General features: G+C 72.2%; 55 protein-coding genes (2 of these 55 running past the window's edge). 37 read left to right on the top strand and 18 right to left on the bottom strand.

Annotated features, from left to right (window positions below; translation table 11 throughout):
- Both K0V08_RS09220 and K0V08_RS09215 read left to right on the top strand, forming a co-directional pair.
- On the top strand, nucleotides 1-695 hold the 3' portion of the coding sequence (locus K0V08_RS09220) for a Gfo/Idh/MocA family protein (protein ID WP_174239391.1). 448 nt of this gene lie to the left of the window's left edge; only the last 695 of its 1,143 coding nucleotides appear in the window; its start codon lies off the left edge, out of view; it ends in the stop codon at nucleotides 693-695.
- A 119-nt stretch (nucleotides 696-814) separates the two neighbouring features.
- A complete protein-coding gene (locus K0V08_RS09215) occupies nucleotides 815-1,420 on the top strand; it encodes a nitroreductase family protein (protein WP_079534206.1) in 606 nt (201 codons plus the stop codon).
- 66 nt (nucleotides 1,421-1,486) lie between these two features.
- Here K0V08_RS09215 and K0V08_RS09210 read toward each other — a convergent pair whose 3' ends face one another.
- Nucleotides 1,487-1,894 (bottom strand): hypothetical protein, encoded by a 408-nt coding sequence (locus K0V08_RS09210; protein ID WP_079534208.1) that lies wholly within the window; start codon nucleotides 1,892-1,894, stop codon nucleotides 1,487-1,489.
- A gap of 169 nt (nucleotides 1,895-2,063) precedes the next feature.
- On the bottom strand, nucleotides 2,064-3,272 hold the full coding sequence (locus tag K0V08_RS09205; protein WP_079534210.1) for an FAD-dependent monooxygenase: 1,209 nt from the start codon (nucleotides 3,270-3,272) through the stop codon (nucleotides 2,064-2,066).
- 58 nt (nucleotides 3,273-3,330) lie between these two features.
- Here K0V08_RS09205 and K0V08_RS09200 point away from each other — a divergent pair, with 58 nt between their 5' ends.
- The 3 genes from K0V08_RS09200 to K0V08_RS09190 all read left to right on the top strand — a co-directional run bounded on the left by K0V08_RS09200 (nucleotide 3,331) and on the right by K0V08_RS09190 (nucleotide 6,828).
- Entirely contained in the window at nucleotides 3,331-3,843 is a 513-nt protein-coding gene (locus K0V08_RS09200; RefSeq protein ID WP_079534212.1) for a MarR family winged helix-turn-helix transcriptional regulator, read from the top strand.
- Nucleotides 3,840-5,222, top strand: a complete 1,383-nt coding sequence (locus K0V08_RS09195) for a serine hydrolase domain-containing protein (RefSeq protein ID WP_079534214.1) — start codon at nucleotides 3,840-3,842, stop codon at nucleotides 5,220-5,222. The genes K0V08_RS09200 and K0V08_RS09195 overlap by 4 nt, the downstream gene beginning before the upstream one ends.
- Nucleotides 5,223-5,310: 88 nt before the next feature.
- On the top strand, nucleotides 5,311-6,828 hold the full coding sequence (locus K0V08_RS09190) for an acid phosphatase (protein WP_079534216.1): 1,518 nt from the start codon (nucleotides 5,311-5,313) through the stop codon (nucleotides 6,826-6,828).
- 20 nt (nucleotides 6,829-6,848) lie between these two features.
- On the opposite strand, the gene K0V08_RS09185 is transcribed toward K0V08_RS09190, so the two are convergent.
- Nucleotides 6,849-8,756, bottom strand: a complete 1,908-nt coding sequence (locus K0V08_RS09185) for an amidase family protein (RefSeq protein WP_079534217.1) — start codon at nucleotides 8,754-8,756, stop codon at nucleotides 6,849-6,851.
- A gap of 115 nt (nucleotides 8,757-8,871) precedes the next feature.
- The gene (locus tag K0V08_RS09180) at nucleotides 8,872-9,054 is read right to left on the bottom strand and encodes a PspC domain-containing protein (protein WP_012039344.1); all 183 of its coding nucleotides are present in this window, start codon (nucleotides 9,052-9,054) and stop codon (nucleotides 8,872-8,874) included.
- A 593-nt stretch (nucleotides 9,055-9,647) separates the two neighbouring features.
- On the opposite strand from K0V08_RS09180, the gene K0V08_RS09175 reads away from it, so the two are divergent.
- Nucleotides 9,648-10,460, top strand: coding sequence for a hypothetical protein (locus K0V08_RS09175; RefSeq protein ID WP_157444681.1), 813 nt, complete (start codon nucleotides 9,648-9,650; stop codon nucleotides 10,458-10,460).
- A gap of 213 nt (nucleotides 10,461-10,673) precedes the next feature.
- Nucleotides 10,674-11,264, top strand: a complete 591-nt coding sequence (locus K0V08_RS09170) for an ANTAR domain-containing protein (protein ID WP_079534221.1) — start codon at nucleotides 10,674-10,676, stop codon at nucleotides 11,262-11,264.
- Nucleotides 11,265-11,332: 68 nt separating this feature from the next.
- Here K0V08_RS09170 and K0V08_RS09165 read toward each other — a convergent pair whose 3' ends face one another.
- Entirely contained in the window at nucleotides 11,333-12,340 is a 1,008-nt protein-coding gene (locus tag K0V08_RS09165; RefSeq protein WP_079534222.1) for a sigma-70 family RNA polymerase sigma factor, read from the bottom strand.
- A 254-nt stretch (nucleotides 12,341-12,594) separates the two neighbouring features.
- On the opposite strand from K0V08_RS09165, the gene K0V08_RS09160 reads away from it, so the two are divergent.
- The gene (locus tag K0V08_RS09160) at nucleotides 12,595-14,127 is read left to right on the top strand and encodes an amino acid permease (RefSeq protein ID WP_079534223.1); all 1,533 of its coding nucleotides are present in this window, start codon (nucleotides 12,595-12,597) and stop codon (nucleotides 14,125-14,127) included.
- Nucleotides 14,128-14,245: 118 nt separating this feature from the next.
- Here the strand turns inward: K0V08_RS09160 and K0V08_RS09155 are convergent, their stop codons facing one another.
- The 3 genes from K0V08_RS09155 to K0V08_RS09145 all read right to left on the bottom strand — a co-directional run bounded on the left by K0V08_RS09155 (nucleotide 14,246) and on the right by K0V08_RS09145 (nucleotide 20,613).
- Nucleotides 14,246-15,049, bottom strand: coding sequence for a DNA-formamidopyrimidine glycosylase family protein (locus K0V08_RS09155; RefSeq protein WP_079534224.1), 804 nt, complete (start codon nucleotides 15,047-15,049; stop codon nucleotides 14,246-14,248).
- Between the two features lie 27 nt (nucleotides 15,050-15,076).
- The gene (locus K0V08_RS09150) at nucleotides 15,077-19,891 is read right to left on the bottom strand and encodes an Lhr family ATP-dependent helicase (protein WP_079534225.1); all 4,815 of its coding nucleotides are present in this window, start codon (nucleotides 19,889-19,891) and stop codon (nucleotides 15,077-15,079) included.
- A gap of 80 nt (nucleotides 19,892-19,971) precedes the next feature.
- Complete coding sequence (locus K0V08_RS09145) at nucleotides 19,972-20,613, bottom strand: alpha/beta hydrolase (protein WP_079534226.1); 642 nt, start codon at nucleotides 20,611-20,613, stop codon at nucleotides 19,972-19,974.
- A gap of 166 nt (nucleotides 20,614-20,779) precedes the next feature.
- Between K0V08_RS09145 and K0V08_RS09140 the strand changes: the two genes are divergently transcribed.
- Nucleotides 20,780-21,334, top strand: coding sequence for an NUDIX hydrolase family protein (locus K0V08_RS09140; protein WP_012039335.1), 555 nt, complete (start codon nucleotides 20,780-20,782; stop codon nucleotides 21,332-21,334).
- A 70-nt stretch (nucleotides 21,335-21,404) separates the two neighbouring features.
- On the opposite strand, the gene K0V08_RS09135 is transcribed toward K0V08_RS09140, so the two are convergent.
- The 3 genes from K0V08_RS09135 to K0V08_RS09125 all read right to left on the bottom strand — a co-directional run bounded on the left by K0V08_RS09135 (nucleotide 21,405) and on the right by K0V08_RS09125 (nucleotide 24,633).
- Entirely contained in the window at nucleotides 21,405-22,028 is a 624-nt protein-coding gene (locus tag K0V08_RS09135; protein WP_079534227.1) for a TetR/AcrR family transcriptional regulator, read from the bottom strand.
- Nucleotides 22,029-22,207: 179 nt separating this feature from the next.
- Nucleotides 22,208-23,749: a DEAD/DEAH box helicase gene (locus K0V08_RS09130; protein ID WP_167435238.1), complete on the bottom strand. Its 1,542-nt coding sequence runs from the start codon at nucleotides 23,747-23,749 to the stop codon at nucleotides 22,208-22,210.
- A 236-nt stretch (nucleotides 23,750-23,985) separates the two neighbouring features.
- Entirely contained in the window at nucleotides 23,986-24,633 is a 648-nt protein-coding gene (locus tag K0V08_RS09125) for a DUF1684 domain-containing protein (protein ID WP_079534228.1), read from the bottom strand.
- A gap of 106 nt (nucleotides 24,634-24,739) precedes the next feature.
- Between K0V08_RS09125 and K0V08_RS09120 the strand changes: the two genes are divergently transcribed.
- On the top strand, nucleotides 24,740-25,210 hold the full coding sequence (locus K0V08_RS09120) for a hypothetical protein (protein ID WP_128516975.1): 471 nt from the start codon (nucleotides 24,740-24,742) through the stop codon (nucleotides 25,208-25,210).
- A 1-nt stretch (nucleotide 25,211) separates the two neighbouring features.
- Here K0V08_RS09120 and K0V08_RS09115 read toward each other — a convergent pair whose 3' ends face one another.
- Nucleotides 25,212-25,748 carry a hypothetical protein gene (locus K0V08_RS09115; RefSeq protein WP_012039330.1) on the bottom strand — a complete coding sequence of 179 codons (537 nt, stop codon included), beginning with the start codon at nucleotides 25,746-25,748 and terminating at the stop codon, nucleotides 25,212-25,214.
- A gap of 69 nt (nucleotides 25,749-25,817) precedes the next feature.
- On the opposite strand from K0V08_RS09115, the gene K0V08_RS09110 reads away from it, so the two are divergent.
- From K0V08_RS09110 to K0V08_RS09100, 3 genes are all read left to right on the top strand, one after another.
- On the top strand, nucleotides 25,818-26,318 hold the full coding sequence (locus K0V08_RS09110) for an EVE domain-containing protein (RefSeq protein ID WP_079534230.1): 501 nt from the start codon (nucleotides 25,818-25,820) through the stop codon (nucleotides 26,316-26,318).
- Complete coding sequence (locus K0V08_RS09105; RefSeq protein WP_012039328.1) at nucleotides 26,302-26,892, top strand: 2-phosphosulfolactate phosphatase; 591 nt, start codon at nucleotides 26,302-26,304, stop codon at nucleotides 26,890-26,892. Before K0V08_RS09110 ends, K0V08_RS09105 begins: the two co-directional genes overlap by 17 nt.
- A 113-nt stretch (nucleotides 26,893-27,005) precedes the next feature.
- Nucleotides 27,006-27,308 carry a DUF427 domain-containing protein gene (locus K0V08_RS09100; RefSeq protein ID WP_079534231.1) on the top strand — a complete coding sequence of 101 codons (303 nt, stop codon included), beginning with the start codon at nucleotides 27,006-27,008 and terminating at the stop codon, nucleotides 27,306-27,308.
- A 28-nt stretch (nucleotides 27,309-27,336) separates the two neighbouring features.
- On the opposite strand, the gene K0V08_RS09095 is transcribed toward K0V08_RS09100, so the two are convergent.
- Genes K0V08_RS09095 through K0V08_RS09070 form a run of 6 tightly spaced genes read right to left on the bottom strand, consistent with a single transcriptional unit; the run spans nucleotide 27,337 to nucleotide 31,904 of the window.
- On the bottom strand, nucleotides 27,337-28,014 hold the full coding sequence (locus K0V08_RS09095) for a CGNR zinc finger domain-containing protein (RefSeq protein ID WP_079534232.1): 678 nt from the start codon (nucleotides 28,012-28,014) through the stop codon (nucleotides 27,337-27,339).
- Nucleotides 28,011-28,523 carry a SprT-like domain-containing protein gene (locus K0V08_RS09090; protein ID WP_012039325.1) on the bottom strand — a complete coding sequence of 171 codons (513 nt, stop codon included), beginning with the start codon at nucleotides 28,521-28,523 and terminating at the stop codon, nucleotides 28,011-28,013. Before K0V08_RS09090 ends, K0V08_RS09095 begins: the two co-directional genes overlap by 4 nt.
- Before the next feature lie 36 nt (nucleotides 28,524-28,559).
- On the bottom strand, nucleotides 28,560-29,090 hold the full coding sequence (locus K0V08_RS09085; RefSeq protein ID WP_043561078.1) for a hypothetical protein: 531 nt from the start codon (nucleotides 29,088-29,090) through the stop codon (nucleotides 28,560-28,562).
- A 10-nt stretch (nucleotides 29,091-29,100) separates the two neighbouring features.
- Nucleotides 29,101-30,285 (bottom strand): PQQ-dependent sugar dehydrogenase, encoded by a 1,185-nt coding sequence (locus K0V08_RS09080; RefSeq protein ID WP_079534233.1) that lies wholly within the window; start codon nucleotides 30,283-30,285, stop codon nucleotides 29,101-29,103.
- A 40-nt stretch (nucleotides 30,286-30,325) separates the two neighbouring features.
- Nucleotides 30,326-31,183 (bottom strand): spermidine synthase, encoded by an 858-nt coding sequence (locus tag K0V08_RS09075; RefSeq protein ID WP_012039322.1) that lies wholly within the window; start codon nucleotides 31,181-31,183, stop codon nucleotides 30,326-30,328.
- 52 nt (nucleotides 31,184-31,235) lie between these two features.
- Nucleotides 31,236-31,904: an MBL fold metallo-hydrolase gene (locus K0V08_RS09070; RefSeq protein ID WP_079534234.1), complete on the bottom strand. Its 669-nt coding sequence runs from the start codon at nucleotides 31,902-31,904 to the stop codon at nucleotides 31,236-31,238.
- Nucleotides 31,905-32,209: 305 nt separating this feature from the next.
- Here K0V08_RS09070 and rpoB point away from each other — a divergent pair, with 305 nt between their 5' ends.
- The 24 genes from rpoB to rpsQ form a co-directional block, all read left to right on the top strand.
- Nucleotides 32,210-35,698 (top strand): DNA-directed RNA polymerase subunit beta, encoded by a 3,489-nt coding sequence (gene rpoB, locus K0V08_RS09065; RefSeq protein ID WP_012039320.1) that lies wholly within the window; start codon nucleotides 32,210-32,212, stop codon nucleotides 35,696-35,698.
- Nucleotides 35,699-35,746: 48 nt separating this feature from the next.
- Nucleotides 35,747-39,646 (top strand): DNA-directed RNA polymerase subunit beta', encoded by a 3,900-nt coding sequence (locus K0V08_RS09060; protein ID WP_012039319.1) that lies wholly within the window; start codon nucleotides 35,747-35,749, stop codon nucleotides 39,644-39,646.
- A 188-nt stretch (nucleotides 39,647-39,834) separates the two neighbouring features.
- Nucleotides 39,835-40,314: a hypothetical protein gene (locus K0V08_RS09055; protein WP_174239457.1), complete on the top strand. Its 480-nt coding sequence runs from the start codon at nucleotides 39,835-39,837 to the stop codon at nucleotides 40,312-40,314.
- Nucleotides 40,315-40,522: 208 nt separating this feature from the next.
- Complete coding sequence (locus K0V08_RS09050; protein ID WP_079534235.1) at nucleotides 40,523-41,371, top strand: amino acid ABC transporter substrate-binding protein; 849 nt, start codon at nucleotides 40,523-40,525, stop codon at nucleotides 41,369-41,371.
- A gap of 44 nt (nucleotides 41,372-41,415) precedes the next feature.
- On the top strand, nucleotides 41,416-42,081 hold the full coding sequence (locus tag K0V08_RS09045; protein ID WP_012039316.1) for an amino acid ABC transporter permease: 666 nt from the start codon (nucleotides 41,416-41,418) through the stop codon (nucleotides 42,079-42,081).
- Nucleotides 42,068-42,907, top strand: a complete 840-nt coding sequence (locus K0V08_RS09040) for an amino acid ABC transporter ATP-binding protein (RefSeq protein ID WP_079534236.1) — start codon at nucleotides 42,068-42,070, stop codon at nucleotides 42,905-42,907. The genes K0V08_RS09045 and K0V08_RS09040 overlap by 14 nt, the downstream gene beginning before the upstream one ends.
- Before the next feature lie 73 nt (nucleotides 42,908-42,980).
- Nucleotides 42,981-43,973 carry a hypothetical protein gene (locus tag K0V08_RS09035; RefSeq protein ID WP_079534237.1) on the top strand — a complete coding sequence of 331 codons (993 nt, stop codon included), beginning with the start codon at nucleotides 42,981-42,983 and terminating at the stop codon, nucleotides 43,971-43,973.
- Between the two features lie 19 nt (nucleotides 43,974-43,992).
- Nucleotides 43,993-44,418 carry a DUF6121 family protein gene (locus tag K0V08_RS09030; RefSeq protein ID WP_012039313.1) on the top strand — a complete coding sequence of 142 codons (426 nt, stop codon included), beginning with the start codon at nucleotides 43,993-43,995 and terminating at the stop codon, nucleotides 44,416-44,418.
- Nucleotides 44,419-44,683: 265 nt separating this feature from the next.
- Complete coding sequence (gene rpsL, locus K0V08_RS09025; RefSeq protein WP_012039312.1) at nucleotides 44,684-45,058, top strand: 30S ribosomal protein S12; 375 nt, start codon at nucleotides 44,684-44,686, stop codon at nucleotides 45,056-45,058.
- Nucleotides 45,058-45,528, top strand: a complete 471-nt coding sequence (gene rpsG, locus K0V08_RS09020; protein WP_012039311.1) for a 30S ribosomal protein S7 — start codon at nucleotides 45,058-45,060, stop codon at nucleotides 45,526-45,528. Before rpsL ends, rpsG begins: the two co-directional genes overlap by 1 nt.
- 47 nt (nucleotides 45,529-45,575) lie before the next feature.
- Nucleotides 45,576-47,690 (top strand): elongation factor G, encoded by a 2,115-nt coding sequence (fusA, locus tag K0V08_RS09015; protein ID WP_043584328.1) that lies wholly within the window; start codon nucleotides 45,576-45,578, stop codon nucleotides 47,688-47,690.
- Nucleotides 47,691-47,803: 113 nt separating this feature from the next.
- Nucleotides 47,804-48,997 (top strand): elongation factor Tu, encoded by a 1,194-nt coding sequence (tuf, locus tag K0V08_RS09010; RefSeq protein ID WP_012039309.1) that lies wholly within the window; start codon nucleotides 47,804-47,806, stop codon nucleotides 48,995-48,997.
- A gap of 149 nt (nucleotides 48,998-49,146) precedes the next feature.
- Entirely contained in the window at nucleotides 49,147-50,115 is a 969-nt protein-coding gene (locus tag K0V08_RS09005; RefSeq protein ID WP_012039308.1) for a DNA topoisomerase IB, read from the top strand.
- Between the two features lie 440 nt (nucleotides 50,116-50,555).
- Entirely contained in the window at nucleotides 50,556-50,864 is a 309-nt protein-coding gene (rpsJ, locus tag K0V08_RS09000; RefSeq protein ID WP_012039307.1) for a 30S ribosomal protein S10, read from the top strand.
- Between the two features lie 8 nt (nucleotides 50,865-50,872).
- Nucleotides 50,873-51,526: a 50S ribosomal protein L3 gene (gene rplC, locus K0V08_RS08995; protein ID WP_079534238.1), complete on the top strand. Its 654-nt coding sequence runs from the start codon at nucleotides 50,873-50,875 to the stop codon at nucleotides 51,524-51,526.
- A 2-nt stretch (nucleotides 51,527-51,528) separates the two neighbouring features.
- Nucleotides 51,529-52,185: a 50S ribosomal protein L4 gene (gene rplD, locus K0V08_RS08990; protein WP_043584322.1), complete on the top strand. Its 657-nt coding sequence runs from the start codon at nucleotides 51,529-51,531 to the stop codon at nucleotides 52,183-52,185.
- Nucleotides 52,182-52,481, top strand: coding sequence for a 50S ribosomal protein L23 (gene rplW, locus K0V08_RS08985; RefSeq protein ID WP_012039304.1), 300 nt, complete (start codon nucleotides 52,182-52,184; stop codon nucleotides 52,479-52,481). The genes rplD and rplW overlap by 4 nt, the downstream gene beginning before the upstream one ends.
- 22 nt (nucleotides 52,482-52,503) lie before the next feature.
- On the top strand, nucleotides 52,504-53,343 hold the full coding sequence (gene rplB / locus K0V08_RS08980) for a 50S ribosomal protein L2 (protein ID WP_012039303.1): 840 nt from the start codon (nucleotides 52,504-52,506) through the stop codon (nucleotides 53,341-53,343).
- A 12-nt stretch (nucleotides 53,344-53,355) separates the two neighbouring features.
- Nucleotides 53,356-53,637, top strand: a complete 282-nt coding sequence (gene rpsS / locus K0V08_RS08975) for a 30S ribosomal protein S19 (protein ID WP_012039302.1) — start codon at nucleotides 53,356-53,358, stop codon at nucleotides 53,635-53,637.
- 25 nt (nucleotides 53,638-53,662) lie between these two features.
- Complete coding sequence (gene rplV / locus K0V08_RS08970; RefSeq protein ID WP_012039301.1) at nucleotides 53,663-54,055, top strand: 50S ribosomal protein L22; 393 nt, start codon at nucleotides 53,663-53,665, stop codon at nucleotides 54,053-54,055.
- Nucleotides 54,055-54,852: a 30S ribosomal protein S3 gene (rpsC, locus tag K0V08_RS08965; RefSeq protein WP_012039300.1), complete on the top strand. Its 798-nt coding sequence runs from the start codon at nucleotides 54,055-54,057 to the stop codon at nucleotides 54,850-54,852. The genes rplV and rpsC overlap by 1 nt, the downstream gene beginning before the upstream one ends.
- Nucleotides 54,853-54,854: 2 nt before the next feature.
- Complete coding sequence (rplP, locus tag K0V08_RS08960) at nucleotides 54,855-55,274, top strand: 50S ribosomal protein L16 (RefSeq protein ID WP_012039299.1); 420 nt, start codon at nucleotides 54,855-54,857, stop codon at nucleotides 55,272-55,274.
- A complete protein-coding gene (gene rpmC, locus K0V08_RS08955) occupies nucleotides 55,274-55,600 on the top strand; it encodes a 50S ribosomal protein L29 (RefSeq protein WP_012039298.1) in 327 nt (108 codons plus the stop codon). The genes rplP and rpmC overlap by 1 nt, the downstream gene beginning before the upstream one ends.
- 2 nt (nucleotides 55,601-55,602) lie before the next feature.
- On the top strand, nucleotides 55,603-55,767 hold the 5' portion of the coding sequence (rpsQ, locus tag K0V08_RS08950; protein ID WP_012039297.1) for a 30S ribosomal protein S17. The gene runs 132 nt beyond the window's last position; only the first 165 of its 297 coding nucleotides appear in the window; its start codon is at nucleotides 55,603-55,605; the stop codon falls past the right edge of the window.

Here is a 55,767-nt window from a genome sequence, read left to right as displayed (position 1 = left end):
AGCTGGGCCTCATCGTGCAGGTCAGCCAGAACTACCGCTGGTACCCGGCACCGCGCCGCGTGCGCGAGCTGCTCGCGGCCGACGCGCTGGGCGAGGTCGCCACCATCGAGATCGACTTCCGCCAGTGGGACAACGACGAGCCCGACGACTACCCGCACTACCGGTTCCCGCAGCCGATCATCAACGACATGGCGATCCACCACTTCGACCTGATCCGCATGGTCACCGGCCGCGAGGCCGTGCGCGTGTTCGCGCGCACCAGCCGCCCGTCCTTCAGCCACTACCGCGACCCCGCGGTCGCCTCCATGGTCATCGAGCTGGAGGGCGGCCTGATCGTCGACTACCGCGGCAGCTGGCTGCACCGCGGACCGGTCACGCCGTGGGCGGGCGAGTGGCGCATCTCCGGCGAGGACGGCGAGCTGACCTTCACGAGCCGCGGCGAGGGCGTCTCGGCCGACCGGGTCGGGATCCGCGACGCCGACGGCGCCGAGCGCGACCTCGACCTCGACCTCGAGACGCTGCCGCTCATCGGCCGGGCCGCGGGCCTCCGCGCATTCGCGCTCTCGATCCTCGGCGGCCCGCCGCCCGAGACGAGCGGCCGCGACAACCTCGGCAGCCTCGCGCTGATGGAGGCGGCCGGCCGTTCCGCGGAGTCGGGCCGCTTCGAGGACGTGCGCGACCCGCTGGCGGAGTAGGCGCGTCTCGTGCCAGGACGCCGCCCGAGTCACCCAGGAATAGCCGGGCGGCGTCCCGCATTGTGATCCGCGAGGCCCGACGGAGTGCCGCATCCCCGACACCGACCGAAGGAACCGCCATGACCCTCACCGAGGACGCCACCGCCCCCTCCACCGCCCGCACCGCCGACACCGCCGTGCCGGTCGTGCGCGAGCTCGACGCCCGCTGGAGCCCGCGCTCCTTCGACACGGACGCCACCGTCTCCGACCAGCAGCTCGACGCCCTGCTCGAGGCCGCGCGCTGGGCTCCATCCGCCAGCAACCAGCAGCCGCGCCGCTTCATCGCCGCCCGCCGCGGCACGCACGCCTTCGACACCATCGTCGACGCGCTCGTCGGCTTCAACGCCGCGTGGGCCGTGAACGCGTCGGCGCTCGTCGTCGCGATCGCCGAGACCTCCACGGTCGAGGGCGAGAAGCGCCCCTACGCCGCGTACGACCTCGGCCAGGCCGTCGCCCACCTCTCCGTGCAGGCGCAGGCCGAGGGCCTGCACACGCACCAGATGGCCGGCGTCGAGTTCGACAAGCTGTCCGCCGCGTTCGACCTGCCCGAGAACCTGCAGCCGCTCACCGTCACGGCCGTCGGCACGGTCGCGCCCGCCGACGCGCTCGAGGGCCCGCTCGCCGAGCGCGAGATCGCGCCGCGCACGCGCCTGCCGCTCTCCGAGCTGGTGCTCGTCCGCGAGTAGTCCCCCTGCACGAGAGCGGCCGCCGACCCTCGGGTCGGCGGCCGCTCGTGCGTGCGGGGGATGGGGTCAGCCGCCGAGCACGCGCCCGATGAGGTCCTGCACGAACGGGATCGCGTCCTGCACCTGGTCGACGCTCGCGATGGTGGTGGCGACGAGCGGCCAGAAGGATCCGACGAGGGTCGCGACCACGGCCGACACCGCGGCGATCCACGCGACGACGCCGCTGCGCGTCATGGCCGCGACGGCGAGCAGCACGAGGCCGACGACGAACGAGATCACGATGCCGAGCGCGATGAGGCCGACGGGCACGTCGAGCTGGCCGACGGTGGTCGCGTCCGCCGCGCCGATGAGCCCGAGCACGGGCAGCAGCACGCCGACGACCACGACGGCGGCGACGATGGCGCCCGTGAGCGTCGCGGCCCAGACGGCCCGCGGGCGGCGTCGGCGCACGGCCCCCTTCACGCGCGCGCTCATCGTCCGGCCTCGCTCCGGGATCCTCGGGTCGTCTCGTGCATGTCCGCTCCTCCTCCATGACGCGCGGGTGCGTCACAGAGGAGACGGACTCGGCGGCGGCGGTGTCCCGCGCGTCCAGGCGGTCCCCAGCGGGGAGCGCCGGAGGTTCGCCCGGCGGATACCCCTCCCGTCAGCGCTCCAGGTGCGCGTACGACGGGAGGTCGATGCGGTCGGCCGGCGGCTCCATGAAGCGCCGCCCGAGGCGGGACGCTACGGGAGTGGCCGCGGCCCGCACCGCGAGGCCGAACGCCGCGCCGCCCGCCGCCGAGCGGGGGTGCGCGAGCCGCGGCGTGCCCGGCGGCAGCTGCTGCGCCTGCTCGACGTAGGGCCGCATGATCCGCTCGTAGCCGCGGAACGCGTCGCGGTGGTCGACGTGCGCGGCCAGCTCGCCCGCGAGCACGTATGCGCCCGCGAGCGACAGGCTCGTGCCCATGCCGCTCACGGGCGAGGCGCAGTACGCGGCGTCGCCCACGAGCGCGACCCGCCCGGACGCCCACCGCGGCGCGTGCACCTGCCCGATCGACTCGTAGTAGAGGTCGTCGGCCCGGTCGAAGCCGTCGAGCACGCGCGCGGCCTCCCAGCCGGCGTCGGCGAAGCGGGCGCGGAGCCGGGCCCGCTGCTCCTCGACCGGGCGGCGGCTCGCGTCCCGTCCCGCCGGGGGATCCACGAGCGTGGAGAGCGCGGCGCGGATCGTGCCGTGCGGGTCGGGCCGCAGGCTGATCGACCGGCCGCCGCGCGCGACGTACCAGCGCCACCAGTCGTCGTCCGCGGCCGTGCGCGGGATGGTGGCGTAGCTCGTCTCGAGCCCCAGCGAGCGGATCACGGGCTCGTCGCCGAACACCAGGCGCCGGGTGCTCGACCCGATGCCGTCGGCCGCCACCACGAGGTCGAACCGCTCGTCGGCGGCCCGCGCGAACGACACCGTGACGCCGTCGCGCTCCTCGCGGATCCCCGTGATGCGGTCGTCGAAGCGGTACTCCGTGGCGCCGACGGTGCGGTCGACGAGCAGCTGGGCGAGGTCGCCGCGCAGGATCTCGAGCTCCGCGGTCGCGCCGCCCGAGTCGCTGCGACCGGCCGGGAACTCGGCGATCGCGCCGCCGTCGGGCCGGACGAAGCGCGTGCCGACCTCGCCCGTGGTCGCGGCGCGGATCGCGTCCTCGACGCCCATCCGCCGGGCGACCTCGCGCCCGGCGCCGCGCACGTCGACGTTCTGGCCGCCGCGGCGGAGCTCGGGCGCGCGCTCCACGATCACGGTGTCGACGCCGTAGCGGTGCAGCCAGACGGCGAGCGCGGGGCCGGCGATGCTCGCGCCGGAGATGAGGACGCGTCGTGCGGTCATGTCGTCTCGTTCCTTGATAGTCAATGAGATTGGCAATCTAGCGCACTATCATCGACGCATGCCCTCCCGGAAGCCGGATCCCGAAGCCGAGGCTGCGGCCCCCGCCGCGGCCGACCTCCCGCCCCTCGGCGACGGCGTCCGCTCGCGCCTCCGCCGCGTCACGCTCGCGCAGCAGGCGTTCGAGCGCAGCATCCAGCGCACCCTCGCCGTCGACGCCATGGGCCTCGCCGCGATGGACCACCTCGTCACCGCCGGTCCCACGACGCCGACCGAGCTCGCCGGCCGGCTCGGCATCTCGACCGCCGCCATGAGCCTCGTGCTCAACCGGCTGGAGGCCGCCGGGCACGCGCACCGCGAGCGGCATCCGAGCGACGGCCGCAAGCTCGTCGTCACCGCCGCCGACCGCTCGTCCGAGGCGGCGCACGCGGCCGTGATGCCGGTCATCACCGGCATCGAGGAGGTGATCGCGAGCATGGGCGACGCGGATCGCGCTACCGTGCAGGACTTCCTCGACCGCCTCGTCGCCGTGTACGAGGACGCCACCCCCCGACACGCCCCGGAGGCGCCATGACCGAGATCCTCGACTACGTCCGCACCTGGCTCGACCACCGCGTCTGGCAGACCCGCGTCCCCGGCGCCCAGGTCGCCATCGCCCGGCACGGCGAGGTCGTGCTGTCCGAGGCGTTCGGCGTCGCGGATCCCACCACCGAGGCGCCGCTGACGCCCGCGCACCTGTTCCGCGTGGCCTCGCACTCCAAGACCTTCACGGCCACCGCGATCCTGCAGCTCGCCGAGCAGGGCGCCCTCCGTCTCGACGACACGCTCGGCGCGCACGTGCCCGAGCTCGCGGACGCCGGATCCGAGCTCGCCGGCGTCACGGTCGCCGCCCTCCTCGAGCACGGCGCGGGCGTCCTCCGCGACGGCCCCGACGGCGACCACTGGCAGCACTCCGGCCCGTTCCCCGACCGCGCGCACCTCCTCGCGATCGCGACCTCGCCCGGCGTCGCCAAGATGGCGCCCGACACCGCCTTCAACTACTCGAACGTCGGGTACGCGCTGCTCGGCCTCGTGGTCGAGGCGGCGTCCGGCCTCTCGTACGCGGATTACCTGGCCGAGCGGATCACCGCCCCGCTCGGCCTCCGCGACACCACCGCCGAGTACGTGCCGGCCCGCGCCGACGAGTACGCGGCCGCGTCCACCTCGCTCCGCACCTCCCGCGAGCGCACCGTCCTCCCGCACGTCGACACGCGCGCCATGGCCGCGGCCACCGGCGTCACCAGCACCGCGTCCGAGCTCGTGTCCTTCTTCTCCGCGCTCGTGCTGCCGGACGACGAGCGGCTCATCTCGGCCGCGTCGAAGCGCGTCCAGCAGCGGCCGCGCTACGCCTCCAGCCTGGATCCGGCCGGCACCCGCCGCTACGGCTACGGCCTCATCATCGAGCGCGTCGGATCCGGCGCCCATGAGGCCACCGTCCTCGGCCACTCGGGCGGGTACCCCGGCCACATCACGCGCACGGCGGTGGATCCCGCGAGCGGCTGGGCCGTCACCGTCCTCACGAACGCGATCGACGGCCCCGCGAGCGCGCTCAGCACGGGCATCCTCGAGCTGCTGCTCGCCGACTCGGCCGCCACCGAGGAGGAGCGCGCCGCGGTCGACGCGCCCTTCACGGGCCGCTTCGTCAACATGTGGGGGATGCAGGACCTCCAGGTGATCGGCGACCGCTTCCTCCGCATCGACCCGACCGCCGAGCACCCGCTCGACTCCGTGGACGTGCTCGAGCGCACGGGCGACTCGTCGGCGCGCATCGTCGAGGGCGACGGGTTCGGGTCCGTCGGCGAGGAGGTCACGGCCGACCGCGGCCCCGACGGATCCGTCGACCGGATCCGCGCGGGCGGCGGCATGACGCTCGAGCCCTGGACCCGGGTGATGGTGCCGCGGTCGCGCGGCTGACGCCCGGGCGCATCCCGTCCGCGGGACGCTGACAGACGGCCGGACGAACCGCCGGCCGGGAACGATCCCTCCGCCTCGCCGGACGTCCATGCGGGGTTCACCCGGCGGAGGCCGTGCGGCCACGGCCCCTCCCTACGGTGCGGGAGGCCGATCGGCCGACGATCCCACGGAAGGCACCATCATCACCGTCATCACGACCGTCCGCCCGCGCGCCCGCGTCGCCGCGCTCCTCTCCGCCACCGCGATCCTGGCGGTCGTGCTCGCGGGCCCCGGCGCGTCCTCGGCGCAGGCGGCGACCTCGCCCGCGCCCTTCGACCAGGCCACGATCGACCACGTCTACGCGTCGGACGCGACCTACGACTTCGTCCCCATGCTCGACGCGTTCCCGGCGCTGAAGAGCGGCCGGCCGGACATCATGCAGCTCAACGACGACATGACCGTGCAGATCAACCAGACCGCTCCGAAGGCGCAGTCGGACCGCGCGATCATCGACCAGTACGCCGACATGTCCGTGTCGATGTCCGACGGCCTGGGTGCCCGCCTCGGCGCGATCTACAAGGCCGCGCGCGACGCCGGGCAGCTGCCGAAGACGGCGGCGCTCCTCAACAAGGAGAACGGCCTCGTCGGACGCGGCGGGTCGACGGGCCCGGCCAAGAACCACTACGCCAACCCGCGCCCCTACGTCCGCTTCCCCGAGCGCCTCCAGTACCGCGACAAGCCCGGCGGCAACGCGTGGGCCGGGCAGGACGGCTCCTACCCGAGCGGCCACACGTCGCAGGCGTTCTGGCAGGGCGTCTCGCTCGCGACGATGCTGCCGGAGCTCGCCCCGCAGATCCTCGCCCGCGCGTCCGACGCCGGGAACAACCGCATCGTGATGGGCGCGCACTACCCGATCGACGTGATGGCCGGTCACATGATGGGCCAGAAGATCGTCCAGCGCCGCTGGGCCGACCCCGAGTTCCGTGACCTCTACGCCCAGGCCGCGACGGAGCTGCGCCAGGTGCTCGAGGCCGGATGCGGCGCGACGCTCGCGGTCTGCATCGCCGCGGACACCCCCTACCTGCCGACCGACCAGGCGCTCGCGGTCTACCGCCAGCGGCTGACGTACGGCTTCCCGCTCGTGGGTGCCGCCGGGCAGCCGATGACCGTGCCGGACGTCGCCGAGTCGCTCCTCCGCACCAGCCACCCCGACCTCACCGACGCGCAGCGCCGCCAGGTGCTCGCCCTCACCGCCATCGACTCGGGTGAACCGCTCGACCTCGGCACGGCCGGCAGCTGGGAGCGCATCGACCTGGCCGCCGCGATGACCGCGAAGGTGACGGTGGCCGCCGACGGCACGGTGTCCCTCGCGGGCGCCGCGACCGTGGATCCTTCGCCCGCCCCGGCCTCTTCGTCCGCCCCCGCGGACCCCGGCGCGACGACGGCCGGATCCGCGGCTGCCGCGGCGCACCCCGCGACCCGCGGCACCGCGCACGCCGCGACGCTCGCCCGCACCGGATCGGACCTCGCCCCCGGCGCCGTCACCGCGGCCCTCGGACTGCTGGTCGCCGGCGGGGGGCTGGTGCTCGTGCGTCGGCGCCGGGGCGCGCGGGGCGCACGGCGCTGAGCCGGGCGCACGTCGGGGGATCAGCCGGCGAGGCCGCCGGGAGACCGGCGGCGACGCACGAAGCCGACCGCCATGACCGCCCCGCCGACGAGCGCGAGGCACGCGGCGATCACGGCGTTCTGCCCGAGCGTGTTGACGCCGACCCCGGCGATGCGCGCGGCCCCGGCGGCCTGCGGGGCTGATCCCGGGGATCCCGCCCCGGTCGCCATCGCGTCGGCATCCGCCGCCTCGTCCCCCGCCTCGGCTGCGGCCTCGGGCGCTACCGCCGCCACCAGCTCCGGCGTCGTCCCCGGCGCGACCCGGTGCCGGGTCGCCTGCTCGTACGCGTAGGTCATCGCGAGCAGGTCGCCGTCGTCGCTGCGGGGCGCGGCGAGCTCGAGGCCGACGGGGGCGCCCGTCGAGGTGAAGCCCGCGGGCACCGAGATCGTCGGGATCCCGGTGTTCGCGCCGATGTCGCAGAACGTCGTGCCCGCCCAGGTCGGCGTCGCGCTGGTGGCGCTCGTCGGCATCGCGAGGGCGTCGATGCCCTGCTCGACGAAGAACGCGTCCATCGCGGCCTTGCCCGCGTCCTGCTCCGCGATCGAGCGGTCGTAGTCGGGGTTCGGCACGTCCTCGTGACCGAGGAAGTACGCGATGTCGCCGTCGGTGAGCGCGCTCGGCCGGTCGGCCATCACGTCGGCGAAGGAGAGCACGTCCGCGGGTGCGGTGCGGGCGGCGACGCGCGCCGGCCAGGTCGCGGGCGTCTCGCGGAGGAAGCGGTCGATGGCCGGTCGCATGTCGCGCCACCCACCGCTCTGCAGCGTCTCCTCCACGAACTCCTGCGTCAGCGGCACCTCCACGACCTCGGCGCCCTGCGCCTCGAGGTCGCGCACGGCCTGCTCCATGAGCGCGCTCGTCTCGGCAAGGCCGGGCCGCTCGGGATCCTCTCGCCTGTCCCAGCGCACCCAGCCGATGCGCTTCCCGGCGAGCGCCGAGGTCGACAGGCCGGAGACGTACGCGTCGGTGGCCTGCTGGTCGGCGATCTCGGTGAGCGGATCCGCGGGGTCGCGCCCCGCGAGCACCTCCGTGAGGAGGGCGGCGTCGGCGACCGTGGTGGTCATCGGCCCGGAGACGTCCTGCCGGGGCGACAGCGGCACGATGCCGGCCGTGCTCGTGAGGCCCATCGTCGGCCGGAAGCCCACGAGCGACTGGTGCGCGGCCGGCCCCAGGATGGATCCGCACGAGTCCGTGCCGAGGCCCGCCGGCGCGTACGAGGCCGCGACCGCCGCCGCCGTGCCCCCGCTGGATCCGCTCGCGCTCCACGACCGGTCGTACGGGTTCGCCGTGCGGCCGCGCGCGGAGCCCAGCGTGTACGTGCCGTGCCACGCGAACTCGGACATGTTCGTCTTGGCGAGGATGATCGCGCCGGCCGCCCGCAGCCGCGCGACCGCGGTGGAGTCGGCCGTCGTGCGGTAGTCGCGGAGCGCCGCGCTGCCGACGGTGGTGGGCATGTCGGCCGTGGCGTGGTTGTCCTTCACGACGATCGGGACGCCGTGCAGCGGGCCGCGGATCGTGCCGGCCGCGCGCTCCGCGTCGAGCGTGGCGGCGGTCGCGAGCGCGTCCGGGTTCGTGGTGATGACGGCCTTGAGGCCCGGCTCGTCGTCGCCTGCGTCGTCGTCGTACGCGTCGATGCGCGCGAGGTAGGCGCGGGTCAGCTCGACGGAGGTCGTGGATCCGGCGTCGAGGAGCGCGACCGCGTCGGCGACGCCCAGGTCGACGACGGCGGGAGCGGCGGGCGAGGCCGATGCGGCGGGATCCGCGTCGGTGGACGCCCGGGCCGGCTCCGCGACGGCCCCTCCGCCCGCCGCCAGGCCGACCGCGAGCGCGGCCGTGGCCAGCGCGCGATCGCCGACGCGGATCCGGTCACGGGCGCGTCGACGAGCGGGCATGCGGATCCATCCAGACGAGGGGAGAGGCGTCTCCCCAGTCTGGGAACCGGGTGTTGCGGGAGCGTTTCCGGCGCGGGACGATCCCGGGTCGCCGGCGCGCGGCGTCCCGGGCCGGTCAGCGCTGCTTGGGGAAGACGATCCAGAGGATCAGGTACAGGAGCACCTGCGGGCCCGGCAGCACGATGGAGAGCACGAACAGCAGGCGGACGAGGAAGCGGCTGATGCCGAAGCGGTCGGCGAGGGCGGCGCAGACGCCGGCGATGATCTTGCCGCGACGGGGGCGGGTGAGGGAGGCCATGCATCGAGCATGGCAGGGGTGGCTGCGCCGCTGCCGGATGCGCGCCCCCGGCGGACGGGCCCGGTCAGCCGCGGCCGGCCTCCGCGCGCCTCGTGGATAGCGGCGATGATCCGCGCGCCGCCCCACACGATGAACAGCAGCCGGTGGCGGCTCACGAGCGTCACCTCGGGCCGCCGGCTGATGCCCCGGGACACGTCGCGCGCCGCAGCGATCTCGCCGATCGGCACCTCGAGCGTGCCGCGCACGCGGTTGGCGGCGTGCGTGCGGAAGACGAGCGCCCGCGTCGTGATGGTGAGCCGGCCGCCGAGGCCCTCCTTGCCCGCCATGCCGACGGCGCGCATCGCCGGCTCGACGCTCGGCGCCAGCGGCACGATGCGCAGCTCGGAGAGGCCGAACTCGGCGCGGTCGATGAGGTGGTTCGCGGCCTTGCTGATCAGGATGCGGCCCTCGTCGGCCGGTGCGTCGCTCATGCCCCGACGGTATCCAGGTCCGGTCCCGCCGTCCGCGCGAGCCGGTCGCGCCCCGGATGCCGCACCCTGGGCAGCCCGTGGGAATGCGCGCGTTCCCTCGGGTGCCGGAATTAGCGTCGGGGGATGAGGATCCGCACCCTGCCCCTGGTCATGATCGCCTCGACCGCGGTCGTCCTGACGTCGTGCACCGGCCCCGACGAGGTCGGACCCGTCCCGCTGCCGGTCCCCGAGTCCGTCGAGACGTCGCCCGCGGGCGAGGGCGACGAGGCCGCGGCGCCTTCCGCGGAGACCGCGCTCGTCGCCGCGTACCTCGACGCCGTCGCGGCCGGCGATGCCGACACCGCATGGGGCATGCTCACGCCCGAGGCGCAGAGGTCGGCCGGATCCCGGGAGTCGTACGTCGCCTCCTCCGGCCGCGCGGGCACCGTCTCCCCGGAGGATGCCGAGCGGCTGCGCGCGGTCGAGCCGATCTCGGCAGAGGGCCCCGAGGGCGCCTTCACGCTCGTGTCCGCCTCGGACGGCGACGTGGCCGACGCCTGGATCGTCCGCGACACCGACCGGGGCCTCCTGCTCGACGACCACGTCGTCCCCGCGACCGGCGCGACGCCATACGAGTGGCGCAACCCGGCGGCGGGCCCCGAGGGATCCGCGGATCCGGTGCCCGCCGTCGACGCCTCGCGCCCGCTCTCCGTCGCGTTCGCCGCCCCGGAGGGCGGCTCCGAGGATGGCGGGCTCGTCGGCTACCCCGAGACGGCGTGGGCGTGGGTCGACGGGACCGAGGTGCCCGTCGGGCTCGTCGCCGCGGGATCCGGCCGCCTCCTCGAGCTCGACACCTCGGCCTGGACGGACGACGACGAGGCCCGTGACGCGGTCACGCTCGTGTGGCAGGTGGGAGGCGACTCGCTCGCCTGGCGCGGCACGACCGTCACGGCCTGACGGGCGGCGGCCCGCGCGGTGGGCCCGCGGGGGGCCGGGCGTCGCTCGCGAACGGCTCCCCGTGAGTTCTCGTCCCAGACGCTTTGCGCGCAAATCGATGGTGCGATACTCGAATGGTCGAGCCGGGGCTCGGCGTCTCGCCGCGCTGCGGAGGGTCCGGGCCGCGCATCGCCCGAGATCCGCCGACGTCCCCGAACGCACGGGAGGGACCGGATGGAGCAGCACCGCTCGGCCCTGCCCGTCCACGTCGTCGCCGCGTTCCACGCGGCACCGAGCCGCGCCGCCGGCGTCGAGCTGCTGCTCGCGGCGCTCCTCCACGCGTCCTCCGCGACGGGCGCCGCCGTCGTCCTGCCGCGCGCTGCCGAGGTCGCGGTCGCGGGGGAGTCCGGCGCCGCGCTCGGCGCGCTCCTCGGGGCGGGGCCCGTGCTCGGCGGATCCGGGCTGCTGCTCGTCGCCCTGGCCGACGGCGGCAGCGGGCGCACCGACGGGCGTCCCGACGCGGGTGGAGCCGTCGCGCTGCACCGCGCGACCGGCGCGCTCGACGCGGCCGACCGAGCGGTGGCCGAGGAGGTCGCGGTGCACGCGCGCATCGCGCTCGCCGCATGGGACGCCGCGGACGACCTGGCGGTCGGCCTGGCGTCGCGCTCCGTCATCGGCCAGGCCCAGGGGATCCTGATGGAGCGCTTCTCGCTCGACGCCGACCGCGCGTTCCAGGTGCTCCGCCGCTACTCGCAGGACGGCAACGTGAAGCTCGTCGAGGTCGCGCGCCGCGTCGTGGAGACGGGCGCGCTGCCCGGCACCTGAGCGGATCGCGACGCCGTCGTCGCCGGCGCGCTGGCGCCGAGCCCCCGAGCCCCGGAGCCGGTCCGGCCTCAGGCCGTGCGGCGGTCGGCCTCGCGCACGCGGATCGGCGACACGGCGGCGAGCGGCGCCACCTCCGGCAGGGCCTCCGCCTCGCCGCGCGTGAGCTCGGCGCGCAACGCCCCGAGGATCCGCGCGAGCAGCCGCGACACCTGCATCTGCGTCACGCCGAGCTCGGCCGCGATCTCCGACTGGCTGCACTCGTCGACGAAGCGCAGGTGCAGGATCCGCCGGTCGCGATCGCTGAGCACGCCGCGCGCCGCGTCCAGCAGCACGGTGCGCTCGGCCCGCGCGTAGCCGGGGTCGTCGGCGCCGATCGTGTCCGCGAGCGAGATGCCCTCGTCCTCGTGCACCGTGAAGTCGAGCGACGCGGGCCGGAGGCTGGAGTGCGCGGCGAGCGCCTCGACGACCTCCTCGCGCGCGTGCCCGGTGTGGGCCGCGAGCTCGGCGTCGGTGGGCGTGCGGCCGAGCCGCTGCGTGAGCGCGGGCACGACCGCGAGCAGCGCGTGCCGCAGCTCCTGGACGTGCCGGGGCGGGCGGACCACCCACCCGTTGTCGCGCAGGTGGCGCTTGATCTCGCCGGAGATGGTGGGGATCGCGAACGACACGAAGGGCGCGCCGAACCCCGGGTCGTACCGGCGCGCGGCCTTCACGAGGCCGAGGTAGCCGACCTGTCGGAGGTCGCTCCAGTCATGCGTGCGCCCCGAGTGCTGGCGGGCGAGCTGGTCGGCGAGCTCGAGGTGGTCGAGCACGATCTGGTCGTGCAGGCGGCGGCGCTCGGCGTCGCCCGCCGGATCCTCTGCCGCGGCGGCCGCGCGCACGAACCGGTCGTGGGTCAGCCGGCGCTTCTCGTCCCGCGCCGCCGTGAGGTCGGGCGCGAGCGGGGTCGGGCGGGGGAGGTTCGTCGGGCGGGGGAGCGTCGTCGACAGCGGGATCGCCGACGCGGATGCGCGGGAGGCGGATCCGCGCGAGGCGGGCGGGGCGGCGGCGAGGGCGCGCGTGCGCAGCGTTCCGGTCACTCAAGACCTTCCGGACTCGTGTCGGATGCGGCACGCTGCTTGACCGCTCCTCCAGAGAAGCACTGCTTCTCATACCTGCCTAGGTCCTCCGATCACTTCTCCTCGGCGCTTCTCCCGCTTCTCCGCGGGCCGGGCGTGTCGTGGGCCCGCGCATCCGCACCAGCACGGAGCAGCGCCCCCGGATGGGGGCGCTGCCCGCCCGCCGGTAGGCTCGATCCCCGTTCCCCGAGCCGCCACCACCGAACGGACGCCCCATGAGCCTGTTCCGCACGAAGAGCATCGAGTCGTCGCTGGCCGACGCCGCGGGAGGCGAACGCAGCCTCACCCGCTCCCTCGGCACCTGGGACCTCATGCTCATGGGCGTCGCCGTCGCGGTCGGCGCCGGCATCTTCTCCGTCGGCGCGAAGGCCGCGGGCAACTACGCAGGTCCCTCGGTGACGCTCGCGTTCGTGCTCGCCGCCGTCACGTGCGGCCTCGCGATCATGTGCTACGCCGAGTTCGCGTCCGCCGTCCCCGTCGCGGGCAGCGCGTACACGTTCACCTACGCGACCATGGGCGAGCTGCTCGCGTGGATCATCGGCTGGGACCTCATCCTCGAGATGCTCACGGCGGCCGCGGTCATCGCGAAGTACTGGGGCATCTACCTGGAGTCGGCGCTCAAGCTCGCCGGGCTCGACATCCCCTCCACCATCACGGTGTTCGGGCTCGGCATCAGCTGGGGTGCCGTCCTCATCACCGCGATCTTCACCGTGCTGCTCGTGCTCGGCACCAAGCTCTCCAGCCGCGTCTCGAGCGTCTTCACGGTGCTCAAGGTCGCGGTCGTCCTGTTCGTGATCGTCGTGGGCGCGTTCTACGTCAGGCCTGAGAACTACTCGCCGTTCATCCCGCCGCAGCGCCCGACCGAGGGCGGATCCGCCGACGTCTGGACCCAGTCCCTCTTCTCCTGGGCGAGCGGCCAGGAGCCCACGCAGTACGGCCTCTACGGCCTGCTCGCCGGCGCCTCGCTCGTGTTCTTCGCGTTCATCGGCTTCGACGTGGTCGCCACGAGCGCCGAGGAGGTGAAGGACCCCCAGCGCACCCTGCCGCGCGGCATCTTCGCGGGCCTCGCGGTCGTCACCGTGCTCTACGTGCTCGTGACCCTCGTCCTCACCGGCATGGTCCCGTACACGGTGCTCGCCGACGCGGAGGAGCCGTCGCTCACGACAGCCTTCACCGCGGTCGGCGCCGGATGGGCGGCGCAGGTGATCTCCATCGGCACGCTGCTCGGCCTCACCACCGTGCTCATGGTGCTGCTCCTCGGCCTCGCCCGCGTCGTCTTCGCGATGAGCCGCGACGGCCTGCTGCCGCGCGGCCTCAGCCGCACGAGCGCCAAGCGCCGCACGCCGGTGCGGGTGCAGATCATCGCGGGCGTCGTGGTCGCGGCCCTCGCCGGCTTCACCGACGTGGGCGTGCTCGAGGAGATGATCAACATCGGCACGCTCTCCGCGTTCGTGCTCGTGAGCATCGGCGTGATCGTGCTGCGGAGGAAGCGCCCGGACATCCGCGCGTCGTTCCGCGTGCCGCTCATGCCGTGGCTGCCGATCCTCTCGGCCGTGCTCTGCGTGTGGCTGATGCTCAACCTCACGACCCTCACCTGGGTCCGCTTCCTCGTCTGGCTCGCGCTCGGCTTCGCGGTCTACTTCCTCTACGGACGCCGCCACTCGCTGGTCGGCAAGGAGGAGGCGCGGATCGCGGCGGGCGGCGCACCCGCGCCCGAGCTGCCGTCGGCGTCGACGCCGCGGGACTGAGCCCCGCGCGCCCGCCCACGTCGCCCGCCGCATCCGCTCCGGATCCGGCGGGCGTCGTGCGTCCGGGCGGGGTGCGGCGCGCCGCTCGGGCGGCTCGCGCTGACGATGTCCGCGCGCGTCAGGTCTGGCAGCGCGGGCACCAGTAGGTGACCCGGTCCTGCGCGCCCATGCCGGGCCGAACGGGATCACCGAGCTGGCCCTGCTGGATCCGCGTGCCGCACCGCAGGCACGGCTTGCCCTTGCGCCCGTAGACCCAGTCGGTGCGGCCGCGCCGGAGGTCGCCCGTGGTGGTGCGCTCGATGCGGTCGCGGTTCGCGCGCATCGTGCGGCGCGCGAGCGCGACCATCGCGGGCAGGTCCGGCACCTCGGCGACGGGCCGCGTGGGCAGCACCCCGCGCAGGAAGCAGAGCTCGGCCCGGTAGACGTTGCCGATGCCGGCGGCGTTCCGCTGGTCCAGCAGCGCCAGGCCGATCGCCCGCTCCGGCTGCGCGGAGATGCGCCGCACGATCTCCTCGGCCGCCGCGTCGCCCCAGTCGGGCCCGAGGATGTCCGGCCCGAGGTGCCCGACGACCGTGTGCTCCTGGTCGCGCGGGATCACCTCGAGCACCCCTAGCGCGAAGCCCACCGTGACGCGCTCCGCCGTCTCGAGCACGACGCGTGCCTCGAACGCCGGCCGCCGCCACGGAGTGCCGTGCTGGTAGATGTGCCAGGAGCCCTCCATCTTGAGGTGGCTGTGGATCGTGAGGTCGCCGATCCGGTGCAGGATGTGCTTCCCGACGCTCACCACCTCGTCGACCTCCTGGCCCGCGAGATCCAGCGTCGCGAACTTCGGCACGCGGAAGTCGCTGCGCGTGAGCACCTGCCCGCCGATGGCCTCGTGCAGGTGCGCCGCGGTGCGCCAGACGGTGTCGCCCTCAGGCACGGGCGGATCCCCTCGCCGAACGCGCGCTCACGACCGCATCCGCAGCCCGCGCGGCGTCGCCGAGAAGCCGTGCTCCTGGAGCGCCGTGCCGAGCGGCGTGCCGAGGATGAACGCGCCGTTGACCTTCTCGATCGCGAGCTTCGCGACCCCGCCGCGGCGCACGATGCCGCCGAGCGACTCGGCCGCCGCGCGGATCACCGCCTCGTCGTCGTCGAAGAGCAGCACGGTCTTCCCGCCGCGCTCCACGTAGAGCACGAGCTCGCCGTCGACCAGCACCACGAGCGCGCCCGCCTTCCGGCCGGCGCGGTGCCCGGTGGGGCGCTCCCCGCGCGCGTCGACGCTGCCGGACTCCGCGATCGCGGCCGACGCGTCGCCGGCCGGATCCCCGGAGGCGGGCCCCGCTCCGTCGCTCCCGTCGCCGTCGGATCCGCCGCCCGACCCGTCGAGCCGCGGCCAGGGCAGCGCCGCGCCGTAGGCGTTGGCCGGATCCGTGGCGGCCAGCGTCAGCGCGTTCAGCGGCCGCTCGCCCGCGTCCGGATCCCGCGTGAAGCCGCGCAGCCGATCCACCGTGCCGCCGGTGCTGAACTGCGCAGCGCCCAGCGTCTCGATGAAGTAGCCCCGGCGCGCGCGTCCCGTGTCCTCGAACCCGGCGAGCACCTTGTAGGTGAGCGCGAATCCGCCGGGCACGCGCTCGGTCATCACGGATCCGCGCGTGACCACGCCGTAACGCTCCAGCAGCAGCTCGGCCGTGCCCGCCGCGCGCACGGTGGCGTCGGTCTCGGCGAGCGGCACGATGGACCAGCGCCCGGCCGCGGTCGGCGGTCCCGTGCGCGTCGGCATGTCGGGCCGCGGCATCCGCCCGCCCCGGTACATGCGCCCGCGCGGCGCCCGCTGCGGCGTCTTGTGCGCGGTGGATCCGCCCGCCAGCAGCGCGCGCAGCGGCGACAGCGTGTCGTTCGTGACGAGCCCGGCCCACACGAGGTCCCACAGCGCCGTGACGAGCGCCTTGTCGTCCGTGGATCCGACGGCGTCGCTCAGCTGCCGGAAGAAGTAGCCGCCGCCGGTGCCGAGCGTGGTGAGGATCTCGCGCTGCAGCTCGTCGGTGTCGTGCGCGTCGGGCTCGGGCAGCGTGAGGGCGACCTGGTCGGCGAGGTGCAGGCTGACCCAGCCGTCGGCGCCCGCGAGCGTGCCGGCGCCCGACCAGATGACCTCGCCCGTCGACGTGAGCTCGTCGAGGAACGCGGGGCTGTAGTCGCGCACCCGCGCCGGCAGCACGAGCGTCTCCCACGCGGAGGCGGGCACGGGCGCGCCCGCGAGCTGCTCGATGACCTGCAGCACGCCGTCGACCCCGCGCAGCCCGCGCTCACGATCCGCACCGGCGACGTGCTGCCACGCCGGGAGGAACCGCGCGTACGCGGCCCGCTCCACGGGCTCGACCTCGCTGCGGAGCGCCGCGAGCGAGCGGCTGCGGAGCCGCCGCAGCACCTCGACGTCGCACCACTCGCTGCCGGTGGCGCCCGGCCGGAACTCGCCCTCGACCACGCGCCGCTGCGCTCCGAGCCGGGCGAGCGTGTCGGCGATGACGGCGGATCCGAGGCCGATGCCCGTGGCCGCGTCGGCGATGGTGAAGGGGCCGTGCGTGCGCGCGTACCGGCCGACGAGGTCGCCGAGCGGATCCGCCACGGGCTCGACGAACGCCATCGGCGTGCCGATGGGCAGCGGCACGCCGAGGGCGTCGCGCAGCCGGCTCGCGTCCTCGATGGCGGCGACGCGCGGCTGCCCGCCGAACGAGACCCGGAGCGCGCGCCTGCCCGCGACGAGCGCGTCGAGGTGGTCGGCGGCGGATCCGGCCTCGTCGGGCTCCAGGCGCGCGGCGACCTCCTCGGCGTCGAGCGGCCCGAGGATCCGCAGCAGGTCGGCCACGCCCTCCGGCCCCTTGGCGCGCCGGTCGGGCGCGAGGCGCTGTAGCTCGAGCTCGGTGCGCGCGATGACCGCCGGATCCAGCAGCTCGCGCAGCTCCGCCCGCCCCAGCAGCTCGCTGAGCAGGCCCGCGTCGAGCGAGAGCGCGGCGGCCCGGCGCTCGGCGAGCGGGCTGTCGCCCTCGTACATGAACGCGCCGACGTAGCTGAAGAGGAGGCTGCGCGCGAACGGCGACGCGTCCTCCGTGGTGGTCTCCACGATCTTGATGCGCCGCGCCTCGATGTCCTTCGCGAGCGACGTGAGCGCGGGCAGGTCGTAGACGTCCTGCAGCACCTCGCGCACGGTCTCGAGCACGATCGGGAACGCGGGGAACTTCCGCGCGACGTCGAGCAGCTGCGACGCGCGCTGGCGCTGCTGCCAGAGCGGGGATCGACGGCCCGGGTTGTAGCGCGGCAGCAGGAGCGCGCGGGCGGCGCACTCGCGGAACCGCGAAGCGAACAGGGCGGATCCGCCCACCTCGCGCGTGACGATGGCGTCGAGCTCGTCCGGCTCGAACACGAAGAGGTCGGCCCCCGGCGGCTCGCCGTCGGTCTCGGGGATGCGGACGACGATGCCGTCGTCGTTGGCCATGGTCGCGCCGTCGATGCCGTACAGCTCGGTGACCCGGGCGCCCACCGCGAGCGCCCACGGCGCGTGCACCTGCATCCCGTAGGGCGAGTGCAGCACCACGCGCCAGTCGCCCAGCTCGTCACGGAAGCGCTCGACCACGAGGGTGCGGTCGTTCGGCACGTGGCCGGTGGCCTTCTTCTGGTCGTCGAGGAACGCGAGCAGGTTGTTCACGGCGCGGTCGTCGAGGCCCACGCGGCCGGCGCGCGCCCGGGCGTCGTCCACCGCGGATCCGGACAGCTCCCGCACGAACGCCCCGATGGCGCGACCGAGCTCGAGCGGCCGGCCGAGCCCGTCGCCCTTCCAGAACGGCAGCTTCCCGGGCTCCCCGAACGCGGGCGTCACGAGCACGCGGTCGTGCGTGATCTCCTGGATCCGCCAGCTCGTGGCCCCCAGCGCGAACACGTCGCCGACGCGCGACTCGTAGACCATCTCCTCGTCGAGCTCGCCCACGCGCGACGCCTTCTCGCCCACCATGAACACGCCGAACAGGCCGCGGTCCGGGATGGTGCCGCCGGAGGTGACCGCGAGCCGCTGCGCGCCCGGCCGACCCTCGATGGTGCCCTCGTCGCGGTCCCACACGATGCGGGGCCGCAGCTCCGCGAACTCGTCGGACGGGTAGCGGCCGCTCAGGAGGTCGAGCGTGGCCTCGTACGCGGAGCGCGGCAGGGTCGCGAAAGGCGCGCTGCGGCGCACGATGTCGAACCACTCCTCGACGCCCAGCGGCTCGAGCGCGACGGCCGCCACCGTCTGCTGCGCGAGCACGTCGAGCGGGTTCGCCGGCACGCGCAGCGACTCGATCTGCCCGCTCGCCATGCGCTCCGCGGCCACGGCCGAGTGGATGAGGTCGGCCCGGTGCTTGGGGAAGATGACGCCGCGCGAGACCTCGCCCACCTGGTGCCCGGCGCGGCCGACCCGCTGCAGCCCGCTCGCGACCGAGGGCGGCGCCTCGACCTGCACCACCAGATCCACGTCGCCCATGTCGATGCCGAGCTCGAGGCTCGAGGTGGCGACCACGCAGCGGAGCCGGCCGGACTTCAGGTCGTCCTCGATGAGGGCGCGCTGCTCCTTGGAGACGGATCCGTGGTGCGCCTTGGCGAGCACGGGATCCGCGCCCTCGGTGCTCCCCGCCTGCGCCATGACCTCGGCGGGCGGCCGGGCGGCGGTGCGGCGCGTGGCCGAGAACGCGGTGGCGTCGGCGGGCCGCGACGACCCGGATCCTGCCGAGGCCCCCGCCAGCACGGGGACGGCGTCCGCCGTCGCGGATCCTGCCGCCGTGCCCCCCACGACCGCGTTCCCCTCGGCGTCGATGCGCCCGTCCTCGATGCGCATCGCGTAGATCTCGTTGAGCCGTGCCGTGAGCCGCTCGGCCAGCCGCCTGCTGTTCGTGAACACGATGGACGACGTGTGCTGCAGCACGAGGTCGACGATGCCCTCCTCCACGTGCGGCCAGATGGATCCCTGCTGCGGCTGGTCCCCCTGCGCCGCCGACCCCTCGAGCGGCGCCGTGGTGCCGAGCTCGGTCATGTCGTCGACCGGCACGATGACCCGGAGGTCGAACTCCTTCGTGTTCTTCGGCGACACGATGGAGACGGGCGAGCGCCCGCCGAGGAACCGCGCCACCTCCTCGGGCGGCCGCACGGTGGCCGACAGCCCGATGCGCTGGGCCGGCTTCTCCAGCAGCGCGTCGAGCCGCTCGAGCGACAGCGCGAGGTGGCTGCCGCGCTTGGTGGCCGCGACCGCGTGCACCTCGTCGACGATGACCGTCTCGACCCCCGCGAGCGTCTCGCGCGCGGCCGAGGTGAGCATGAGGAACAGCGACTCGGGCGTGGTGATGAGGATGTCCGGGGGCGTCTTCGCGAGCGCGCGCCGGTCGCCGGCCGGGGTGTCGCCGGAGCGCACGCCCACCGTGACCTCGGGCGGCTCGGCCCCCAGCCGCTTCGCCGTCTGCACGATGCCCACGAGCGGCGAGCGCAGGTTGCGCTCCACGTCGACCGCGAGCGCCTTCAGCGGCGAGATGTAGAGGACGCGCGTGCGCCGCATCGGATCCTCCGGCGCGGGACGCGAGGCCAGCCGGTCGATCGACCAGAGGAATGCCGCGAGCGTCTTGCCGGATCCGGTGGGCGCCACGACGAGCGCGTGCGACCCCTTCTGCACGGCCTCCCACGCGCCGGTCTGCGCGGCGGTGGGGCCGGGGAACGCGCCCTGGAACCACTCCCGGGTGGCCGGGGAGAAGCGCGCGAGGACGGGATCCATCTGCTCATCCTCCTCCGGACCACCGACAACGCGTCCGCCCGGGCGCTCCCCGGATGACGGCCGCGGCGCCGGGCCGCGCCTCAGCCCGCGTGCTCCCGGATGAAGGCCGACACGTCCCGCAGCTCGGCCGCGGAGACGGAGTGCGGCAGGTCCTCGTAGATGCGCTCGGTGAGGGCGCCGTGGTCGCCGATCCACGCGGCCGTGCGCGCGACCGCCTCGTCCGGGATCACCTGGTCTGCGGTGCCGCGGCCCCAGAACACCGGCGTCGGTGCGGCGGCGTTGGCCGCGTCTCCCGCGTGCTCGCCCCGCACCGAGAACCCGCTGAGCTGCACCGCGTAGGAGAACCGTCCCGGCGCGAGGCGCAGCAGCTGGAGCGCGGTGGCCCCGCCCTGGCTGAAGCCGAGGAGCCCGACGGACCGCGGCGGCACGGGCAGCGCGTCGAGCCAGTCGAGCACGCCCTGGGCGGCGGCGTCCGCGGCGTCCGGATCCGGGTCGCCGCGGGATCCGGCCACGATCGGGAACCACGCGTTCCCGCCCTGCAGCGCGATGGGCCCGCGCAGCGACGCGACGACCGGCCCCAGCGGCAGGTACGGCGACAGCCCGAAGAGGTCGCCCTCGTGCGATCCGTAGCCGTGAAGGAGCACGAGCAGCGGGCGGTCGGCGAGGTCGGCGGAGGAGGCCGACCAGAGGACGGCGTCGGGATCCAGCGGGAGAGCGGTCACGGTGTCCTCTGTCGGCAGCGGGCGGATGCGCGGACGCGGGGATCGGCCGGCCCGCCCATCCTCGCATCCGCCCCCGGCGGCCGACCGGGCGCCCGCCCCTCTGCCGCCCGGCGGTCGCCAGCGCGCCGGGTGGCCGCCGCGCTCCGGCGGTGGGTGACAATGGACCATGACCGTTCGCACCCCGGACCCGAACATCCCCGACCCGAACTCCGGCTGGCTGTCGGACGTGGAGCTGGCGCAGATCCGGCAGCGGCTGCCCCTCCTCTACGTGGAGGCCGTGCCCGTCCGGGTCGACGGCATGGGGCAGGTGAAGGACATCGGCGTGCTGCTGCGCGCCACGGTCACCGGCCAGATGACGCGCATGCTCGTCTCCGGCCGCGTGATGTACGGCGAGACTCTGCGCGACGCGCTCTTCCGCCACCTCGAGAAGGACCTCGGTCCGATGGCGTTCCCGCAGCTCCCCGCGAGCCCGACGCCGTTCTCGGTCGCCGAGTACTTCCCGTTCCCCGGCGCGAGCCCGTACACCGACGACCGGCAGCACGCCGTGTCGCTCGCGTACGTGGTGCCGGTCACCGGCACGTGCGATCCGCGTCAGGACGCGCTCGAGATCACGTGGATGACGCCCGAGGAGGCGGCGTCCGACGCGGTCTCGGCCGACATGGAGGGCGGCCGCGGCGCGCTGCTCCGCGCGGCCCTCGCCTCGGTGGGCGTGCTGCCCTAGTCGCGTCGCGCCACCCGGGATGCGTTGCGCCAGCCGGGATGCGGCGGACCGCGGACCGCGGTCTCCCGGATCAGACGGCGGCGGCCCGCTCGGGGAACTGCGGCGGCTCGAGGTAGTGCCGACGGAGGTCCTCGAAGGCCTGGCTGGCGCCCGCCCCCACGCCGTAGCAGCGCTGCACGTGCAGGCCGTCCATGGCGGAGAGCACGACGGCGGCCGCGGCCTCCGGGTCGAGGTGGGGGTCGATGAGGCCGCGCGCCTGGTCGACGATGACGCCCGCGGTGATGCGCTCGAGCTCGCGCGCGCGGCGCTCGCGGAACAGCTCGTGCAGCGGGTGGCCTGCGGCCGAGGCCTCCGACGAGACGACGGCGATGACGCGGGTGAGGCACGCGCTCTGCTCCCCGTCCGCGATGACCACGGCCGCGTGCTCCGCGACGCTGCGCGGCCGGTGCAGCTCGATGGCCGCGGCGAGGCGCTCCTCGCGGCGCTCGAGCACGGCGAGCAGCAGCTCCTCCTTGCCGCTGAAGTGGTGCAGCAGGCCGGCCGGCGTGATCTCGGCCCGGGACGCGATCTCGCGCAGCGAGCTGCTGCGGTACCCCTGCTCGGCGAAGACCTCGATGGCGGTGCGGATGAGGAGCTCCCTGCGCTCCACGCCCTTGCGGTACGGGCCACGGGTGGCGAGGGCGGCGCGAGTCATTGGCTCACCGTATCCGGATGCCGCCGGGCGTCCGCGCGACCGTCAACAGGCATCGCCTCAGCTGTGGGGACTCGGGGCACGGACGCGTCGTCACGTGTCCCTCCGGGGACGACGGAGGGCCCCCGTCCGTGGACGGGGGCCCTCGATGTCATGCCGGCGCGCGGTGCGCGCCGCGCGGTCTAGCGTCCGCTGGAGACGCGGCGGTGGGTGCGCTCGCGGCCGCCGGCCGAGGCGCCGCCGGACGCCGCGGGGCGCTCCTGGCGGGGACGGGCGGTGCCGACGGACGAGCCGCCGCCGAAGCCCTCGGACGAGGTGCTGAAGTTGCGGGGCGCACCGCCGCGCTGTCCGCCCGAGGCGCCGTCGCGGCGACCGGACGAGGCGCCGTCACGACGACCTCCGCCGACGGGCGCGCCGTCGCGGGCCGCGCGCTTCCGCTGCGCGTTGGCGCCCTGCGAGCGTCCGCCGCCGTTCGCGCGGCCGCCCTGCGACTGGCGCTGGGTGGACTCGCGGACCGACTTCGTCTCACGCGGCGCGGGCTTGACGTACGCCGCGACGGCGCCCGTCAGCTCGGCCACGGCGGGGGAGGACTCGGTGACCTGCTGCGGCGTGACGTGGATGTCGGCCTTGCGCATCAGGAGCTGCACGTCCTTGCGCTGCGCCGGCAGCATGATCGTGACGACGTCGCCCGCGGAGCCCGCGCGCGCCGTGCGGCCCGAGCGGTGCAGGTACGCCTTGTGCTCGGCCGGCGGGTCGACGTGGATCACGAGCTCGATGTCGTCGACGTGCACGCCGCGGGCCGCGACGTCGGTGGCCACGAGGACCTTGACGTCGCCCGCGGAGAACGCCGCGAGGTTGCGGTCGCGGGCGACCTGCGAGAGGTTGCCGTGCAGGTCCACCGACGGGATGCCCGCGTCGGTGAGCTGCTTCGCGAGCTTCTTCGCGTGGTGCTTGGTGCGCATGAAGAGGATGCGGCGGCCGGTGCCGCCCGCGAGCTTCTGGACGAGGAGGCGCTTGGCCTCGACGTCGGTCGCCTCGAAGACGTGGTGGGTCATGGCGGCGACGGGCGAGTTCGCCTCGTCGACGGAGTGCAGCACCTGGTCGTGCAGGTAGCGGCGCACGAGCTTGTCCACGCCGTTGTCTAGCGTGGCGGAGAACAGCATGCGCTGGCCGGTGTTCGGGGTCTTGTCGAGGATCCGCGTGACGACGGGCAGGAAGCCCAGGTCGGCCATGTGGTCGGCCTCGTCGAGCACGGTGATCTCCACGGCGTCGAGGTTCACGAAGCCCTGCTTCATGAGGTCCTCGAGGCGGCCGGGGCAGGCCACGACCACGTCGACGCCGGCCTTGAGGGCCGCGACCTGGCGCTGCTGCGAGACGCCGCCGAAGATCGTCGTGGTGGTGAGGTTGTAGGCCTCGGCCAGCGGCGCCATGGCCGCGGTGATCTGCGTGGCGAGCTCGCGGGTCGGCGCGAGGATCAGGCCGAGCGGGCGGCCCGGACGACGACGGCCGCCGGCGAGCCCGCCGCCGAGGCGCGCGATCATCGGGATGGCGAACGCCAGCGTCTTGCCGGAGCCCGTCTTGCCGCGGCCGAGCACGTCGCGGCCGTTCAGGGTGTCGGGGAGCGTGTCCACCTGGATGGGGAACGGCGTCGTGATGCCGTTCGCCGTGAGGGCGGAGACGAGGGGTGCGGGCACGCCGAGCGCGCCGAAGGTGTCAGTGGTCATGCGGGGGAGTTGCCTTCCAGGCAGGGGTCCGCCCCGGTGTGCGTTCTCGGGGATGTGCGACGACGCACGGAAGCGGAGGATGGCGAAGGCGCCGATGGGCGCATCCGTTCGCCAAAAGAAAGATGTCACTCGGCCCCGTCGGCCTGTGCGGCGATCTGATCGGGGCGAGGAGGGAACGCGTTCTCTCGACGCAGGGAGCACGGTGATGTGCTCGCAAGTGATGCCACCGTAGCAGGTCAGGCCGGGGAGAAGCCCATCTCGCCGACGGGGACCTCGAAGCCGAGCACGTTGCCGGCCGGCGCGAGGGGGCACGCCCACTCCGGGTCGTAGGCGCACGACGGGTTGTACGCGAAGTTGAGGTCGACCACGATCGAGCCGGGCGCACCCGGGCCGAGGTCGGATCCCTTGACCGTGTCGAGCAGGTAGCGGCCGCCCCCGTACGTGCCGCCCTCGCGCCGGTGCGACGCGTCCTTGACGGGCAGGTGCAGGCCGCCGCCGTAGCTCGCGAGGCGCCAGACGTCGAGGGTCCCCACCGGGCGACCGTCTGCCTCGGGGAGTGCGACTGAGCCGAGCCGCTCGAACGGGACGATGCCGTCGGTACCGGTCTCCACGTCGTGACGCGCGTCTTCGCCGCCAGGGTGGATCTCCAGCTCGAACCGCCAGGCCGGGTCGTAGTCCGTGACGTCCAGGCGGTCGAAGCCGTCGCGGTGCTCGGGCAGGAGCGGCGTCGCCGGGTGGCTGCGGAACATGTCGTCGCGCGTGCGGCGCCAGAGGGCGTGGGCGGCGGCGGGATCCGTCTGCGCGACCCAGCGCACCTCCGCGTACATCTCGTGCGTGCGGCGGCGCCAGTCGGCGACGTGGAGGGCGGTGACGGCGGAGGGCATGCGCCCACCGTACGCGCGGGGCTGTCGGCCGGTGCGCGCGCGACGTAGCGTGGACTCCACGGGCGCCGCCGACCGGGTCGCGCCGCCTCGAGGGACGGACGCCGCCATGCCCGCTCGCCGGATGCCGCTCGCTCCGGCCCTCCTCGCCGCGGTGCTGGCGGGAGCGTTGGTCGGGTGCACGACCGCCGCCGACGTCGACGACCTCCCCCTCGTCTCCCGCGATGCGGAGGGCATCCCCGACGAGCTGCGCTCCGTCGAGCTGACGGCCCTCGATCCGTCGGCCGCCCTCGATCCGGCGCTGCTCGTCGGGTGGAACCCGTCCGACGCGCTCCCCACCGGATCCTGGATCGACGTGACGTGGATCGACGGCGCGCCGGAGTGCGGCGGGCAGGTGGAGGCCGTGCGCGTGCTCGAGACGGACGCGCGAGTCGTCCTCGACCTGCAGCGCGCCGAGACGACCACCACGACGGATGGCGCGACGTGCGGCGACGTCGGGTACCCGGCCACCGCCCGGATCCCCTTGGAGCGGCCGCTCCTGTCCCGCGAGCTCCTGCAGCACGCGCTCCCGGAGCGGTGAGCTAGGCGGGTCGCTCGACGGGGTCGCCGGCGGGCTCCGGCTGCCAGTCGTACGCCCACGTCGGCGCGAGCTGGCGGAGCCGGAACGCGCGCCACTGCCAGAAGGCCCAGAAGGTCGGCCACATCGCGGGGCCGAGGAGCCCGGCCTCGAACTCGAGCTGGTCGCGGAAGAGGGTCCTCACGCGGCCGTCGGCGTCGGGGCCCGCGGGATCCGCGGAGACGGCCATGCTGTGCCGCATGCTCGTGGGGATCGACATGAGCCCGGAGAGCCCGTGGCCGTCGTCGCGCACGATGCGCACGCCCTCGACGCGCGGCTTCATGTCGCGGAGGCGGATGCCCTGCCGCCCCGCCGTGAAGGGACCCGCCTGCATCGCGGCCACGTGCTCGCGGCCGTCCCAGCTCGTCGGGAAGCCGCCGTCCTCGAGCGGCACGAAGTCGACGAGCGGGCCCGCGACCTCCCGCATCACGGTGGGCGAGTGGAGCGCGCGCCAGGCGGCGTCGGGATCGCAGTCGAGGATGGTCTTCAGCAGCACGCGCATGGCCCCAGTGTGCTCCGCCCGGCTGGGCGTGCCCGGCGTCCCGCTGCCGTGGGACAGGATGGGACGGACATGATCAGGTACTGGGTGGGCGTCGTCTCGCGCGACCGCGTGCTCGACGGCCTGGACCTCGGCATCGCGCAGGTCAACCGCGGCGCCCGCGAGCCCGTCGAGCGGCTCGGCGAGGCCGACGGCTTCGTCTACTACTCGCCGCGCGAGTCCTACCCCGACGGGCAGCTCCTCCGCGCGTTCACCGCGATCGGCCGGGTCGCCGACGCCGCGCCGTACCAGGGCCGCGTGGGCGAGTGGCGGCCGTGGCGCCGTCGGATGGACTGGGACCTCGGCGCGGTCGACGCCCCCATCCGCCCGCTCGTCCCCGTGCTCGACTTCACGCGCGACTCCCTCGAGTGGGGCCGGAAGCTCGCGCCGGGGCTCCTCGAGATCACGCGCGACGACTTCGAGGTGATCCGCCAGGCGATGCGCCGCGGGGCGCCCGAGCCGTCGCGGCGCGTCATCCGCGGAGGGTCCGGCCCGTTGACGCCCGTAGCATCGGATCGTGACCTCCTCCGCTGACGCCGCGCACCCCGATCCGTCGACGCAGGCCCGCTACCAGGTCCGGCTCGACGGCGGCGTGGCCGGCGCCCGCCGCATCGCCGCCGGGGCCGACGTCATCGTCTGGGTCGACGCCCTGCCCTCCGTCCCGCCGCCCACCGCGGCCCGCCGCGACGAGGTCCTCGCGACCATGCCCGCGCGCCCGGCCGTCGTGAGCGCCGGGCTCGCCGACGCCCCGGCCGTCGCCGACTGGATCCTCGCCCTCCAGACCGCGCTCGGCCGCCGCGCGTACGTGGCCGTCGTCGCCGCGGGCACCGTGGAGGCGGACGGATCCTGGCGCGCGTGCGCCGAGGACCAGCTCGCCGCGGGCGCCGTGGTCGACGCGCTCGCCGCCCTCGGCATCGACGCGACCTCGCCCGAGGCCGCCGTCGCGTGCGCCGCGTACCAGCAGCTCCGGCCGGCCGTGGGGCACCTGGTCACCGCGAGCGTCTCCGCGCGCCGGCTCGACGCCGCGGGGCACGGCGGGCTGGTCGCCGCGGCGCTCGCCGCGGGCCCCGTCGACGTGGTCGTGCACCGCCTGCACCGCGACGCCTGAGTCCGCGCAGGATCCGGTCGCCGTACCCGCGGAATGGGCGTCCAGGAGCGCGTGTTCCCCTGTGCATCAGGCGCCGCGCCCGGGACGACGCCACGCAACCGGAAGGTCATCACATGAAGGCACTCATCAACGGCGTCACCGTCGCGGAGGCACCCAAGGACGAGCTCATCGAGATCGAGGGCAACTGGTACTTCCCGCCCCAGAGCGTCGACATGTCGCTCCTGACGGAGACCAGCACGCCGTACCACTGCCCGTGGAAGGGCGACACGCAGTACTACTCCGTGAAGGACGGCGACACCGTGCTGCAGGACCGCGCCTGGTCGTACCCGACGCCCATCCCGTCGTCGTTCGACCGCGTGGGCAAGGACTACAGCGGCTACGTCGCGTTCTGGAAGGAGGTCCGCGTCAGCGAGTGACGCGGATCCGCGCGCACGGCCCGGGGGCTCAGGCTCCCGGGCCGTCGTCGTACGCGGGGGAGGCCGCGGGACGCACGGGCGCCACGCGCGCCGGGATCCCCATGCGCCGCTCCCGCAGCTGCCTGGCGCGGTGGGCGCGCACCTTCGCGCGGTTGCCGCAGCGCCGCATCGAGCACCAGCGCCGGGTGCCCGAGCGCGTGGTGTCGAGGTAGAGCACGGTGCAGTCATCGGCAGAGCAGCGGTGGACCCGCTCGGATCCCGCCCCGAACACCGCCACCGCGTCGCGCGCCGCCGACGCGAGCGCCTGCGCTGGCCGGGCGAGCGCGCGGCCGGCCTGGCGGGATCCGCCGCCGAGCGCGGGCGGCAGATCGGGCGTGGCCGCGTAGAGGTTGAGCACGTCGACGTCGCGCGGCGACGGCTCCGCGCCGTCCGCGATGGCCGCCGCGATGTCGCCGATCGCCTGCCGGAGCGTGCGCGCGTCGGCGAGATCGCGCTCGCCCGGCTCGGAGACGGGCGCGAGGTGCTCGCTCAGCCACGCGCCGAGGGCCGCCGCGTCGGGCAGCGTCTCGCGCGGCTCCGGATCCCCGAGCGCGCCCGTGTAGGCGAGGTCGAGGCTCACGGCGCCCGTGTCGAGGAACCAGCGCAGGCCGTCGGGGTCGGTGATCCACTGGCCGGTGGGCCGCTCGGATCCCGGTGCCCGGCTCACGCGGCTCCCTCGCGCCGATCGGTGCCCGCTGCCCGGCCGGACGCGGCGGCGCCCGACGGCACCTCGCGCTTCGTCCACGCGATGAGGTGCGCCTTGTCGAACCGCTTCGAGCACAGCCCGCAGGCGAGCGGGCGGGTCGGCTTCCGGTAGCGGAAGTGCGCGTGGCCGGCCGGGCACGCGCCCACCCACGGCGCGAGCTCCTCGGCGACCGCGCCCGAGTGCAGCCGGGATCCCTCGTAGCCGAGCTCGGCGGCCACCTTCTTCCACCTCGGCCCATGGCCCGCGCGGGATCCGGCCAGCGCGTGCGCGACCTCGTGCAGCAGCACCTGGTGGATCTCGTCGTCCTCGAACCGCCCCGCCAGGTGCCGGGAGACCGTGATCCGCTTCTCGCCGTAGTGGCAGGCGCCGGCGCGCGTGCGGGCGTGGTCGAACGCGAAGGTCCACGAGGGGTCGAGGTGCAGGGAGATGAGGGCCTCGGCCCAGATCCGCACCCGGGCGAGGTCAGCCACGGCCGGCCGCCGTCGGCCGGTGAGCGAGCGGGACCATCACGCGGGCTGGGCGGCGATGCGCTCCTTGGCGACGTCGATCGCGAGCGCCGAGCTCTCGAGCTGGTCGCTCGGCAGGCCCTCGCGGGTGCGCAGCGTGTACGCGTCCTCGAAGTCGGAGAGCGCGAGGCGGTAGTCGCCCCGGTCGAAGTGCACCTTGCCGCGGTGCTGCAGCGCGAACGCCTCCAGGGCGTACCACTCGTGCGCGCGGGCCTCGTCGACGCAGCCGCCGAGGTCCTGCAGCGCGATGTCGAGCTTGCCCTGGTACTGCTGCACCTGCGCGCGGCGGATGCGGCACGCGAGCAGCGTCTCCCGGTCGCCCGTGAAGCGCGCCTGGCGGACGGCCGCGTTCGCCATGTCCCACGCCTCGTCGAGGCGGCCCAGCATGCGCAGCAGCGCGACCTTCTCGGTGATGGCGGAGAGGCTCCTGAGGGCCTCCAGCTCGTCCAGGCGCTCGCCGGCCGCCCGCAGGTCCACCTTCTCCCGGAGGGTGTCCCTGTCGTAGCCGATGATGATCGCGGTGCCTGTCACGAGGTAGAGATTATCCCGCCTGGATCGGCATGAGCTCGACCCGGAGCAGCTTGTCGTCGCCCGCGCGTGGCGTCCCGCGGCCGTCGGTGTTGCCGGTGAGCATGCGCAGCGAGCCGTCGGGCGCGGCCTGCACGTCGCGGATCCGCCCGAACTCCCGCGTGTAGAACTCTGTCACGCGGTCGTCGGGGATGGGGTCGGTGACCACGGCGCTCGGCCGGATCACCCAGAGGCGCTCGCCGCCGAGGCCGGCCATGAAGATCGTGTCGCCGGAGATCGCGATGCCGCTCGGGCTCGCGTCGTCGGTGGCCCACTGGCGGACGGGGTCGATGTACGCGTCGTCCGCGGCATCGTCCGTCGCCCCCTCGACGACGGGCCAGCCGTAGTTCCCGCCGGGCTCGATGAGGTTCAGCTCGTCCCAGGTGTCCTGGCCGAACTCGGCCGCCCAGAGGTTCCCCGCGGCGTCCCACGCGATGCCCTGCGGGTTGCGGTGGCCCATCGAGTAGACGGGCGACCCCGGCGTCGGGTTGTCCGCCGCCCCCTGCCCGTCGGGCGTGAGGCGGAGGATCTTGCCCGCGAGCGAGATCGGGTCCTGCGCGGCGTCGCGGAGGTTCGCGTCGCCGGTCGTGGCGTAGAGCATGCCGTCGGGGCCGAACGCGATGCGGCCGCCGTTGTGGGTCGTGTCCCGCGGGATCCCCGTGACCACGTCCTCGGCCGCCCCGAGCCCGAGCGATCCCGGCTCCCCCGTCACGTCCATGCGCACGATGCGGTTGTCGGTGGAGCTCGTGAAGTACGCGTAGAGCTGCGTGCCGCCGTCGGCCACGCGCACCGCGATCCCGAGCAGGCCGCCCTCGCCCTGCGGCCCCACGCCCGCGATCGTGCCGGCGATGCGCGTGGTGCCGTCGCCGAGCACCTCCACGATGCGCGACGTGTCGCGCTCGCTGACGAGCAGGGATCCGGACGGCAGCTCGGCGACGGACCACGGCGAGACGAGGTCGGACGCGAGCGCGGTCGGCGTGCCCGAGGGCGCGACGCCGGCCGGCGCGGCGTCGGTGCTGGTGGGGGAGGGCGCGGGCGGCTCGGTGGCCCGCACGTCCACGGGCGAGCCGTCGTCGTTCGTGCAGCCCGTCAGCGCGACGAGGGCGGCGAACCCGAGCGCGGCGACGCGCGCCGGGCGGGTGCGGGAGCGGTGGTTCATGGGGACTCCGGTGGTTCGGCGGGCCTCGGCACCCTGCCGGTCAGGGCTTCGTCTGGAAGACGCTGCGGGCGGGGGAGGGGGACGGGACGGCCGTGGCGTCGGTCACGACGGACGCGCCGGCGATGAAGTCGGCGAGCTCGCGGCCCTCGACGACCTTGGCGGGGTGCGGGCCCCCGGCGAGCAGGCGCGGCACGAAGTCGAAGGGCAGCGGCGTCGCGGACGCGGCGAACACGACGTTCCCGAACCGCCTGCCCTTCAGCACCTGCGTCTCGGCGAGCGCGGCCACGTGGGGGAGGACGTCCTGGATCGTCGCGGCCTGCCCGCGGGCGAACCGGAGGCCGTGGCCGTCGGCGACGTTGACGGTCATGATCCCGCCGGGCGCGAGGAAGGCCGCGGCCTCCGCGTAGAAGTCGCGGCTCGTGATGTGGGCGGGCGTGCGGGCGCCGCTGAAGACGTCCACCACGACGAGGTCGACGGATCCGCGGAGCCCGTGCGGCAGCCGCCCCATGACCTCGCGGGCGTCGCCGTAGCGGAGCCGGATGGAGGCCTTCCGCGACCAGGGCAGGTGCTCGCGCACGAGGTCCACGAGGTCCTGCTCGAGCTCGATGACCTGCTGGCGGGATCCGGGCCGCGTCGCCTCGACGTACCGCGGGATGGTGAGCGCGCCGGCGCCGAGGTGGAGGGCGGTGATCGGCTGCCCCGGGTCGCCGACGAGGTCGATGACGTGCCCCATGCGCTGCACGTACTCGAAGAACAGCTCGCCCGGGTCGTCCATGTTGACGTGGGACTGGGGCGTGCCGTCGACCACGAGCTGGTACGCGCCCGGCACGAACCGGTCGGGCTCGATGACGGCCCGGTGCCCGCTCAGGGACAGGACGGTCGACGGGTGCTCGGGCATCTCCTCAGCCTAGGCGTCCGTCCGGCACCGGGATCCGGGCGCCGGCGACCCGTCACCAGCCGCGCGAGCGCCACGCGGAGAGGGATCCGCGCTCCGCGCCGAGCGTCGTCGAGTCGCCGTGGCCGGGGTGCACGTGCGCGTCGTCGGCGAAGCGCGCGAACAGGCGCTCCTCCACGTCGTCCATCAGCTGCCGGAAGCGGCCAGCGTCGCCCTGCGTGCTCCCGACGCCGCCGGGGAAGAGCGAGTCGCCCGTGAAGAGGTGCGTGCTCCCGTCACCCGGCTGCAGCACGAGGGCGACGCTGCCGGTCGTGTGCCCGCGGAGGGCGACCACCTCGAGCGTCACGCCGCCGAACGCCACCCGGTCGCCGTGGGCGAGCCGACGGTCGGCGTCGACGGGCAGGTCGCCCGCGTCGGCGTCGCCCACGGCCGAGGACGCGCCGGTCGCGTCGAGCACGGCCGCGAGCGCGCCGTGATGGTCGGCGTGGCCGTGGGTCGTGACGACGACGTCGAGGCGTCCCACGGGATCCGGCTCCGACACGAGGGCGAGCAGCCGGTCGACGTCGGCCGCCGCGTCGACGAGCATGCGCTCGCCGGAGTCGAGGTCGGTGAGGAGGTACGCGTCGTTGTCCATGGGTCCGACGGAGGCCTTCCGGACCTCCACGTCGCCCGCCACGTGCACGTGCGAGGGGCCGCCGGGGGACACGTGCCAGGGTGCGCTCATGCCCCGACGCTACGCGGCCCGAGGCGTCGCCCGGCAGGGCAGCCGCACGTTATACACCGAGACACGCCGAGGATGCAAGATTCCGCTGGACATGGCGCGTCGCGACCCGTATGGTGATCCTTTGCGCTCCCACTCCCTTTTGCCTTCATATTGCGGTCGGTCATCGTGTGCGCTCGGGTCCATCCCGAGCCCATCCCGCGAGGTGTGGCGAGCAACTCCATCAGGATCGGCACGGGTCACGTCCCGGGTCGGTCTCGGCGTATCGACGACATCGGAGCCCGACGGGGCCCACGGAGGTAATTTCCTTGGCTGCTGCGCGCAACGCAACTCCCACTCCCCAGAACGGTCGCGACGCATCGCGGCTCTCGTTCGCGAAGATCACTGACACCCTCACCGTCCCCGACCTCCTCGCCCTGCAGACCGAGAGCTTCGACTGGCTCGTCGGCTCGGACGCGTGGAAGCGGCGCGTCGAGGAGGGCACCGCGCAGGGTCGCACCGACCTGGCGCTCAACTCGGGCCTCGAGGAGATCTTCGAGGAGATCTCCCCCATCGAGGACCTGGGCGAGACCATGCAGCTCGGGTTCACCAACCCGTACCTCGAGGAGCAGAAGTACTCCATCGACGAGTGCAAGGAGCGCGGCAAGACCTACTCCGCTCCCCTCTACGTCGAGGCCGAGTTCATGAACCACCTCACGGGTGAGATCAAGACCCAGACGGTCTTCATGGGCGACTTCCCCCTCATGACGGAGAAGGGCACGTTCATCATCAACGGCACCGAGCGTGTCGTCGTGTCCCAGCTCGTCCGCTCGCCCGGCGTGTACTTCGAGCGCCAGCAGGAGAAGACCTCCGACAAGGACATCTACTCCGCCCGCGTCATCCCGTCCCGCGGCGCCTGGCTCGAGTTCGAGATCGACAAGCGCGACCAGGTCGGCGTGCGCATCGACCGCAAGCGCAAGCAGTCGGTCACCGTGTTCCTGAAGGCCCTCGGCCTCACCAGCGAGCAGATCCTCGAGGAGTTCAAGGGCGTCGCGTCCATCGAGCTCACGCTCGAGAAGGACTCCATCCTCACCAAGGAGGAGGCCCTCAAGGACATCTACCGCAAGCTCCGTCCCGGCGAGCAGGTCGCCGCCGAGGCCGCCCGCGCGCTGCTGGACAACTTCTACTTCAACCCGAAGCGCTACGACCTCGCGAAGGTGGGTCGCTACAAGATCAACCGCAAGCTCGGCATCGACAAGCAGCTCACCGACTCGGTGCTGACGGTCGAGGACATCCTCGCGACCATCAAGTACCTCGTCTCGCTGCACGCGAACGAGACGAAGATGAACGGCACGCGCGACGGCAAGCCCGTCGAGCTGCGCCTCGACGTGGACGACATCGACCACTTCGGCAACCGTCGCATCCGCGCGGTCGGCGAGCTCATCCAGAACCAGGTGCGCACCGGCCTGTCCCGCATGGAGCGCGTCGTCCGCGAGCGCATGACCACGCAGGACATCGAGGCCATCACGCCGCAGACCCTGATCAACGTGCGCCCCGTCGTCGCCGCGATCAAGGAGTTCTTCGGCACGAGCCAGCTGTCGCAGTTCATGGACCAGAACAACCCGCTCGCGGGCCTCACCCACAAGCGCCGCCTCTCGGCGCTCGGCCCGGGTGGTCTGTCCCGTGAGCGCGCCGGCGTCGAGGTCCGCGACGTCCACCCGTCGCACTACGGCCGCATGTGCCCCATCGAGACCCCGGAAGGCCCGAACATCGGCCTGATCGGCTCGCTGGCGTCGTTCGCCCGCATCAACTCGTTCGGCTTCATCGAGACCCCGTACCGCCGCGTCGTCGACGGCGTGGTCACGGACACGATCGACTACCTCACGGCCAGCGAGGAGGACGAGTTCCTCGTCGCCCAGGCCAACGCGCCCCTCACGAAGGACTTCCGCTTCGCGGAGGACCGCGTCCTCGTCCGCCCCAAGGGCGGTGAGGTGGAGCTCGTCGCGAAGGAGAACGTCCACTACATGGACGTCTCCCCGCGCCAGATGGTGTCGGTCGCCACCTCGCTCATCCCGTTCCTCGAGCACGACGACGCGAACCGGGCCCTCATGGGCGCGAACATGCAGCGTCAGGCCGTCCCGCTGCTGCGCAGCGAGAGCCCGCTCGTCGGCACCGGCATGGAGGGCTACGCGGCGATCGACGCCGGCGACGTCCTCACCGCCGACGCCTCGGGCGTCGTGCAGGAGGTGTCGGCCGAGGTCGTCACCATCCAGCTCGACGAGGGCGGCACGCAGACGTACTACCTGCGCAAGTTCGACCGCTCCAACCAGGGCACGAGCTACAACCACCGCGTCCTGGTCTCGGCCGGCGACCGCATCGAGGCCGGCGAGGTCATCGCCGACGGCCCCGCCACGGAGAACGGCGAGCTCGCGCTCGGCAAGAACCTGCTCGTCGCGTTCATGCCGTGGGAGGGCCACAACTTCGAGGACGCGATCATCCTGAGCCAGAACCTGGTCAAGGACGACACCCTCTCCTCCATCCACATCGAGGAGTACGAGGTCGACGCGCGCGACACCAAGCTCGGCAAGGAGGAGATCACCCGCGACCTCCCCAACGTCAGCCCGGAGCTGCTCGCCGACCTCGACGAGCGCGGCATCATCCGCATCGGCGCCGAGGTCCGCCCCGGCGACATCCTCGTGGGCAAGGTCACGCCGAAGGGCGAGACCGAGCTCAGCGCCGAGGAGCGCCTGCTGCGCGCGATCTTCAACGAGAAGAGCCGCGAGGTCCGCGACACGTCCCTGAAGGTGCCCCACGGCGAGCAGGGCACGATCATCGGCGTCAAGGTCTTCGACTCGCAGGACGGCGACGACGAGCTCGGCTCCGGCGTCAACCAGCGCGTCGTGGTGTTCATCGCGCAGAAGCGCAAGATCACCGAGGGCGACAAGCTCGCCGGCCGTCACGGCAACAAGGGCGTCATCTCCAAGATCCTGCCGGTCGAGGACATGCCGTTCCTCGCCGACGGGACCCCGGTCGACGTCATCCTCAACCCGCTCGGCATCCCCGGTCGCATGAACTTCGGCCAGGTCCTGGAGACCCACCTCGGGTGGATCGCCAAGCAGGGCTGGGAGGTCGAGGGCAAGCCGAAGTGGGCCGAGCGCCTGCCGGACCACGCGCGCCAGGCCCCGGCCGGCACGAAGGTCGCCACCCCGGTGTTCGACGGAGCGCTCGAGGAGGAGATCGCCGGCCTGCTCGACTCGACGACGGTCACCCGCGACGGCGACCGCCTCATCGGGTCCAGCGGCAAGACGCGCCTGTTCGACGGCCGCTCCGGCGAGCCGTTCCCGGAGCCCGTCTCGGTCGGCTACATGTACATCCTGAAGCTGCACCACCTGGTGGACGACAAGATCCACGCGCGCTCCACGGGTCCCTACTCGATGATCACGCAGCAGCCCCTGGGCGGTAAGGCCCAGTTCGGCGGCCAGCGGTTCGGCGAGATGGAGGTCTGGGCGCTCGAGGCCTACGGCGCCGCGTACGCGCTGCAGGAGCTCCTCACCATCAAGTCGGACGACATCCTCGGCCGCGTGAAGGTGTACGAGGCCATCGTCAAGGGCGAGAACATCCAGGAACCGGGTATCCCCGAGTCCTTCAAGGTCCTGATCAAGGAGATGCAGTCCCTCTGCCTGAACGTCGAGGTCCTCTCGGCCGACGGCCAGGCGGTCAGCCTGCGCGACACGGATGACGAGGTCTTCCGCGCGGCGGAGGAGCTCGGCATCAACATCTCCACCCGCTTCGAGTCGTCCAGCATCGACGACATCTAAGCCCGCTCAAGACTTTCGACTCGAAGCTTTCCAAGGAGAGAAGGAAAATTGCTCGACGTAACAACTTTCGATGAGCTGCGGATCGGCCTGGCCACGGCCGACGACATCCGCCGCTGGTCGCACGGTGAGGTCAAGAAGCCCGAGACCATCAACTACCGCACGCTGAAGCCCGAGAAGGACGGCCTCTTCGGAGAGCAGATCTTCGGACCCAGCCGCGACTGGGAGTGCTCCTGCGGCAAGTACAAGCGGGTGCGCTTCAAGGGCATCGTCTGCGAGCGCTGCGGCGTGGAGGTCACCAAGTCCGCGGTCCGCCGCGAGCGCATGGGCCACATCGAGCTCGCCGCGCCCGTCACGCACATCTGGTACTTCAAGGGCGTCCCGTCGCGCCTCGGCTACCTGCTCGACATGGCGCCGAAGGACCTCGAGAAGGTCATCTACTTCGCCGCCTACATGGTGATCAGCGTGGACGAGGATGCTCGCCACGAGGACATGCCTGGCCTCGAGAACGAGCTCCGGCTCGAGATCAAGACCCTGCAGGACCAGCGCGACAGCCAGATCGCCGAGCGCCTCGGGCGCCTGGAGACCGACCTGGCCGCGCTGGAGGCCGAGGGCGCCAAGAGCGACCAGAAGCGCCGCGCGAAGGACGGCGCCGAGAAGGAGATGGGTCAGACGCGCAAGGCGTTCGACGAGGACATCTCCCGTCTCGAGCGCGTCTGGGAGGAGTTCCGCAGCCTCAAGGTCGGCGAGCTCAAGCCCGAGGACGCCGTCTTCCACGAGCTGCAGGACCGCTTCGGCATCTACTTCGAGGCCCACATGGGCGCCGAGGCGATCCAGAAGCGCCTGGAGGCCTTCGACCTCGAGGCCGAGGGGGAGCTGCTCCGCGAGCAGATCGCCACCGGCAAGGGCCAGAAGAAGATCCGCGCCATCAAGCGCCTGCGCGTCGTCAGCTCCTTCCTCGCGACCGGCAACTCGCCGGCCGCGATGGTGCTGCAGGTCGTCCCGGTCATCCCGCCGGAGCTGCGCCCGATGGTGCAGCTCGACGGCGGCCGCTTCGCGACCAGCGACCTGAACGACCTGTACCGCCGCGTGATCAACCGCAACAACCGCCTCCGTCGTCTTCTGGATCTCGGCGCTCCCGAGATCATCGTCAACAACGAGAAGCGCATGCTGCAGGAGGCCGTCGACGCGCTGTTCGACAACGGCCGCCGCGGTCGTCCCGTCACGGGCACCGGCAACCGCGCGCTCAAGTCCCTCAGCGACATGCTGAAGGGCAAGCAGGGCCGGTTCCGCCAGAACCTGCTCGGCAAGCGCGTGGACTACTCGGGCCGCTCGGTCATCATCGTCGGGCCGCAGCTCAAGCTGCACCAGTGCGGTCTGCCCAAGCAGATGGCGCTCGAGCTGTTCAAGCCGTTCGTCATCAAGCGCCTGATCGACCTGAGCCACGCCCAGAACATCAAGGCCGCCAAGCGCATGGTCGAGCGCAGCCGCGGACAGGTCTGGGACGTGCTCGAGGAGATCATCCGCGAGCGCCCCGTGCTGCTCAACCGCGCGCCCACGCTCCACCGCCTGGGCATCCAGGCGTTCGAGCCCCAGCTCGTGGAGGGCAAGGCGATCCAGCTGCACCCGCTCGTCTGCGCCGCGTTCAACGCGGACTTCGACGGCGACCAGATGGCCGTCCACCTGCCCCTGTCGGTCGAGGCCCAGGCCGAGGCGCGCATCCTGATGCTCGCCTCGAACAACATCCTCAAGCCGTCGGACGGACGCCCGGTCACCCTGCCCACGCAGGACATGATCATCGGCCTGCACCACCTGACCACCCTCAAGGAGGGCGTCGCCGGTGAGGGTCGCGCGTTCAGCTCGGTGGCCGAGGCCATCCTGGCGAAGGACCAGCTCTCGCTGGACCTCAACGCCAAGGTGCGCATCCGCCTGCACGACATCTACTTCGGCGAGGGCGAGGCGCCCGAGGGCGTCGAGCTCGACGAGAAGGGCAAGACCGTCGGCCCCGTGCTGCTCGAGACCACCCTCGGTCGCGCGCTGTTCAACGAGACCCTGCCGGTCGACTACCCCTACATCGAGGCCGTCGCCGACAAGGGCAAGCTCTCCGAGATCGTCAACGACCTCGCCGAGCGGTACCCGAAGGTGGAGGTCGCGGCAGCGCTCGACCGGATCAAGGACGCGGGCTTCTACTGGGCCACGCGCTCCGGCGTCACGGTCGCCCTCTCCGACGTGCTGACCCCGCCCACCAAGGCGGCCATCCTGTCGGGCTACGAGAAGCAGGCCGCCAAGGTCCAGGGCCAGTTCGAGAAGGGACTCACGACGAACGCCGAGCGTCGTCAGGAGCTCATCGAGATCTGGAACAAGGCCACCGCCGAGGTCGCGAAGGCGATGGAGGACAACCTCCCCGCCGACAACAACATCAACCGCATGGTGTCCTCCGGGGCACGAGGCAACTGGATGCAGGTCCGCCAGATCGCCGGCATGCGCGGCCTCGTGTCGAACCCGAAGGGCGAGATCATCCCCCGCCCGATCGTCCACTCGTACCGCGAGGGCCTGACGGTGGCGGAGTACTTCATCTCCACCCACGGTGCCCGCAAGGGACTGGCCGACACCGCGCTGCGCACCGCCGACTCCGGGTACCTCACCCGTCGTCTGGTGGACGTGTCGCAGGACGTCATCATCCGCGAGGACGACTGCGGCACCGGCCGCGGTCTCGACCTGCCGATCGCCACGAAGGGCGCTGACGGCTCGTCCGTCCGCGACTCCAACGTGGAGAACTCGGTGTACGCCCGCTCGCTGGCCGCCGACGCGGTCAACGAGGCAGGCGAGGTCGTCGCCCCCGCGGGCAGCGACGTCGGCGACGTCATGATCGACCACCTGATCGCTGCCGGCGTGCACGAGATCAAGGTGCGCTCGGTCCTCACGTGCGAGTCCGCCGTCGGCGTGTGCGCGGCCTGCTACGGCCGCTCGCTCGCCACCGGCAAGCTCGTCGACATCGGCGAGGCCGTCGGCATCATCGCGGCCCAGTCGATCGGCGAGCCCGGCACGCAGCTCACGATGCGCACCTTCCACACCGGTGGTGTGGCATCGGCGGACGACATCACGCAGGGTCTGCCCCGCGTGCAGGAGCTCTTCGAGGCCCGCACCCCCAAGGGTGCGTCGCCCATCGCGGAGGCCGCCGGTCGCATCACGATCGAGGACACGGATCGCAGCCGCAAGGTGATCCTGACCCCGGACAACGGCGACGAGCCGCACATCTACCCGGTGCTCAAGCGCGCGACCCTCCTCGTCGAGGACGGCCAGCACGTCGAGCTCGGGCAGCAGCTGCACGTCGGCGCCATCGACCCGAAGGAGGTCCTCCGGGTCAAGGGCGTGCGCGAGGTGCAGAAGCACCTCGTGGGCGGTGTCCAGGGCGTCTACCGCTCGCAGGGCGTCCCGATCCACGACAAGCACATCGAGGTCATCGTGCGGCAGATGCTGCGCAAGGTCACGGTCGTCGAGCACGGCGACACGGACCTCCTCCCCGGTGAGCTGGTCGACCGGGCCCGCTACAACGAGGTCAACCGCGCCACGCTGACGGAGGGCAAGAAGACCGCCTCCGCCCGCCAGGAGGTCATGGGAATCACCAAGGCCTCGCTCGCGACCGAGTCGTGGCTGTCGGCCGCGTCCTTCCAGGAGACGACCCGCGTGCTCACGCAGGCCGCCATGGAGGGCAAGTCCGACCCGCTGATGGGCCTCAAGGAGAACGTCATCATCGGCAAGCTGATCCCGGCCGGGACGGGGCTCGCGAAGTACCGCGACGTCACCGTCACCGCGACGGAGGAGGCCAAGGCAGAGCGCTACCCGAACCGCATCTTCACGGATGAGTCGGTGTTCAACGAGTCCGACCTGAGCTTCGTCGACTTCGACAGCTTCAGCTCGGACGACTACACGCCCGGCACCTACAACTAGGACCGCCGGCGCGTGAGCGCACGATGAGAAGGGCCCCGCTCCGGCGGGGCCCTTCCTCGTCCCCGGGGGCGCGCGTCGCGCGCCCCCGTCCCGCACCGCCGGGCTCCCGGATCGGGGCCCGTCCCGGCGATACAGTGGGCGCACCCGGCGCCGGCTGACGCGCGGGCACCCGAGGAGGCGTCGTGCGGATGCTGGAGGACGTGGTCCTGGCATGGCGGGCGCACGCGCTCCGCTACGCCACGGACACCTCGACCTCGTCGGGCAGCGGATCCGGCTCCTGCCCGGCCTGCGACGCATCGCCGTTCACGGACCAGGAGGCGATCCCGCGGGACGCGCCCCACACGGCGATCCATCCGCTCGTCGCCGCGCTCGAGGTCGCGCGCGCCGAGGCGGCCCGCGATGCCGCGGAGCGCCTCTACCGCGAGACCCGCGGACCCCTCTACCGCGACCACCCCTTCGGCATGCCCGCGTTCGTCGACTACGGGGAGCGCGAGGACGACATCCGACGGGTCGTGGACGACGCGATGGCGCGCGAGCTCGCCCCGCTCGCGCCCGTCATCCGCCAGGCACTCGACCGCGTCGTGGCCCTGCGCCTCCAGGAGCTCGAGGGCGAGATCGGGCCGGTCGTGGACGACGGCGACGGGTCCGAGCCCGAGCCGCTCTTCTAGCCACCGGGCGAGCGGGCCAGCGGGCGCCGCCCGTCATCCGGCGACACGGGAATACCGACACGGCGAGGGCGTTGAGATCATGGCGGTCGGCGCACCCGGACGGGTTCCGGGCATCGGACGCCGCATCACCGCGAACGCAGCACCGCGAACACAGCACCCGCACGAGGCGATCCCGCATCCGGGATCCGCCGTGACCGCAAGGACCCCCATGACGCTCCGCTCCCGCCTCCGTCCCTCCGTCGCCCTCACCGGCCTCCTGGCCGTGGCCGCCCTCGGGCTCGCGGGCTGCGCCTCGGGCGATGCGGGCACCGGATCCGCTGACGGCACCTCCGGCACCCCCGCCGCCGCGACGAGCCTCTCCGACGTCAAGGCCAAGGGCGAGCTCGTCATCGGCACCGAGGGCACGTACTCGCCGTTCTCCTTCCACGAGGGATCCGGCTCGGGCGCGCTCACTGGCTACGACGTCGAGGTCGCGACCGCGGTCGCGGACAAGCTCGGCGTCAAGCCGGTCTTCGAGGAGACCCAGTTCGACGGCATCTTCGCGGGCCTCGAGGCCGGGCGCTGGGACGTCATCGCCAACCAGATCTCCATCACGGACGAGCGCAAGACGGTCTACGACTTCTCCGAGCCGTACACGGTCTCGCCCGGCGTGATCATCGTCAAGGGCTCCGACTCGGGCATCAGCTCGTTCGCCGACCTCGCCGGCAAGACCACCGCGCAGTCGCTCACGAGCAACTGGAACGAGCTCGCCACCCAGAGCGGCGCGAAGGTCGAGGCCGTCGAGGGCTTCGCGCAGGCGGTGACGCTCCTCCAGCAGGGCCGCGTCGACGCGACCATCAACGACCGCCTCACGCTCCTCGACTACCAGAAGCAGCAGGGCGACTCCGACCTGCAGGTCGCCGCGGAGACCGACGACCCGTCGCTCAGCGCGCTCGTCTTCCGCAAGGGCAGCGACGACCTCGTGACCGCGGTCGACCAGGCACTCGCCGACCTGCGCGCCGACGGCACGCTCGCGTCGATCTCCGAGAAGTACTTCGGCGCGGACGTCTCGCAGTAGACCGCCGCGTACGCTGACGGACGAGGACGAGACGAGGGGATCGCATGTCGAGGGAGTGGGACCTGTTCTGGTCGTCCTTCGGGCCGCTCGCGCTCGAGACGATCCGCGGCACCATCCCGCTCGCCCTCGTCACGTTCGCCCTGGGCCTCGCCATCGCGCTCGGCCTGGCGCTCATGCGGCTCTACGGCAACCGGCTCGTGTCCGGCATCGCGCGCTTCTACATCTCGGTCGTGCGCGGCACCCCGCTCCTGGTGCAGCTCTTCGTGATCTTCTACGGCCTGCCGTCCATCGGCGTCGTCCTGCCGCCGTGGCCGAGCGCGGTCATCGCCCTGTCGGTGAACGTCGGCGGCTACGCGGCGGAGATCATCCGCGCGTCGATCCTCTCGGTGCCGCGCGGGCAGTGGGAGGCCGGCCACACCATCGGCATGTCCCGCGCCCTGACGCTGCGACGCATCATCGTGCCGCAGGCCGCGCGCGTGTCGGTGCCGCCGCTGTCGAACACGTTCATCAGCCTGGTCAAGGACACGTCCCTCGCCTCGGTGATCCTCGTGACCGAGCTCTTCAAGCAGGCGCAGCTCATCGCGTCGTCCACCTTCGAGTACATGCTGCTGTACCTCGAGGCGGCGTTGATCTACTGGCTCGTCTGCCTCGTGCTGTCGTTCGCGCAGACCCGCCTCGAGAGGAGGCTCGACCGGTATGTCGCCCACTGATCCGCAGGATCCCGCACGCGCCGCCGCGCGCGAGCCCGGCGAGCCCGTCCTCACCGTCCGCGGCCTCCGCAAGTCGTTCGGCGACAACGAGGTCCTCCGCTCCATCGACCTCGAGGTCCGTCGCGGTGGCGTGACCGCGCTCATCGGCCCGAGCGGATCCGGCAAGACCACGGTCCTGCGCTCCCTCAACGGCCTCGAGGTGCCCGAGGAGGGCGTCGTCGAGGTCGCCGCGGCCGACGCCGGCTCCCGGTCCCGCACGACGGGCCCCCTCCGCGTCGACTTCGCCGCGAAGCCGCGGCACCGCGAGCTGCTCGCCCTGCGCGACCGCTCGGCGATGGTGTTCCAGCAGTACAACCTGTTCCCCCACAAGACGGTGCTGGAGAACGTCATCGAGGGCCCCGTGCAGGTCCAGCGGCGCCCGGTCGCCGAGGCGACCCGGGAGGCCGAGGAGCTGCTCGCCCGCGTGGGCCTGGCCGACAAGCGCGACCAGCACCCGTTCCAGCTGTCCGGCGGGCAGCAGCAGCGCGTGGGCATCGTGCGCGCGCTCGCCCTCCGGCCGCAGATCCTGCTGTTCGACGAGCCGACGTCCGCCCTCGACCCCGAGCTCGTGGGCGAGGTGCTCAGCGTCATCAAGGAGCTCGCCGACGAGGCGTGGACGATGGTGATCGTCACCCACGAGCTCGCGTTCGCCCGGCAGGTGGCCGACGAGGTCGTGTTCATGGACGACGGCGTGGTCGTCGAGCGCGGGCACCCGTCGCAGGTGCTGCAGCACCCGACGGAGGAGCGCACGCGCAGGTTCCTGCAGCGGCTCCTCGAGCCCTTCTAGCCGCTCGCGCCCATCTGGCCGCTGCCCGGCATGCCGCCCGGGCAGCGGGGCGCTGCCGAGGTAGGTTCGTGCCATGACCGACGACAGGCCCGCCCCGCACCGACAGCCCGACGAGGCCGACCAGCCGCTGGATCCCCGCACCCCCGACGAGCGCGCCGCCGCCGCCTTCGACGACGGCCCCGCAGACCGGAGCGCCGACTCCGCGCACTCCGACACCTCCACCTTCGACCAGACGGCGTTCGCCGCCCCGGTCGACGAGGACCACGACGCGCGCGAGCGCGAGCGACGCGAGTCCGAGGCCCGCGTGGCCGAGGCCCGGGCGCGCGACGACCGCGAGCGCGAGGCGCGTGAGGCCGAGGCGCGTGAGGCAGAAGCGCGCGAGGCCGAGGCCCGACAGCGCGACGTCGAGGACCGGGAGCGCCGCGAGCGCGAGGCCCGCGAGGCCGACGCGCGCGAGCGCGAGGAGCGCGACCGCCGCGCCCGCGACGAGGAGGCCGCGCGCCAGTCGCAGTCGCAGCCCATCTACGTGCAGGCCCCCGTCCCGCCGGAGAAGCGCGGCAACCGCGGCTTCGGCGTCCTCATCGCCGTCGTCGCCGCCATCCTCTTCGCCCTGCTCTACTCTCTGGGCACCGCGCTCCTCGCCTCGGTGCGCGACCCCGACGCGTTCGGCGACGTCTTCGGCCGCTACATCGCGTCGCCCGTCTTCTACGTGCCCACGATCGCGTTCCTCGTGTTCTTCGTCCTGCTCGCGCTCCTGGTCAACCGGGGCAAGTGGTGGGCGTTCGTCCTCGGAGGACTCCCGGTCGCGGTCCTCGTCTACGCCGCGTACGTCGGCACGCGCCTCCTCCAGGGCGGCGTCATGGACCTGGCCCCGTCGGAGCAGGCGCTCCTGCTCCAGCGCACGGTGACCTTCCCCGACGGGATCCTCGCGGGCTTCCTCGCCCGCGAGCTCGTCACGTGGCTCGGTGCCGGCATCAGCGCACGCGGCCGCCGGATCAAGGCCAAGAACGCCGAGGCCCGCGCCGAGTACGACCGCAAGCTGGCGGAGCAGCCGGACCACCGCTGACGCGTGTCAGGCTGGGGGAGTGATCCCCCTCCTGGCCGCCGTCATGCACGTCGCGCTCGTCGTGTGCGTCTTCGGCTTCGTCGCCCTGCTCGGCGGTGACGAGGTGATCCCCGAGCGCGATGCCGGCGTCCTCCTCGGACCCGTGATGGTCGTGAGCGCGACGCTGGTCTTCGCCGTCGGCCTCATCCGCACCACGCGCGAGGCCGACCGCGAGCGCCGGATCCCCGTCCTGCCGGTCATCGGCTGGGGCGCCGGCGCCTGGCTCGCGTACGGGATCGTCGGGGCCGTGCTCTTCCTCCTGGGCGGGGCGGACGTGTTCGCGAGCCTCGCCTTCGCCGTCCGCCACCTCGTGGATCCGTTCGGCGTCGCCGTGCTCGGGATCTCGGCGCTGCTGGGCCTCGGCGCCGTCGCGTTGGCCGCCCGCGGCCCCTCGTCCACCGTTTGACCGGCGAGTCGCGGAACTGTATCGTTGCGGGGGTGTGCGCTCAGGCGTGCGCTCGTGTCGTGCCGTGAAGTCGGTGCGCGCGGGCCGACCAGGAGCGCACCGATCAGGGTTCGTCCATTCGGCCGGCCCCCACGGCATACCCGCCGGCGCCTCCCACTCCCGTGGGCGACGGACGCGCGGGTCCAGTTGAACTCGATCCCCGCTCGCGGGCGTCGAATGCTGACCATCAACCCGCTGTCACCGTGCAGCATCGAGGAGTCCCGTAGTGCCCACCATCCAGCAGCTGGTCCGCAAGGGCCGCACGCCCAAGGTCGTCAAGACCAAGGCGCCCGCCCTGAAGGCGAACCCCCAGCAGCGCGGCGTCTGCACCCGCGTCTACACGACCACGCCCAAGAAGCCGAACTCGGCCCTGCGCAAGGTCGCCCGCGTCAAGCTCAGCAACGGCCAGGAGGTGACGGCCTACATCCCCGGTGAGGGCCACAACCTGCAGGAGCACTCCATGGTGCTCGTCCGCGGCGGTCGCGTGAAGGACCTCCCCGGCGTGCGCTACAAGATCGTCCGCGGCGCGCTCGACACCCAGGCCGTGAAGAACCGCAAGCAGGCTCGCAGCCGGTACGGCGCGAAGATGGAGAAGAAGTAATGCCTCGCAAGGGTCCCGCCCCCAAGCGCCCTGTCGTCGCAGATCCCGTCTACGGTGCGCCGATCGTCAGCCAGCTCGTCAACAAGATCCTGCTCGACGGCAAGAAGGGCCTCGCCGAGAAGATCGTCTACGACGCCCTCGCCGGCGTCGCGGCGAAGAACGGCCAGGATGCCGTCGTCACGCTGAAGAAGGCGCTCGACAACGTCCGCCCGGCCCTCGAGGTCCGCTCGCGCCGCGTAGGTGGCTCCACCTACCAGGTGCCGATCGAGGTCAAGCCGCACCGCGCGAACACCCTCGCGCTCCGCTGGCTCACGACGTACGCCAAGTCGCGTCGCGAGAAGACCATGACCGAGCGTCTCACCAACGAGATCCTCGACGCATCCAACGGCCTCGGTGCCGCGGTCAAGCGCCGCGAGGACACCCACAAGATGGCCGAGTCGAACAAGGCCTTCGCGCACTACCGCTGGTAGTCGTCCCCCTCGTTCGACAGCACCACCAACCCCTTTCGGAGGAACCTGTGGCACAGGACGTGCTCACCGACCTGAACAAGGTCCGCAACATCGGCATCATGGCTCACATCGATGCCGGCAAGACCACCACCACCGAGCGCATCCTGTACTACACGGGCATCACTCACAAGATCGGCGAGGTCCACGACGGCGCCGCCACGATGGACTGGATGGCCCAGGAGCAGGAGCGCGGTATCACGATCACGTCCGCCGCGACGACGTGCTTCTGGAACAAGAACCAGATCAACATCATCGACACCCCCGGGCACGTCGACTTCACCGTCGAGGTGGAGCGTTCGCTCCGCGTCCTCGACGGCGCGGTCGCCGTGTTCGACGGCAAGGAGGGCGTCGAGCCCCAGTCCGAGACGGTGTGGCGCCAGGCCGACAAGTACGACGTGCCGCGCATCTGCTTCGTCAACAAGATGGACAAGCTCGGCGCCGACTTCTACTTCACGGTCGACACGATCATCAACCGCCTCGGCGCCAAGCCGCTGGTCATCCAGCTGCCCATCGGCTCCGAGAGCGGCTTCGAGGGCGTCATCGACCTGGTGGAGATGCGCGCGCTCACGTGGCGCGGCGACTCCAAGGGAGACGTCGAGCTCGGTGCGAAGTACGACATCGAGGAGATCCCCGCGGATCTGCAGGACAAGGCGGACGAGTACCGGGCCAAGCTGCTCGAGACCGTCGCCGAGACCGACGACGCGCTGCTCGAGAAGTACTTCGGCGGCGAGGAGCTGACGGTGGCGGAGATCAAGGCCGCCATCCGCAAGCTCACCGTCAACAGCGAGATCTACCCGGTGCTCTGCGGCTCCGCGTTCAAGAACCGCGGCGTCCAGCCGATGCTCGACGCGGTGATCGACTACCTCCCCAGCCCGCTCGACGTGCCGCCCATGGAGGGCCACGACGTGCGCGACGAGGAGAAGATCATCATCCGCAAGCCCGACTCGACCGAGCCCTTCTCGGCGCTCGCGTTCAAGGTCGCGGTGCACCCGTTCTTCGGTCGCCTCACGTACGTCCGGGTCTACTCGGGCACCATCGCGAGCGGCTCGCAGGTCATCAACTCGACCAAGGGCAAGAAGGAGCGCATCGGGAAGATCTTCCAGATGCACTCCAACAAGGAGAACCCGGTCGACTCGGTCACCGCCGGTCACATCTACGCGGTCATCGGCCTCAAGGACACGACCACGGGCGACACGCTCTGCGACCCGCAGGACCAGATCGTCCTCGAGTCGATGACGTTCCCCGAGCCCGTCATCGAGGTCGCGATCGAGCCGAAGACGAAGGCCGACCAGGAGAAGCTGGGTGTCGCCATCCAGAAGCTCGCCGAGGAGGACCCGACCTTCCGCACCGAGCAGAACCAGGAGACCGGTCAGACGGTCATCAAGGGCATGGGCGAGCTCCACCTCGACATCCTGGTCGACCGCATGAAGCGCGAGTTCAACGTCGAGGCCAACGTCGGCAAGCCGCAGGTCGCGTACCGCGAGACCATCCGCGGCACGGTCGACAAGCACGACTTCACGCACAAGAAGCAGACGGGTGGATCCGGGCAGTTCGCCAAGATCCAGATCAAGATCGAGCCCATGGAGGTGACCGCGGAGAAGACCTACGAGTTCGACAACAAGGTCACCGGCGGTCGCGTCCCCCGGGAGTACATCCCCTCGGTGGACGCGGGCATCCAGGACGCGCTCCAGGTCGGCATCCTCGCCGGCTACCCGATGGTCGGCGTGAAGGCGACGCTGCTCGACGGCGCCGCGCACGACGTCGACTCCTCGGAGATGGCGTTCAAGATCGCCGGCTCGATGGCCTTCAAGGAGGCCGCGCGCAAGGCGAAGCCCGTGCTGCTCGAGCCGCTCATGGCCGTCGAGGTCCGTACGCCCGAGGAGTACATGGGCGACGTCATCGGCGACCTGAACTCCCGTCGCGGCCAGATCCAGGCCATGGAGGACGCGAGCGGCGTGAAGGTCATCACCGCGAACGTCCCCCTGTCGGAGATGTTCGGCTACGTCGGCGACCTGAGGAGCAAGACCTCCGGCCGCGCGGTGTACTCGATGAGCTTCGGCAGCTACGCCGAGGTCCCGAAGGCTGTCGCCGACGAGATCGTCCAGAAGAACAAGGGCGAGTAGCCCTCCAGTTCGAGCGGCATCCGCCGTTTCAGTACCATAAGCAAGATCTCCAACACGCAGGGCGTCCGGGAACACCCGGACGCCCCGCAACCGAGTCCTGAGGAGGACCCACAGTGGGTAAGGCCAAGTTCGAGCGGACCAAGCCGCACGTCAACATCGGAACGATCGGTCACGTCGACCACGGCAAGACGACGCTGACGGCAGCGATCTCCAAGGTCCTGGCGGACAAGTACCCGTCGGCGACCAACGTGCAGCGCGACTTCGCGTCCATCGACTCCGCTCCCGAGGAGCGCCAGCGCGGCATCACGATCAACATCTCGCACGTCGAGTACGAGACGCCCAAGCGTCACTACGCTCACGTCGACGCCCCGGGTCACGCTGACTACATCAAGAACATGATCACGGGCGCGGCGCAGATGGACGGCGCGATCCTCGTGGTCGCCGCCACCGACGGCCCCATGGCGCAGACGCGCGAGCACGTGCTGCTCGCGAAGCAGGTCGGCGTGCCGTACCTGCTCGTCGCGCTCAACAAGTCGGACATGGTCGACGACGAGGAGATCCTCGAGCTCGTCGAGCTCGAGGTCCGCGAGCTGCTCTCCAGCCAGGACTTCGACGGCGACAACGCCCCCGTCGTCCAGGTCTCCGGCCTCAAGGCGCTCGAGGGCGACGAGAAGTGGGTCGAGCAGATCGTCAAGCTCATGGACGCGGTCGACGAGTCCATCCCGGAGCCCGTCCGCGACAAGGACAAGCCGTTCCTCATGCCCGTCGAGGACGTCTTCACGATCACCGGTCGTGGCACCGTCGTCACGGGTCGCGCCGAGCGCGGCACCCTCGCCATCAACTCGGACGTCGAGATCGTGGGCATCCGTCCCACCGTCAAGACCACCGTCACGGGCATCGAGATGTTCCACAAGCAGCTCGACGAGGCCTGGGCCGGCGAGAACTGCGGGCTCCTGCTCCGCGGCACCAAGCGCGAGGACGTCGAGCGCGGCCAGGTCATCGTCAAGCCGGGTTCGGTCACGCCGCACACGGACTTCGAGGGCACCGCGTACATCCTCTCCAAGGAGGAGGGCGGGCGTCACAACCCGTTCTACGCGAACTACCGTCCGCAGTTCTACTTCCGCACCACCGACGTCACCGGCGTCATCACGCTGCCCGAGGGCACCGAGATGGTCATGCCCGGCGACACCACCGACATGAACGTCGCGCTGATCCAGCCGATCGCCATGGAGGAGGGCCTCGGCTTCGCCATCCGTGAGGGTGGCCGCACCGTCGGCGCCGGCACGGTCACGAAGATCGTCAAGTAGCACCCAGCTCCACCAGCACCACCTCCGACAGGGTCGGGCCGTCATGGCCCGGCCCTGTCGGCCGTTAACGCGCCACGAGGTGTCACGGCTGGCAGGGAGCCTTCGCATCGTGCCCTGACCGATGGCGATGGTGCGCGTAGGTTCGACCAATGGTCAGACTCCGGCGCAGCGACGCCACCGGCAAGGGCTACACGCGCAGGCGCTCGGGCAAGGGCTGGACCTACCTCGACTCCGACGGGAACCGCGTCACCGACAAGGTGCTCCGCGCGCGCATGGACCACCTCGGCATCCCGCCGGCCTGGACCGACGTCTGGATCGCGCCCTACGAGAACGGGCACGTGCAGGCCACGGGCATGGACAGCGCCGGCCGCCGGCAGTACATCTACCACCCGACCTGGCGCGAGCAGAAGGACCGGATCAAGTTCGACCGCTCGCTGCAGCTCGCCGAGTCGCTCCCCGCCGCGCGACGCCAGGTCACCATGCACCTCCGCCAGGACGGCTTCACGCGCGAGCGCGCGCTGGCCGCCGGCTTCCGGATGCTCGACACGGGCAGCCTCCGCGTCGGCAGCGAGCGCTACACGGAGTCGAACGGCAGCCACGGCCTGTCGACGCTGCTGTGCTCGCACGTCACCGTGCACGGGGACTCCGTGCACCTCGAGTTCCCGGCGAAGAGCGGCCAGGAGTGGTCGAGCGACATCCGCGACCACGACCTCGTGCAGGTCGTCGGGGGCCTGCAGGAACGCGGTCCGAACGCGCGGCTGCTGGCCTACGAGGAAGGTGGCGAGTGGCACCCGCTCGGCGCGGCCGACATCAACGACTACGTGCGCGAGCGCACGGGCGGCGAGTTCACCGCCAAGGACTTCCGGACGCTGCACGGCACGGTGGCGGCGGCGATCAGCCTGGCGAAGCACGGCCCCGAGGCGACGAAGGGCAAGCGGCAGCGGGCGCTCGCGCAGGCGTACCGCGACGCCGCCGAGGTGCTCAGCAACACCCCGACCATCGCGAAGAACAGCTACGTGGACCCACGGCTCGTCGACGAGTACGTGCACGGCCGCACGATCGACCCGCAGCGCCTCGCGTCGGGGGAGACGGAGCTCCGGAACCTGCTGTTCCGATGACCTCCTCGGCGCCTCGACGCCGTCGGCGGGAGGCGCCCGGAGCCCCGGAATCACGGGGGAGTGGGCGCGACACGCCCGGGTTGCACGCGTGGCCGGACTATGACAAACTCGTCTAGTTCAACATTCCGACGCACGCCGCCCTGCGCGCGAGACGTCGGATCACTGCCAGGCAGTGCATAGCCGCCCGGAGCGCTCGTCGCTCCCGGAGCAGGTTAGGCCGCGGGCAGCAGAGCAGAAGCACACGACACCCACCGGATGAGCACCGCTCGTCCGCGCCCGCATGCGGGCGGGTGCACGAGCTGCCCGAGGCCGCGTCCCACGATGTGCGCCCGGGTGCACCACGGATGGGGCGTGCCACGCGGCCGTGCCATCCGAGCGAGGGACACACGCGTCCAATACGGTCCGAGGCCGCATGACGCACGAAAGAGAGAGAGTCACACATGGCGGGACAGAAGATCCGCATCCGACTTAAGTCGTACGACCACTCGGTCATCGACTCCTCGGCCCGGAAGATCGTCGACACGGTGACCCGCGCGGGCGCCACGGTCGTCGGCCCGGTGCCGCTGCCCACGGAGAAGAACGTGATCTGCGTGATCCGTTCCCCCCACAAGTACAAGGACAGCCGCGAGCACTTCGAGATGCGCACGCACAAGCGTCTGATCGACATCGTCGACCCGACGCCGAAGGCGGTCGACTCGCTCATGCGACTCGACCTCCCGGCCGACGTCAACATCGAGATCAAGCTCTAAGGGAACCCATGTCTACCGCTAACAGGACTTTCACCGGTCTGCTCGGCACGAAGCTGGGCATGACGCAGGTGTGGGACGAGAACAACAAGCTCATCCCCGTGACCGTCGTGCAGATCACCCCGAACGTCGTCACCCAGGTGCGCACGCCCGAGGTCGACGGCTACGGCGCCATCCAGATCGCCTACGGCCAGATCGACCCCCGCAAGGCCGACAAGCCGAGCACCGGCCACTTCGACAAGGCCGGCGTCACGCCGCGCCGCCACCTCACCGAGGTCCGCACGGCCGACTTCGCCGAGTACGCGCTCGGCCAGGAGATCACCGTCGGCGCCTTCGAGCCCGGCAGCAAGGTCGACGTCGTCGGCACCAGCAAGGGCAAGGGCTTCGCCGGCGTCATGAAGCGCCACAACTTCAAGGGCGTCTCGGCTTCGCACGGTTCGCACCGCAACCACCGCAAGCCCGGCTCCATCGGCGCCTCCTCGACCCCCAGCCGTGTCTTCAAGGGCATGCGCATGGCAGGTCGCATGGGTGGCGAGCGCGTCACCGTGCTGAACCTCGTCGTCCACAGCGTGGACGCCGAGAAGGGCCTCCTGCTCGTCAAGGGCGCAGTGCCCGGCGCGCGTGGCCGCATCGTCTTCGTCCGCAACGCAGTGAAGGGGAAGTAGTCATGGCTACCGACACCCAGCTCGACGTCCTCGACGCGACCGGTGCAGTCACCGGCTCCGTCGACCTGCCCGCGTCGCTGTTCGACGTGCAGACCAACGTCCCGCTCATCCACCAGGTCGTCGTCGCCCAGCTCGCCGCGGCGCGCCAGGGCACGCACAAGACCAAGGGTCGCGGCGAGGTCTCCGGCGCCGGCCGCAAGCCGTTCAAGCAGAAGGGAACCGGTCGCGCTCGTCAGGGCTCGATCCGCGCCCCCCAGATGACCGGCGGTGGCATCGTCCACGGACCCACGCCCCGCAACTACTCGCAGCGCACCCCCAAGAAGATGATCGCCGCGGCTCTGCTCGGCGCCCTCTCCGACCGCGCGCGCGGCGCCCGCCTCCACGTCATCGAGAGCCTCTCCGCCGGAGACGTCCCCTCGACGAAGACCGTGGTCGCGCTGCTCGAGGGCATCGCCACGAGCAAGCACGTCCTCATCGTCCTGGAGCGCACCGACGAGGTCAGCCTCCGCAGCGTGCGCAACATCCCGACGGTCCACGTGCTGTCCTACGACCAGCTCAACGCGTACGACGTGCTCGTGAGCGACGACATCGTCTTCACGAAGGGCGCGTTCGACGCGTTCGTCGAGTCGAAGACGGCCAAGGAAGAGGTTGCCGCATGAGCGCCACCCAGAAGGATCCCCGCGACATCATCATCGCGCCGGTCGTCTCCGAGAAGAGCTACGGCCTGATCGACCAGGGCAAGTACACGTTCATCGTGGACCCCCGCTCGAACAAGACCGAGATCAAGCTCGCGATCGAGAAGATCTTCGGCGTGCAGGTCGCGTCGGTCAACACGCTCAACAAGCAGGGCAAGACCCGCCGGACCAAGTTCGGGATGGGCAAGCGCAAGGACACCAAGCGCGCCATCGTCTCCCTCAAGTCGGGCTCCATCGACATCTTCACGACTGTCGGCTGAGACCGGGACTAGGAAAACACCAATGGCCATTCGCAAGTACAAGCCCACGACCCCGGGTCGTCGCGGTTCGTCCGTCGCCGACTTCGCGGAGATCACGCGTTCGACGCCCGAGAAGTCCCTGCTGCGCCCCCTCCCCAAGCACGGTGGTCGCAACAACGCCGGTCGCATCACCACCCGTCACATCGGTGGTGGGCACAAGCGCCAGTACCGCGTCATCGACTTCAAGCGCAACGACAAGGACGGCGTCCTCGCCACCGTCGCGCACATCGAGTACGACCCCAACCGCACGGCGCGCATCGCGCTCCTGCACTTCATCGACGGCTCGAAGCGCTACATCATCGCGCCGAACAAGCTGAAGCAGGGCGACAAGATCGAGTCGGGCCCCCAGGCCGACATCAAGCCGGGCAACAACCTGCCGCTGCGCAACATCCCCACGGGTACCGTCATCCACGCCATCGAGCTCCGCCCCGGCGGCGGCGCGAAGATGGGCCGCTCCGCCGGCGCCTCCGTGCGCCTCGTGGCGAAGGACGGCCCCTACGCCCAGCTGCGCCTGCCCTCCGGCGAGATCCGCAACGTCGATGCGCGCTGCCGCGCGACCATCGGCGAGGTCGGCAACGCCGAGCAGTCGAACATCAACTGGGGCAAGGCCGGCCGCATGCGCTGGAAGGGCGTCCGCCCGACCGTCCGCGGTGTCGCCATGAACCCGGTCGACCACCCGCACGGTGGTGGTGAGGGCAAGACCTCCGGTGGTCGCCACCCGGTCAGCCCGTGGGGCCAGAAGGAAGGCCGCACGCGCCACATCAACAAGCCCAGCGACAAGCTCATCGTTCGCCGCCGCAACGCCGGCAAGAAGCGCAAGTAGGAGTTGTAGAAGATGCCACGCAGTCTGAAGAAGGGCCCCTTCGTCGACGACCACCTGCTCCGCAAGGTGATCTCGGCGAACGAGGCCAGCAGCAAGAACGTGATCAAGACCTGGTCGCGCCGCTCGATGATCATCCCGGCGATGCTGGGTCACACGATCGCGGTGCACGACGGTCGCAAGCACGTCCCCGTGTTCGTCACGGAGTCCATGGTCGGACACAAGCTCGGCGAGTTCGCGCTCACGCGCACCTTCCGCGGCCACGTGAAGGACGACAAGAAGGGTCGTCGCCGCTAACGCGGCGACGAGAAGGAGGAGAGAAATGGTGGAGTCGATCGCACGCGTGCGTCACATCCGCGTCACCCCCCAGAAGGCCCGTCGCGTCGTGGACATGATCCGTGGCAAGCAGGCCGAGGAGGCCCTGGCCATCCTGAAGTTCGCGCCGCAGGGCGCGAGCGAGCCGATCTACAAGCTGGTGGCCTCGGCCATGGCGAACGCGCGGGTCAAGGCCGACGCGTCCAACAGCTTCCTCGCGGAGCAGGACCTCTACATCGCCAAGGCGTTCGTGGACGAGGGCACCACCCTCAAGCGGTTCCAGCCGCGCGCACAGGGTCGCGCATTCCGTATCAACAAGCGCACCAGCCACATCACGGTCGTCCTCGCGACGCCGGATGAGGCGGACGTGGCGACGACCACGAAGAAGGCGAGCAAGTAATGGGACAGAAGGTCAACCCGTACGGGTTCCGTCTCGGGATCACGACCGACCACGTGTCGCGTTGGTTCTCGGACAGCACGAAGAAGGGGCAGCGCTACAGCGACTACGTCGCCGAGGACGTGCGCATCCGCACCATGCTCAAGACGAGCCTCGACCGCGCCGGTGTGGCGCGCATCGAGATCGAGCGCACCCGTGACCGTGTCCGCGTGGACATCTACACGGCGCGTCCCGGCATCGTCATCGGCCGCCGCGGCGTCGAGGCCGAGCGCATCCGCGCCGACCTCGAGAAGCTCACGGGCAAGCAGATCCAGCTGAACATCCTCGAGGTGAAGAACCCCGAGGCCGAGGCGCAGCTGGTCGCCCAGGGCATCGCCGAGCAGCTCGCAGGTCGTGTGGCGTTCCGCCGCGCGATGCGCAAGGGCCTGCAGGGCGCGCAGCGCGCCGGCGCCAAGGGCGTCCGCATCCAGGTGTCGGGCCGCCTCGGCGGCGCCGAGATGAGCCGCTCGGAGTTCTACCGCGAGGGCCGCGTGCCCCTGCACACCCTCCGCGCGAACATCGACTACGGCTTCTACGAGGCCCGTACGTCCTTCGGCCGCATCGGCGTGAAGGTCTGGGTCTACAAGGGCGACATCACCAACAAGGATCTCGCTCGGGAGCAGGCGAACCAGAAGTCGTCGCGCCCGGAGCGTCGTAACGACCGTTCCGACGGTCGAACCGGAGATCGCCGCACCAACGCGCCGCGCACCGCGCCGGCCGCCGAGGCAGCGCCGGTCGCCGCAGCAGGAGTTGAGGCGTAACCATGTTGATCCCCCGCAAGGTCAAGCACCGCAAGCAGCACCACCCGGGTCGTACCGGCCACGCGACCGGCGGCACCGTCGTCTCGTTCGGCGAGTACGGCATCCAGGCCCTCACGCCCGCCTACGTGACCAACCGCCAGATCGAGTCCGCTCGAATCGCGATGACGCGTCACGTCAAGCGCGGCGGGAACGTGTACATCAACATCTTCCCGGACCGCCCGCTCACCAAGAAGCCCGCCGAGACCCGCATGGGTTCCGGAAAGGGATCGGTCGAGTGGTGGGTCGCCAACGTCAAGCCGGGACGCGTGCTCTTCGAGCTCTCCGGCGTCGACGAGGCCACGGCGCGCGAGGCGCTCACCCGGGCCATCCACAAGCTGCCCCTCAAGGCACGCATCATCAAGCGCGAGGAAGGCGACGCATAATGGCGATCGGTTCCAAGGAGCTCGCCCCCGTCGAGCTGGACACTTTCGAGGACGAGCGACTCGTCGAAGAGCTGAAGAAGGCCAAGGAGGAGCTGTTCAACCTGCGCTTCCAGTCGGCCACCGGTCAGCTCGACAGCCACGGCCGCCTCCGCGCGGTCAAGCGCGACATCGCTCGGATCTACACGGTCATCCGCGAGCGCGAGCTGGGCATCCGTGCCACGCCCGCCCCCGTCGAGGTCCCCGAGAAGCCCGAGAAGAAGAAGGCGACGAAGAAGGCCGCGAAGGCCGACGACGCCGCCGTCACCGAGAAGGCTGAGGAGGCTTGATCATGGCGAACGCCGAAGAGAAGAACACGGCTGACACCGCGACGGCCGACCGCGGCTACCGCAAGTCCCGCCGTGGGTACGTCACCAGCGACAAGATGGACAAGACCATCGTCGTCGAGGTCGAGGACCGCGTGAAGCACCCGCTGTACGGCAAGGTCATCCGCCGC

It is taken from the genome of Clavibacter michiganensis, assembly GCF_021216655.1.
Lineage (GTDB): Bacteria > Actinomycetota > Actinomycetes > Actinomycetales > Microbacteriaceae > Clavibacter > Clavibacter michiganensis.
The sequence above is the reverse complement of the archived record's forward strand: the minus strand, read 5'-3'. Positions and strand labels throughout refer to the sequence as shown.

Coding starts and splice junctions, on each gene's coding strand:
- rplC (WP_079534238.1), top strand. CDS start 50,873: ATGTCTACCGCTAACAGGACTTTCACCGGTCTGCTCGGCACGAAGCTG.
- K0V08_RS09055 (WP_174239457.1), top strand. CDS start 39,835: ATGCTGGAGGACGTGGTCCTGGCATGGCGGGCGCACGCGCTCCGCTAC.
- rplW (WP_012039304.1), top strand. CDS start 52,182: ATGAGCGCCACCCAGAAGGATCCCCGCGACATCATCATCGCGCCGGTC.
- K0V08_RS09135 (WP_079534227.1), bottom strand. CDS start 22,028: ATGACTCGCGCCGCCCTCGCCACCCGTGGCCCGTACCGCAAGGGCGTG.
- rplD (WP_043584322.1), top strand. CDS start 51,529: ATGGCTACCGACACCCAGCTCGACGTCCTCGACGCGACCGGTGCAGTC.
- K0V08_RS09075 (WP_012039322.1), bottom strand. CDS start 31,183: ATGCCCGAGCACCCGTCGACCGTCCTGTCCCTGAGCGGGCACCGGGCC.
- K0V08_RS09040 (WP_079534236.1), top strand. CDS start 42,068: ATGTCGCCCACTGATCCGCAGGATCCCGCACGCGCCGCCGCGCGCGAG.
- K0V08_RS09195 (WP_079534214.1), top strand. CDS start 3,840: ATGACCGAGATCCTCGACTACGTCCGCACCTGGCTCGACCACCGCGTC.
- rplP (WP_012039299.1), top strand. CDS start 54,855: ATGTTGATCCCCCGCAAGGTCAAGCACCGCAAGCAGCACCACCCGGGT.
- rpsJ (WP_012039307.1), top strand. CDS start 50,556: ATGGCGGGACAGAAGATCCGCATCCGACTTAAGTCGTACGACCACTCG.
- K0V08_RS09070 (WP_079534234.1), bottom strand. CDS start 31,904: ATGAGCGCACCCTGGCACGTGTCCCCCGGCGGCCCCTCGCACGTGCAC.
- K0V08_RS09125 (WP_079534228.1), bottom strand. CDS start 24,633: ATGCCCTCCGCCGTCACCGCCCTCCACGTCGCCGACTGGCGCCGCCGC.
- rplB (WP_012039303.1), top strand. CDS start 52,504: ATGGCCATTCGCAAGTACAAGCCCACGACCCCGGGTCGTCGCGGTTCG.
- K0V08_RS09115 (WP_012039330.1), bottom strand. CDS start 25,748: ATGCGCGTGCTGCTGAAGACCATCCTCGACTGCGATCCCGACGCCGCC.
- K0V08_RS09215 (WP_079534206.1), top strand. CDS start 815: ATGACCCTCACCGAGGACGCCACCGCCCCCTCCACCGCCCGCACCGCC.
- K0V08_RS09100 (WP_079534231.1), top strand. CDS start 27,006: ATGAAGGCACTCATCAACGGCGTCACCGTCGCGGAGGCACCCAAGGAC.
- K0V08_RS09150 (WP_079534225.1), bottom strand. CDS start 19,891: ATGGATCCCGTCCTCGCGCGCTTCTCCCCGGCCACCCGGGAGTGGTTC.
- rpsG (WP_012039311.1), top strand. CDS start 45,058: ATGCCTCGCAAGGGTCCCGCCCCCAAGCGCCCTGTCGTCGCAGATCCC.
- K0V08_RS09180 (WP_012039344.1), bottom strand. CDS start 9,054: ATGGCCTCCCTCACCCGCCCCCGTCGCGGCAAGATCATCGCCGGCGTC.
- K0V08_RS09205 (WP_079534210.1), bottom strand. CDS start 3,272: ATGACCGCACGACGCGTCCTCATCTCCGGCGCGAGCATCGCCGGCCCC.
- K0V08_RS09140 (WP_012039335.1), top strand. CDS start 20,780: ATGACCGTTCGCACCCCGGACCCGAACATCCCCGACCCGAACTCCGGC.
- K0V08_RS09175 (WP_157444681.1), top strand. CDS start 9,648: ATGAGGATCCGCACCCTGCCCCTGGTCATGATCGCCTCGACCGCGGTC.
- K0V08_RS09005 (WP_012039308.1), top strand. CDS start 49,147: ATGGTCAGACTCCGGCGCAGCGACGCCACCGGCAAGGGCTACACGCGC.
- K0V08_RS09110 (WP_079534230.1), top strand. CDS start 25,818: ATGATCAGGTACTGGGTGGGCGTCGTCTCGCGCGACCGCGTGCTCGAC.
- K0V08_RS09170 (WP_079534221.1), top strand. CDS start 10,674: ATGGAGCAGCACCGCTCGGCCCTGCCCGTCCACGTCGTCGCCGCGTTC.
- K0V08_RS09120 (WP_128516975.1), top strand. CDS start 24,740: ATGCCCGCTCGCCGGATGCCGCTCGCTCCGGCCCTCCTCGCCGCGGTG.
- K0V08_RS09080 (WP_079534233.1), bottom strand. CDS start 30,285: ATGAACCACCGCTCCCGCACCCGCCCGGCGCGCGTCGCCGCGCTCGGG.
- K0V08_RS09200 (WP_079534212.1), top strand. CDS start 3,331: ATGCCCTCCCGGAAGCCGGATCCCGAAGCCGAGGCTGCGGCCCCCGCC.
- K0V08_RS09035 (WP_079534237.1), top strand. CDS start 42,981: ATGACCGACGACAGGCCCGCCCCGCACCGACAGCCCGACGAGGCCGAC.
- K0V08_RS09185 (WP_079534217.1), bottom strand. CDS start 8,756: ATGCCCGCTCGTCGACGCGCCCGTGACCGGATCCGCGTCGGCGATCGC.
- rpsS (WP_012039302.1), top strand. CDS start 53,356: ATGCCACGCAGTCTGAAGAAGGGCCCCTTCGTCGACGACCACCTGCTC.
- K0V08_RS09210 (WP_079534208.1), bottom strand. CDS start 1,894: ATGAGCGCGCGCGTGAAGGGGGCCGTGCGCCGACGCCGCCCGCGGGCC.
- K0V08_RS09045 (WP_012039316.1), top strand. CDS start 41,416: ATGTCGAGGGAGTGGGACCTGTTCTGGTCGTCCTTCGGGCCGCTCGCG.
- K0V08_RS09190 (WP_079534216.1), top strand. CDS start 5,311: ATGCGGGGTTCACCCGGCGGAGGCCGTGCGGCCACGGCCCCTCCCTAC.
- K0V08_RS09050 (WP_079534235.1), top strand. CDS start 40,523: ATGACGCTCCGCTCCCGCCTCCGTCCCTCCGTCGCCCTCACCGGCCTC.
- rpmC (WP_012039298.1), top strand. CDS start 55,274: ATGGCGATCGGTTCCAAGGAGCTCGCCCCCGTCGAGCTGGACACTTTC.
- rpsC (WP_012039300.1), top strand. CDS start 54,055: ATGGGACAGAAGGTCAACCCGTACGGGTTCCGTCTCGGGATCACGACC.
- K0V08_RS09160 (WP_079534223.1), top strand. CDS start 12,595: ATGAGCCTGTTCCGCACGAAGAGCATCGAGTCGTCGCTGGCCGACGCC.
- K0V08_RS09130 (WP_167435238.1), bottom strand. CDS start 23,749: ATGACCACTGACACCTTCGGCGCGCTCGGCGTGCCCGCACCCCTCGTC.
- rplV (WP_012039301.1), top strand. CDS start 53,663: ATGGTGGAGTCGATCGCACGCGTGCGTCACATCCGCGTCACCCCCCAG.